60 protein-coding genes (1 of these 60 cut by a window edge) are annotated in these 55,136 nt (G+C 70.9%); 15 read left to right on the forward strand and 45 right to left on the reverse strand.

All coding sequences use genetic code 11. From position 1 onward, the window contains the following. Nucleotides 1-110 precede the first annotated feature (110 nt). From AB0G11_RS36545 to AB0G11_RS36585, 9 genes are all read right to left on the reverse strand, one after another. The gene (locus AB0G11_RS36545) at nt 111-854 is read right to left on the reverse strand and encodes a hypothetical protein (RefSeq protein WP_357591273.1); all 744 of its coding nucleotides are present in this window, start codon (nt 852-854) and stop codon (nt 111-113) included. Beyond that, nucleotides 847-1,422, reverse strand: a complete 576-nt coding sequence (locus AB0G11_RS36550) for an RNA polymerase sigma factor (RefSeq protein ID WP_308125783.1) — start codon at nt 1,420-1,422, stop codon at nt 847-849. Before AB0G11_RS36550 ends, AB0G11_RS36545 begins: the two co-directional genes overlap by 8 nt. 81 nt (nt 1,423-1,503) lie before the next feature. Next, nucleotides 1,504-1,875: an anti-sigma factor antagonist gene (locus AB0G11_RS36555; protein WP_219505759.1), complete on the reverse strand. Its 372-nt coding sequence runs from the start codon at nt 1,873-1,875 to the stop codon at nt 1,504-1,506. Between the two features lie 160 nt (nt 1,876-2,035). Beyond that, nucleotides 2,036-3,784 (reverse strand): DEAD/DEAH box helicase, encoded by a 1,749-nt coding sequence (locus AB0G11_RS36560; RefSeq protein ID WP_308125784.1) that lies wholly within the window; start codon nt 3,782-3,784, stop codon nt 2,036-2,038. 34 nt (nt 3,785-3,818) lie between these two features. Then, complete coding sequence (locus AB0G11_RS36565; protein WP_357591274.1) at nt 3,819-4,715, reverse strand: hypothetical protein; 897 nt, start codon at nt 4,713-4,715, stop codon at nt 3,819-3,821. 83 nt (nt 4,716-4,798) lie between these two features. Next, nucleotides 4,799-6,193 (reverse strand): MFS transporter, encoded by a 1,395-nt coding sequence (locus tag AB0G11_RS36570; protein WP_219505764.1) that lies wholly within the window; start codon nt 6,191-6,193, stop codon nt 4,799-4,801. Next, nucleotides 6,190-7,068 (reverse strand): zinc metalloprotease, encoded by an 879-nt coding sequence (locus AB0G11_RS36575; protein ID WP_357591275.1) that lies wholly within the window; start codon nt 7,066-7,068, stop codon nt 6,190-6,192. Before AB0G11_RS36575 ends, AB0G11_RS36570 begins: the two co-directional genes overlap by 4 nt. 77 nt (nt 7,069-7,145) lie before the next feature. After that, on the reverse strand, nt 7,146-7,403 hold the full coding sequence (locus AB0G11_RS36580) for a DUF3039 domain-containing protein (protein WP_219505768.1): 258 nt from the start codon (nt 7,401-7,403) through the stop codon (nt 7,146-7,148). 95 nt (nt 7,404-7,498) lie between these two features. Beyond that, entirely contained in the window at nt 7,499-9,091 is a 1,593-nt protein-coding gene (locus AB0G11_RS36585) for a DHA2 family efflux MFS transporter permease subunit (protein WP_219505770.1), read from the reverse strand. 156 nt (nt 9,092-9,247) lie between these two features. Between AB0G11_RS36585 and AB0G11_RS36590 the strand changes: the two genes are divergently transcribed. Further along, nucleotides 9,248-9,856, forward strand: a complete 609-nt coding sequence (locus tag AB0G11_RS36590; protein WP_357591276.1) for a TetR family transcriptional regulator — start codon at nt 9,248-9,250, stop codon at nt 9,854-9,856. Here AB0G11_RS36590 and AB0G11_RS36595 read toward each other — a convergent pair. Further along, nucleotides 9,853-10,431, reverse strand: a complete 579-nt coding sequence (locus AB0G11_RS36595) for a YqgE/AlgH family protein (RefSeq protein ID WP_219505781.1) — start codon at nt 10,429-10,431, stop codon at nt 9,853-9,855. The genes AB0G11_RS36590 and AB0G11_RS36595 overlap by 4 nt on opposite strands. Nucleotides 10,432-10,544: 113 nt before the next feature. Between AB0G11_RS36595 and AB0G11_RS36600 the strand changes: the two genes are divergently transcribed. Beyond that, the gene (locus AB0G11_RS36600) at nt 10,545-11,051 is read left to right on the forward strand and encodes a hypothetical protein (RefSeq protein ID WP_219505783.1); all 507 of its coding nucleotides are present in this window, start codon (nt 10,545-10,547) and stop codon (nt 11,049-11,051) included. Here AB0G11_RS36600 and AB0G11_RS36605 read toward each other — a convergent pair. After that, nucleotides 10,999-11,664, reverse strand: a complete 666-nt coding sequence (locus AB0G11_RS36605; RefSeq protein WP_357591277.1) for a TetR/AcrR family transcriptional regulator — start codon at nt 11,662-11,664, stop codon at nt 10,999-11,001. The genes AB0G11_RS36600 and AB0G11_RS36605 overlap by 53 nt on opposite strands. A gap of 135 nt (nt 11,665-11,799) precedes the next feature. On the opposite strand from AB0G11_RS36605, the gene AB0G11_RS36610 reads away from it, so the two are divergent. After that, nucleotides 11,800-13,170 (forward strand): MFS transporter, encoded by a 1,371-nt coding sequence (locus AB0G11_RS36610; RefSeq protein ID WP_357591278.1) that lies wholly within the window; start codon nt 11,800-11,802, stop codon nt 13,168-13,170. Nucleotides 13,171-13,302: 132 nt separating this feature from the next. On the opposite strand, the gene AB0G11_RS36615 is transcribed toward AB0G11_RS36610, so the two are convergent. Genes AB0G11_RS36615 through AB0G11_RS36630 form a run of 4 tightly spaced genes read right to left on the reverse strand, consistent with a single transcriptional unit; the run spans nt 13,303 to nt 16,881 of the window. Then, complete coding sequence (locus AB0G11_RS36615; protein WP_219505787.1) at nt 13,303-14,712, reverse strand: NAD-dependent malic enzyme; 1,410 nt, start codon at nt 14,710-14,712, stop codon at nt 13,303-13,305. A gap of 56 nt (nt 14,713-14,768) precedes the next feature. Beyond that, on the reverse strand, nt 14,769-15,398 hold the full coding sequence (locus AB0G11_RS36620; protein WP_219505789.1) for a cytidylate kinase-like family protein: 630 nt from the start codon (nt 15,396-15,398) through the stop codon (nt 14,769-14,771). A 9-nt stretch (nt 15,399-15,407) separates the two neighbouring features. Beyond that, the gene (locus tag AB0G11_RS36625) at nt 15,408-16,346 is read right to left on the reverse strand and encodes a tetratricopeptide repeat protein (protein WP_357591279.1); all 939 of its coding nucleotides are present in this window, start codon (nt 16,344-16,346) and stop codon (nt 15,408-15,410) included. Next, on the reverse strand, nt 16,330-16,881 hold the full coding sequence (locus tag AB0G11_RS36630) for a MarR family transcriptional regulator (RefSeq protein WP_219505794.1): 552 nt from the start codon (nt 16,879-16,881) through the stop codon (nt 16,330-16,332). Before AB0G11_RS36630 ends, AB0G11_RS36625 begins: the two co-directional genes overlap by 17 nt. A 229-nt stretch (nt 16,882-17,110) precedes the next feature. On the opposite strand from AB0G11_RS36630, the gene AB0G11_RS36635 reads away from it, so the two are divergent. From AB0G11_RS36635 to AB0G11_RS36645, 3 genes are all read left to right on the forward strand, one after another. Further along, complete coding sequence (locus AB0G11_RS36635) at nt 17,111-18,481, forward strand: hypothetical protein (RefSeq protein ID WP_219505795.1); 1,371 nt, start codon at nt 17,111-17,113, stop codon at nt 18,479-18,481. 27 nt (nt 18,482-18,508) lie between these two features. After that, nucleotides 18,509-19,180 (forward strand): DUF4230 domain-containing protein, encoded by a 672-nt coding sequence (locus tag AB0G11_RS36640; RefSeq protein ID WP_357591280.1) that lies wholly within the window; start codon nt 18,509-18,511, stop codon nt 19,178-19,180. 144 nt (nt 19,181-19,324) lie between these two features. Further along, nucleotides 19,325-19,477 carry a hypothetical protein gene (locus AB0G11_RS36645; protein ID WP_357591281.1) on the forward strand — a complete coding sequence of 51 codons (153 nt, stop codon included), beginning with the start codon at nt 19,325-19,327 and terminating at the stop codon, nt 19,475-19,477. Nucleotides 19,478-19,642: 165 nt separating this feature from the next. Here AB0G11_RS36645 and AB0G11_RS36650 read toward each other — a convergent pair whose 3' ends face one another. After that, on the reverse strand, nt 19,643-20,842 hold the full coding sequence (locus AB0G11_RS36650) for an acetyl-CoA C-acetyltransferase (RefSeq protein WP_357591282.1): 1,200 nt from the start codon (nt 20,840-20,842) through the stop codon (nt 19,643-19,645). An 82-nt stretch (nt 20,843-20,924) separates the two neighbouring features. Between AB0G11_RS36650 and mce the strand changes: the two genes are divergently transcribed. From mce to AB0G11_RS36665, 3 genes are all read left to right on the forward strand, one after another. After that, entirely contained in the window at nt 20,925-21,347 is a 423-nt protein-coding gene (gene mce, locus AB0G11_RS36655) for a methylmalonyl-CoA epimerase (protein WP_219505802.1), read from the forward strand. A gap of 192 nt (nt 21,348-21,539) precedes the next feature. After that, nucleotides 21,540-22,838 carry a DivIVA domain-containing protein gene (locus AB0G11_RS36660; RefSeq protein WP_357591283.1) on the forward strand — a complete coding sequence of 433 codons (1,299 nt, stop codon included), beginning with the start codon at nt 21,540-21,542 and terminating at the stop codon, nt 22,836-22,838. A gap of 125 nt (nt 22,839-22,963) precedes the next feature. Next, on the forward strand, nt 22,964-24,073 hold the full coding sequence (locus AB0G11_RS36665; protein ID WP_219505814.1) for an AI-2E family transporter: 1,110 nt from the start codon (nt 22,964-22,966) through the stop codon (nt 24,071-24,073). Here AB0G11_RS36665 and AB0G11_RS36670 read toward each other — a convergent pair. From AB0G11_RS36670 to AB0G11_RS36690, 5 genes are all read right to left on the reverse strand, one after another. Further along, nucleotides 24,033-24,827, reverse strand: a complete 795-nt coding sequence (locus AB0G11_RS36670) for an alpha/beta fold hydrolase (protein WP_357591284.1) — start codon at nt 24,825-24,827, stop codon at nt 24,033-24,035. The two genes, AB0G11_RS36665 and AB0G11_RS36670, sit on opposite strands and share 41 nt — an antisense overlap. 75 nt (nt 24,828-24,902) lie before the next feature. Beyond that, on the reverse strand, nt 24,903-25,661 hold the full coding sequence (locus AB0G11_RS36675; RefSeq protein WP_357591285.1) for an SDR family NAD(P)-dependent oxidoreductase: 759 nt from the start codon (nt 25,659-25,661) through the stop codon (nt 24,903-24,905). A 40-nt stretch (nt 25,662-25,701) separates the two neighbouring features. Continuing rightward, nucleotides 25,702-26,406, reverse strand: coding sequence for an alpha/beta fold hydrolase (locus AB0G11_RS36680; RefSeq protein ID WP_219505820.1), 705 nt, complete (start codon nt 26,404-26,406; stop codon nt 25,702-25,704). 10 nt (nt 26,407-26,416) lie between these two features. Continuing rightward, the gene (locus AB0G11_RS36685) at nt 26,417-26,707 is read right to left on the reverse strand and encodes an ATP/GTP-binding protein (protein WP_219505822.1); all 291 of its coding nucleotides are present in this window, start codon (nt 26,705-26,707) and stop codon (nt 26,417-26,419) included. Beyond that, nucleotides 26,704-28,152, reverse strand: a complete 1,449-nt coding sequence (locus AB0G11_RS36690; RefSeq protein WP_357591286.1) for a 3-hydroxyacyl-CoA dehydrogenase NAD-binding domain-containing protein — start codon at nt 28,150-28,152, stop codon at nt 26,704-26,706. The genes AB0G11_RS36685 and AB0G11_RS36690 overlap by 4 nt, the downstream gene beginning before the upstream one ends. 36 nt (nt 28,153-28,188) lie before the next feature. Here AB0G11_RS36690 and nucS point away from each other — a divergent pair, with 36 nt between their 5' ends. The 4 genes from nucS (at nt 28,189) to AB0G11_RS36710 (ending at nt 32,175) form a co-directional block, all read left to right on the forward strand. Beyond that, on the forward strand, nt 28,189-28,851 hold the full coding sequence (nucS, locus tag AB0G11_RS36695) for an endonuclease NucS (protein WP_219505826.1): 663 nt from the start codon (nt 28,189-28,191) through the stop codon (nt 28,849-28,851). A 32-nt stretch (nt 28,852-28,883) separates the two neighbouring features. Beyond that, complete coding sequence (locus AB0G11_RS36700) at nt 28,884-30,356, forward strand: aldehyde dehydrogenase family protein (RefSeq protein ID WP_357591287.1); 1,473 nt, start codon at nt 28,884-28,886, stop codon at nt 30,354-30,356. A gap of 19 nt (nt 30,357-30,375) precedes the next feature. Further along, complete coding sequence (locus tag AB0G11_RS36705) at nt 30,376-31,041, forward strand: TetR/AcrR family transcriptional regulator (protein ID WP_357591288.1); 666 nt, start codon at nt 30,376-30,378, stop codon at nt 31,039-31,041. Nucleotides 31,042-31,218: 177 nt separating this feature from the next. Continuing rightward, nucleotides 31,219-32,175, forward strand: coding sequence for a hypothetical protein (locus AB0G11_RS36710; protein WP_357591289.1), 957 nt, complete (start codon nt 31,219-31,221; stop codon nt 32,173-32,175). Between the two features lie 46 nt (nt 32,176-32,221). Here AB0G11_RS36710 and AB0G11_RS36715 read toward each other — a convergent pair whose 3' ends face one another. The 4 genes from AB0G11_RS36715 to AB0G11_RS36730 are packed head-to-tail and all read right to left on the reverse strand — an operon-like array spanning nt 32,222 to nt 35,758. Then, nucleotides 32,222-32,539 carry an STAS domain-containing protein gene (locus AB0G11_RS36715; protein WP_219505833.1) on the reverse strand — a complete coding sequence of 106 codons (318 nt, stop codon included), beginning with the start codon at nt 32,537-32,539 and terminating at the stop codon, nt 32,222-32,224. Between the two features lie 50 nt (nt 32,540-32,589). After that, nucleotides 32,590-33,753, reverse strand: coding sequence for a histidine kinase (locus tag AB0G11_RS36720; protein WP_357591290.1), 1,164 nt, complete (start codon nt 33,751-33,753; stop codon nt 32,590-32,592). Next, the gene (locus AB0G11_RS36725; protein ID WP_357591307.1) at nt 33,753-34,853 is read right to left on the reverse strand and encodes an ABC transporter permease; all 1,101 of its coding nucleotides are present in this window, start codon (nt 34,851-34,853) and stop codon (nt 33,753-33,755) included. The genes AB0G11_RS36720 and AB0G11_RS36725 overlap by 1 nt, the downstream gene beginning before the upstream one ends. A gap of 5 nt (nt 34,854-34,858) precedes the next feature. Then, on the reverse strand, nt 34,859-35,758 hold the full coding sequence (locus AB0G11_RS36730) for an ATP-binding cassette domain-containing protein (protein WP_357591291.1): 900 nt from the start codon (nt 35,756-35,758) through the stop codon (nt 34,859-34,861). 127 nt (nt 35,759-35,885) lie between these two features. Between AB0G11_RS36730 and AB0G11_RS36735 the strand changes: the two genes are divergently transcribed. Next, nucleotides 35,886-36,476: a cob(I)yrinic acid a,c-diamide adenosyltransferase gene (locus tag AB0G11_RS36735; RefSeq protein ID WP_219505849.1), complete on the forward strand. Its 591-nt coding sequence runs from the start codon at nt 35,886-35,888 to the stop codon at nt 36,474-36,476. Nucleotides 36,477-36,489: 13 nt separating this feature from the next. On the opposite strand, the gene AB0G11_RS36740 is transcribed toward AB0G11_RS36735, so the two are convergent. From AB0G11_RS36740 to rpmE, 19 genes are all read right to left on the reverse strand, one after another. Continuing rightward, nucleotides 36,490-36,867 (reverse strand): DUF2550 domain-containing protein, encoded by a 378-nt coding sequence (locus AB0G11_RS36740; RefSeq protein ID WP_219505851.1) that lies wholly within the window; start codon nt 36,865-36,867, stop codon nt 36,490-36,492. Between the two features lie 27 nt (nt 36,868-36,894). After that, nucleotides 36,895-37,296 carry a F0F1 ATP synthase subunit epsilon gene (locus AB0G11_RS36745; protein WP_049561059.1) on the reverse strand — a complete coding sequence of 134 codons (402 nt, stop codon included), beginning with the start codon at nt 37,294-37,296 and terminating at the stop codon, nt 36,895-36,897. 66 nt (nt 37,297-37,362) lie between these two features. Beyond that, on the reverse strand, nt 37,363-38,811 hold the full coding sequence (gene atpD / locus AB0G11_RS36750; protein ID WP_219505866.1) for a F0F1 ATP synthase subunit beta: 1,449 nt from the start codon (nt 38,809-38,811) through the stop codon (nt 37,363-37,365). Nucleotide 38,812: 1 nt separating this feature from the next. Beyond that, entirely contained in the window at nt 38,813-39,715 is a 903-nt protein-coding gene (locus AB0G11_RS36755) for a F0F1 ATP synthase subunit gamma (RefSeq protein ID WP_219505868.1), read from the reverse strand. A 3-nt stretch (nt 39,716-39,718) separates the two neighbouring features. Next, entirely contained in the window at nt 39,719-41,368 is a 1,650-nt protein-coding gene (atpA, locus tag AB0G11_RS36760; protein ID WP_219505869.1) for a F0F1 ATP synthase subunit alpha, read from the reverse strand. A 23-nt stretch (nt 41,369-41,391) separates the two neighbouring features. Continuing rightward, the gene (locus tag AB0G11_RS36765; protein WP_219505870.1) at nt 41,392-42,201 is read right to left on the reverse strand and encodes a F0F1 ATP synthase subunit delta; all 810 of its coding nucleotides are present in this window, start codon (nt 42,199-42,201) and stop codon (nt 41,392-41,394) included. Further along, nucleotides 42,201-42,752 carry a F0F1 ATP synthase subunit B gene (locus AB0G11_RS36770; protein WP_219505872.1) on the reverse strand — a complete coding sequence of 184 codons (552 nt, stop codon included), beginning with the start codon at nt 42,750-42,752 and terminating at the stop codon, nt 42,201-42,203. The genes AB0G11_RS36765 and AB0G11_RS36770 overlap by 1 nt, the downstream gene beginning before the upstream one ends. 28 nt (nt 42,753-42,780) lie before the next feature. Continuing rightward, entirely contained in the window at nt 42,781-43,014 is a 234-nt protein-coding gene (gene atpE, locus AB0G11_RS36775) for an ATP synthase F0 subunit C (RefSeq protein WP_049561045.1), read from the reverse strand. Between the two features lie 71 nt (nt 43,015-43,085). Beyond that, the gene (atpB, locus tag AB0G11_RS36780) at nt 43,086-43,880 is read right to left on the reverse strand and encodes a F0F1 ATP synthase subunit A (protein ID WP_219505873.1); all 795 of its coding nucleotides are present in this window, start codon (nt 43,878-43,880) and stop codon (nt 43,086-43,088) included. A 67-nt stretch (nt 43,881-43,947) separates the two neighbouring features. Continuing rightward, nucleotides 43,948-44,163: an AtpZ/AtpI family protein gene (locus AB0G11_RS36785; RefSeq protein ID WP_246645040.1), complete on the reverse strand. Its 216-nt coding sequence runs from the start codon at nt 44,161-44,163 to the stop codon at nt 43,948-43,950. A gap of 67 nt (nt 44,164-44,230) precedes the next feature. Further along, a complete protein-coding gene (locus AB0G11_RS36790; RefSeq protein ID WP_219505875.1) occupies nt 44,231-44,650 on the reverse strand; it encodes a hypothetical protein in 420 nt (139 codons plus the stop codon). A gap of 131 nt (nt 44,651-44,781) precedes the next feature. Further along, nucleotides 44,782-46,068, reverse strand: coding sequence for an MraY family glycosyltransferase (locus AB0G11_RS36795; protein WP_357591292.1), 1,287 nt, complete (start codon nt 46,066-46,068; stop codon nt 44,782-44,784). Between the two features lie 57 nt (nt 46,069-46,125). Continuing rightward, the gene (gene glyA / locus AB0G11_RS36800) at nt 46,126-47,391 is read right to left on the reverse strand and encodes a serine hydroxymethyltransferase (RefSeq protein WP_219505877.1); all 1,266 of its coding nucleotides are present in this window, start codon (nt 47,389-47,391) and stop codon (nt 46,126-46,128) included. Between the two features lie 45 nt (nt 47,392-47,436). Next, the gene (locus AB0G11_RS36805; RefSeq protein ID WP_219505879.1) at nt 47,437-47,814 is read right to left on the reverse strand and encodes a hypothetical protein; all 378 of its coding nucleotides are present in this window, start codon (nt 47,812-47,814) and stop codon (nt 47,437-47,439) included. Continuing rightward, nucleotides 47,814-50,099, reverse strand: coding sequence for a hypothetical protein (locus AB0G11_RS36810; protein WP_357591293.1), 2,286 nt, complete (start codon nt 50,097-50,099; stop codon nt 47,814-47,816). The genes AB0G11_RS36805 and AB0G11_RS36810 overlap by 1 nt, the downstream gene beginning before the upstream one ends. 86 nt (nt 50,100-50,185) lie before the next feature. Further along, nucleotides 50,186-50,833 (reverse strand): L-threonylcarbamoyladenylate synthase, encoded by a 648-nt coding sequence (locus AB0G11_RS36815; RefSeq protein ID WP_219505882.1) that lies wholly within the window; start codon nt 50,831-50,833, stop codon nt 50,186-50,188. Nucleotides 50,834-50,843: 10 nt separating this feature from the next. Next, entirely contained in the window at nt 50,844-51,698 is an 855-nt protein-coding gene (prmC, locus tag AB0G11_RS36820; protein WP_049559024.1) for a peptide chain release factor N(5)-glutamine methyltransferase, read from the reverse strand. Next, on the reverse strand, nt 51,695-52,747 hold the full coding sequence (gene prfA, locus AB0G11_RS36825; RefSeq protein WP_219505883.1) for a peptide chain release factor 1: 1,053 nt from the start codon (nt 52,745-52,747) through the stop codon (nt 51,695-51,697). The genes prmC and prfA overlap by 4 nt, the downstream gene beginning before the upstream one ends. Nucleotides 52,748-52,838: 91 nt before the next feature. Next, nucleotides 52,839-53,057: a 50S ribosomal protein L31 gene (rpmE, locus tag AB0G11_RS36830; protein WP_219505884.1), complete on the reverse strand. Its 219-nt coding sequence runs from the start codon at nt 53,055-53,057 to the stop codon at nt 52,839-52,841. 211 nt (nt 53,058-53,268) lie between these two features. On the opposite strand from rpmE, the gene AB0G11_RS36835 reads away from it, so the two are divergent. After that, complete coding sequence (locus AB0G11_RS36835) at nt 53,269-54,276, forward strand: hypothetical protein (RefSeq protein WP_357591294.1); 1,008 nt, start codon at nt 53,269-53,271, stop codon at nt 54,274-54,276. Nucleotides 54,277-54,341: 65 nt separating this feature from the next. Here AB0G11_RS36835 and rho read toward each other — a convergent pair whose 3' ends face one another. Then, nucleotides 54,342-55,136 carry the end of a transcription termination factor Rho gene (rho, locus tag AB0G11_RS36840; protein WP_357591295.1) on the reverse strand. 1,209 nt of this gene lie beyond the right edge of the window, so 795 of the gene's 2,004 nt are visible here — the last part of the coding sequence; its start codon lies beyond the right edge, outside the window; its stop codon occupies nt 54,342-54,344.

Here is a 55,136-nt window from a genome sequence, read left to right on the forward strand (position 1 = left end):
CCCAACCCCCCCCCCGGGGGGTGCCCCCGGGGCCCCGGCGCACCCCCCCCCCGTGGGGCCCCCCCACCCGGCGCCCGGGCGCCCCCGGGGGGCCCCCCCGGTCCGGGGGGTCACTCGGTCACGCTGTTCAGGCTCGGACCGTCGTCCTCGCCTCCGGTGCCGGAGCGGACCCCCTGCTCGCCCGGCAGGGCCGGGGCGGTGGGCTCCGGCATGGCCACCGGCTCGCACGGCGCGACCTCACCGTCCACGACGGTCAGCGACATCGAGGTGGGCGGCTTGCCCGGGTCGTCCCGGTCGACGCCGGCCGCGAGCACGAGCGTCTGCCCGTCCTTGATCTGGCCGGCGGTGACCGAGAAGGAGATGCCGCCCCGCTCGCTGCCGATCGTCGTCTCCAGCCGGCCGCCCGGCGCGGGGTGCGCGCCCCTGGGCTCCTTGCACGTCTGGCCGGCGGGCAGGTAATCCACGACGGCCTTGACCCCTGCCGCGGCGAGCTCGGCCTCCAGGTCGCCGGGGTCGCGGAACTCGTTGATCCACACCTCGACGGTCCCGTCGGCCTGCTTGTCCACCGCGAACGCCGGTGTCGCCGTCGTCCCGTACAGGGTGACGGCCGCGACGGCGGCCGCCGCGGCCCCCGCCAGCGCGGCGCCCACCCTGCGCAGGCGGCGGCGCGGCGTGCGCCGGGCCAGCGTGGCGCGTGCCGAGCCGTCGGCGCCCGCCGCCAGCGGTTCGTACGGCTGCGCGGGAGCGCCATTCATTGCCGTGTCCATCACCGTGGCCCGCATGCGGGTCAGGCGGTCGGCGGCGGGCTCGGGGGCGTCGGCGCGCATCTCCTGGAGCAACCGCAGGTCATCCATGGTCTGCCTCCTCGGCGATCTGGGTCGGGTCCGTGCCGCCCAGCGCGGCACGGGTCTTCTTCCTGGCCCGGTGCAGCCGGGACCGCACGGTCCCCACCGGGATGCCGAGCGCCACGGCCACCTCCTCGTAGCCGAGGTCCGCCCAGGCGATCATGAGCAGCACGTCCCGCTCGTCCGGGGTGAGGGCGGCGAGCGCGCGGGCGAGGTCGCGGTGCGCGGCGGAGGCCGACACCCGTGACTCGACGCGCTCGGCGTAGCTCTCGGCCACCTCGTCGACGCCGGTCCTGGCGAGCGCCTGGTAGGCGCGGACCTCGGCGCGGCGGTGCTTGCCGACGAGGTTGGCGGCGATGCCGTACAGCCAGGGCCGCGCGTCGGCGTGGCTCAGGTCGTAGCGGTCGCGCCGCCGGAAGGCGGCCAGGAACGTGTCGGCGACGACGTCGTCGGCGAGCGAGTCGCCCAGACGCCGGGTGACGTAGCGGTGCAGGGCCGGAGCGTGCCGGTCGAACAGGGTGGAGAAGGCCGCCGGTTCCTGCCTGGAGCGTTGGATCACCTCGGCGTCGGTGGACACGCGTGCAGTGTCCGTGATCAAACTCGCCCCCTTTCGTCGGGTGTCGTCACCTGCTATCACCCGGACGAGGAAGACGGGTTCTCACGAGTTCGCGTGGCGCAGCGCCTCTTCGTAGGTGTCGAAGACCTCGAAGGCGTTGCGCAGCCCGGTGATGTAGAGGACGCGGGCCATGACGCCCTGCACGCCGCCGAGCAGCAGGCGGGTGCCGCGGGCCTCGCACCGGTGCATGATGTCGACGAGCTCGTTGAGGCCGATCGAGTCGCAGAAGCCGACCCCGGCCAGGTCGATGATGAGGTAGGGGGTGGGCGCGATCTCCCACACGCGCTCCAGGTGGTCGCGCAGGATGAGCACGGCGTCGCCGTCGACCTCGCCGTCGAGCCGGACGATGACGGCGTTGCGCGAGAGGCCGGAAGAGACGCTCAGCAGTGACTTTCCCGTGGCCTCAGACGACATCGGCAACGTCCTTCTCATCTCCCAAGGCGGCCAAGGTCAGTGTTGCCTCATCCGTACGTGCTCTAACGGAAGGTCACGACTCTGTCGCCAAACGAACAGAGTCGCGCAGCGTGACGGTCACCGGCCGGGGCCGGTGACCGTCAACTGACCTGGCGGGCGCTCAGCGGCGCTGGGTGGCCCACTGGCGGATCTTGTCGATGCGCTCCTGGATCTGCTCGGCCGTCGCCTGGGCGATGGCCGGGCCGCCGCAGGCGCGGCGCAGCTCGGAGTGGATGACGCCATGGGGCTGGCCGGTGCGATGGTTCCAGGCGCCGACGAGGCCGTTGAGCTCGCGCCTGAGCTCGGCGATCTGCTCGTGCGGGGCCAGCGCGGGAGCCCGCTCGGCGGGCTGGGCGCGCTTGGCGGCCTGCTGCTCGGACTGGCGCTTGCGCAGCAGCGTGGCGACCTGGTCGGGCTCCAGCAGGCCGGGCAGGCCGATGAAGTCCTCCTCCTCGGCGGAGCCGATCTCCGCGCCGGTGCCGAACTCGCCGCCGTCGAACAGGACCCGGTCGAACGTCGCCGACGTCTCCATGGTCTCGAACGGCAGCTCGTCGCCCAGGACGTCGGGGTTGTCCTTCTTGCGGTTGGCGTCCTCCAGGAGGCTGTCGTCCAGGCCGTCCTCGGGCGGCCTGCGGTTGAGCACGTGGTCGCGCTCGACCTCCATCTCGTTGGCCAGGCCCATGAGCGTCGGCACCGACGGCAGGAACACCGAGGCCGTCTCGCCGCGCTTGCGGGCCCGCACGAACCGGCCGACGGCCTGGGCGAAGAACAGCGGGGTCGAGGTCGAGGTGGCGTAGACGCCCACGCACAGGCGGGGGATGTCGACGCCCTCGGACACCATGCGGACCGCGACCAGCCAGCGGTCGCCGGACGCGGCGAACTGCTTGATCTTCTTGGACGCGCCGGGGTCGTCGGAGAGCACGACCGTGGCGCCCTCGCCGCTGATCGAGCGCAGGTGGCGGGCGTAGGCGCGGGCCGTCTCGTGGTCGGTGGCGATGACCAGCCCGCCGGCGTCGGGCACGCCGCGCCGCACCTCGGTCAGGCGCCGGTCGGCGGCCTGCATGACCTGGCGGATCCAGTCGCCCTTGGGGTCGAGCGCGGCCCGCCACGCCTGGGAGAGCTGGTCCTTGGTGAGCGGGGTGCCGAGCGTGGCGGCCAGCTCGTCGCCGGCCCTGGTGCGCCACTTCATCTCGCCGGAGTAGGCCAGGAAGATGACCGGCCGCACGACGCCGTCGTCGAGCGCCGGGCCGTAGCCGTAGGAGTAGTCCGAGACGCTGCGCTTGGCGCCGTCGGCGTCCTCCTCGTAGGTGACGAACGGGATCGGGCTGTCGTCGGAGCGGAACGGTGTGCCGGTGAGCTGGAGCCTGCGGGTGGCGGGCTCGAACGCCTCGCGCACGCCGTCGCCCCACGACTTGGCGTCGCCCGCGTGGTGGATCTCGTCGAAGATGACGAGGGTCTTGCGAGCCTCGGTGCGCGCCCGGTGCAGCGCCGGGTGCATGGCGACCTGGGCGTAGGTGACGGCGACGCCCAGGTAGTCGCGGCTGGTGGCGCCCTGGCTGTTCTTGAACTCGGGGTCGATGCTGATGCCGACCTTGCCGGCGGCGTCGGCCCACTGGCGCTTGAGGTGCTCGGTGGGCGTGACGATGGTGATCGCCCGGATCACGCCGTTGGCGATCAGCTCGCTGGCGATGCGCAGGGCGTAGGTGGTCTTGCCCGCTCCGGGGGTGGCCACGGTGAGGAAGTCACGCGGCTCGCGCCTGAAATACAGGTCGAACGCCTGCTGCTGCCAGGCCCGGAGCTTGGGGGCGGTGCCCCACGCGGCCCGGTCCGGATAGGAAGGCGACAGGTGGGATGCGGCGAACGTGCTCACCGCATCACCTCTGGGGTTCGTGTGCTTCGCTCTCTCACAGTGACCCAAGAGTAATCGGGCTCACCGACAAGACGTGCCGTGCATCGTCGATCCTGGCCAAGCCGCCCCAGGAGTGGTATGGGCGGGTCGCGGCATATCGCACGCTGGCGAGCACGGTGTCCACGACCTGCCTGCCCGTCTCGTCCTCGGGCTGGAGCAGGCCGACGAGCAGCGCCGATCTGCCGTTCTCGGTGACGAGTGTCACGCGCAGGTAGGCGGGCCGGTTCACCACGTCGTCGTACTCGGCCCGCAGCGCCCTGGTGTGCCCGAGGGCGAGCGGCTCGTCGGCGACGACGGTCACCCGGTCGCCCTTCAGGAGCAGCTCGGAGTAGCGCTCGGCCGCCTCCTTGACCGCCCCGGCGGGGTCGGCCGGCGCGCCGGTGACCGGTCTGGCCATGACGAGCGCGCCCCCGCCGGGCGCCCTGGCGACCGAGGTGAACCCGGTGACGGGCGGCACCTTGCCCTCCTGCCATCCGGCGGGCAGCGCCAGCCGCACCCCGGCGATGGTGTCGGTGAGCGGCGCCCCCGCGCCGCCCGGCGCGGTGATCCGCAGCACGACGGCGGTCAGCCCGGCCACCGCCGCCACGGCCACGGCCGCGCCCAGCACGGCGCGGCCCCACCGGCCTCCCGCCAGGCCCCGCAGGAGGGCCCACACGCGGCGCAGGGCGCTGCGCCGGACCCGGGGGCCGCCTGGGGCGGCCGGAGCGCCGTAGAGGCGGGCGGAGGGCGGCAGGGAGTCCCACGCCTGGCCGACCGGCTCCTCGGGTTCGAGGCCGCGCGTGGCGGCGCGGGCGGCCGGGTCCCACAGCTCCTCCGGCTCGCCTCCGCGCCTGCCGCCGTGCCCGCCCCCGTGCCCGCCGCCGTAGGGCCGCCTGCGGTGATCACGCTCCATGGCACCTCCTCGTGCCGCAGTCGTATCACCGCAGGGCGCGGGGCTTCAGGCGTTCCGTGATCGCTGTGGCGGAAGGGGCAGAATCACCTTGCCGCGACCCGTGAGGACAGCAGCAGGGCGGCGACCGCGATGGCCGCCATGAGCCCGCAGATCACCGCGAACCCCCACACGAGCTCGGCCGGGCCGTGCCCGATGAGGTTCACCAGCGCGCCGCCGATGCCCAGCGTGAGCGCGGAGCCCAGCATGTCGGTGACCGACAGGGCCGCGCTGTTGGCGCCCTGCTCGCTGACCGGCGACTGTTTGAGCGCGGTGACGTTGACCGTGGTCAGCCCGAGCCCCATGCCGAACCCGGCCACCACCCAGGCCGGCACCGCGATCCAGCCGGTGACGCCGGGCAGCACCGCCAGGACCGACAGCGCGATGCCCACGGTCACGCAGGCCGCGCCGAACCTGATCCGCCGGTGCGGCTCGGCGGTGCGCCTGCTCTGCAGGTACGAGCCCGCCGACCAGCCGAGTGCGCCGGTGGTGAGCGCGAGGCCGGCGGCGCCGGTCTCGAACCCCTTCACGTCGTGCAGGGCCAGCGGGATGAAGCCGTTCACCCCGAAGAACGCGGCGGAGAACAGGCCGCGCATCATCACCGTGGTCGGCAGCCCGCGACCGAACCGCAGCGCGCCCTGCGGCAGCAGCCTGACGAGCCCGTACAGCAGCAGGGCCAGCCCGCCGGCGCACGCGAGGCCGCCGATCAGGGCGGCCTTGTGCACCGTGTCGACGCCGTACAGGAGCACGCCGGCGCCCAGGGCGGAGGCGGAGGCGGCGACGGTCATGGCCACGGGCCGCGAGCGCGGCCCCTCGCCGGGCGAGGTCTCCTCGTCGGAGGGACGCCTCTTGAGCGCCGGGACGAGCATGACCAGGGCGGGCAGCACGAGCGGGATGATGCCGTAGAACACCCAGCGCCAGCCCCAGGTGTCGCCCACGAAGCCGGCGACGGCGGGGCCGACCATGGCGGGCACGACCCAGGCGGCCGACAGCGCGGCGAACACGCGGGGCCGCATCACGGCGGGATAGACCCGGGCGATCATCACGTAGAGGGCCACGATCGACGCCCCGGCGCCCAGGCCCTGCACGGCCCGGGACACGAGGAACAGCATCTCGTTCACGGCGGCCCCGGCCATGCCCATGCCGACCACGAACAGCACTACGCCCGCGACGAACGGCAGCGCGTAGCCCCGCCGGTCCGACCACAGGCCGGCGACCACGTTGGCGAACAGGCTGGCGATGAGGAAGGCCGAGAAGCTGACCCCGTAGATCTCCTGCGCGTCGAGGTCGGCGGCGACCTGCGGCATGACCACACCGACCGACATGCCCTCGAAGGCGATCAGGGTGACGACGAGGAGGATGCCCACGGTCGCCACCCGGTACGGATGGCTGAAGATGCGGGGGATCTCGTGAGGGGCATCTAGTGCGTTTGGTGCTGTCACCCGGACATCGTAGGGCGCACCCGGTATGCCGCCCACATCTGGCGCATACGCAGGCCCTGGCCCGCGGTGAACTCGCGCATGCACCGGTCCTGCGCGTAGTCCATGAAGTTGTGCACGCCGTCGAGGCCCGGCGCCGCGCAGGTGTCCTGCTCCACCGGGCAGCCCTCGGTCGGCCCGGCCTGCGCGGGGGTGTCGGCCACGCCGTCGCCGGGCTCCTCGCAGCCGTTCTCGAAGGTGTGGAACAGGCCCAGCCAGTGGCCGATCTCGTGCACGCCGGTGTAGCCCTGGTCGTAGCCGTCGAGCGTGCCGCCGGGCAGGCCGCGCCAGTCGATCACCACGCCGTCGAGCCGGGGCTGGGACTCGTACCAGTAGGGGTAGGAGGAGAAGCCGAGCACCAGGTCGCCGGGCTGGGCGAGGTAGAGGTTGAGCGTCTCGGGCCCGCCCTTGCGCAGCGACGTCTTCATGGCGCGCTCGTGCGCGATCGGCGCGGTGAACCAGGCGGCGTCGCGGGTGACGGCGATGCCGTCGAGGCGGAAGCTGACGCCGGTGTCGGCCCCGCCGAGCCGGCCCGCGTAGGCGGCGTTGAGCGTCGCGATCTGCGCCTTGACCGCCTTGGTGGTGGCCTTGGCGGCGCCGTCGGTGATGACGTGCACCCAGGTCGGCACCGTGATCCGGGCGGGCGTCCTGACGCCGCGCAGCCGCTGGGCGAGCTCGGCGGTGACCGCCGCCACGTCACCCGGCTTGGGCGCGCGCGGCTCGGGCGAGCGCGGATGACCGGCCGCGCGCAGGCAGCTCGACGCCGCCGCCGGCGAGGCCGGCGGCGTGAACCCGGCCGCGAGCACGCAGACGATCAGGACGGCGGCGCGCCGGGTCATGTGATCTCCCGTTACGGTAGGGGGCGGTCCGGATACGAACCGTAGCCCTCCCGTGGGCGATCACCGGTCAGCAACACTCACTGCTTGTCGTCACCCTCGCCGCCACCGGACGGCAGGCCCTCGTAGATCTCCTTGCACTCCGGGCAGACCGGATATTTCTTGGGATCGCGGCTGGGCACCCAGATCTTGCCGCACAGCGCGCGGATCGGCGTGCCCGTCACCATGGATTCGGTGATCTTGTGCTTGTCGGCGTAGTGGGCGAACCGCTCGTGGTCGCCGTCGCCGTGCGAGGTCTGCGGACGGGTGTCCTGCTCTGGAAGGATCTTCGTGCTCACCCCATCGAGTCTATTCCCGCCGCCGACCGCTCCCGCTCGTGAACAGCGATACGGCTCCCGTCCCCGGAGGGAAGGGAGCCGTACGGGAGAGTGCGTCAGCCGACGTGGACCGGCGCGCCCTCGGTCTTGCGGCCGGCCTTGACGAACAGGGCCAGGACCGCGGTGAGCAGCGCGATGCCGGTGCTGACCAGGAAGGCCAGGTGCATCCCGTCCATGAACGCGCTGTTCACGGCCGGGCCCACGACCTGCACGAGCTGCTCGGGCGTGCCCGCCGGCAGGCCGCCGAACGCGGCCGCCTTCTCCAGCAACCCGAGTTGGTCCGGCGGGATGCTCGCGGCGGCCGGGCCGAGATAGCCGGGCAGCTTGTCGGAGATCTCACCGGCCATGACGGCGCCCAGGATCGCGGTGCCGAGCGCGCCGCCGACCTGCATGGCCGACTGCTGCAGGCCGCCCGCGACGCCGCTGAGCTCGACGGGCGCGTTGCCCACGATGACCTCGGTGGCGCCGACGAAGACCGGCGAGAGGCCGAAGGCCAGCACCACGAACGGGATCGCGCTCTCCAGGAACGAGGCGTCCATGCTGAGGCGGGACATCAGGAACATCGCGCCGGCGGTGACCACCAGGCCGGACGCCATCGTGATCTTCGGTCCGAGCTTGCCGATCATCATGCCGGCCAGTGGCGAGGCGACGATCATGCCGGCGCTCATCGGCAGCATGCGCAGGCCGGCGTCCAGCGGGCTCAGGCCGTGCACACCCTGGAAGAAGAAGCCCAGGAAGAACATCGCGCCGAACATCGCGAACGCGACCATCATCATCAGCACGGTGCCGATGGAGATCGAGGCGTTGGTGAACAGCGACAGCGGCACCAGCGGCTGCCGGGCCCGGCTCTGCCAGAAGATGAACGCGGCGATCAGCACCGCGAACGCGCCCATGAAGCCCAGCGTCGTGGAGTCGCCCCAGCCCCACTCGGGCGCCTTGATGATGGTCCACACGAGCGCGAACATCGCGCCCGACAGCAGCACCACGCCGCCCCAGTCGATGCGGTTGAGCACCTTGACCGGGCTCTCCTTGATCAGGAAGATGCCCATGACGAGGGCGATGACGCCCACCGGGGCGTTGATGAAGAAGACCGACTCCCAGCCCTGGTCCTGGACCAGCAGGCCGCCCACGATCGGGCCGGCGGCGCTGGACAGGCCGATGATCGCGCCCCACGCGCCCATCGCCTGGTTGAGCTTCTCGCCGGGGAAGGCGTTGCGCAGCAGCGCCAGCGCGGCGGGCTGCAGCAGCGCGCCGAACAGGCCCTGCAGCACGCGCAGCCCGATGAGCGCGCCGACCGGGGTGACGCCGGGCACGATGTCGGCGAGCTGCTGGCTGAGGCCGATGCCCACGGAGGTGATCGCGAAGCCGGCGACGCCGATGAGGAACACGCGCTTGTGGCCGAACAGGTCACCCAGCTTGCCCGCGGTGATCAGGAAGACCGCCAGCGCGAGCAGGTAGCCGCTCGTCACCCACTGCAGGTCGGCGAGCGAGGCGCCCAGATCGGACTGGATCACCGGGTTGGCGATGCCGACCACGGTGCCGTCGAGCATCACCATGATGACGCCGAGGCTGACCGCGAGCAGCACCAGCCACGGATTGGCGGCCTTCTCCCCCGGTGGTGGCGCCTCTACCACCTTCGTCTGTGCCATGAAGTCCCCCTAAACACATCCCGCCCCACACCGGGGCGTACGTCTCATAAGCCCGGGTAATCTACGTCAGAGTCTGCCAGATGACAAATGAGTTTTATTCGTCGCATCCTGACTTGTGTCATACTGTGACAGGAAGGTTTCGAGGGAGTGACGCCGGTGGGTCTGCGGGAACGCAAGAAGGAGAAGACGCGGCTCGCGCTGCTCGACGCCGCACTGGATCTGTTCCTCGAACAAGGGTACGACTCGACCACCGTGGAGCAGATCGCGGGGGCGGTCGACGTCTCCTCCCGCACCTTCTTCCGCTACTTCACCAGCAAGGACCACCTGCTGCTCTGGTATCACGACCAGGGCGAGGAGACGATGCTGGAGACGCTGGCCGCCAGGCCGCCCGACGAGCCGCCGTTCACCGCGATGACCCACGCCGTGCGCGCGGTGCTGCGCGAGATGGAGCAGTCGACGACCGCCGACACCGAGAGGTTCCTCAAACTGCGGCGCGTCCTCGACGACAACCCCAACCTCGTCGCCTTCACGATCGCCCGGGGCATGGAGAGCGAGCTCCGCCTGGCCGAGGCGGTCGCCGCCCGGATGGGCGTCACCCTCGACGCCGGCCCCGTCCCGGCGCTGGTCGTGGCGTTCGCGATGTCGCCCATGCGCGTCGACTACGGCTGCGCGTCGGACGTCCTCGACCTCAAGCTCATGGTGCGCCGCGTCGAGCAGACCCTCCAGGTCGTGGAACGCTCGCTGCGGCCCGGCTGGGACGCCTAGTTCATCGTCGGGTCGTCCGGGCACGTGGCGACGAAGGCCAGCTCGCCCGGCTGCCGCCGCAGCACGTGACGCCAGAGCGAGCCCGGGTCGGTGTGGAAGGTGTCGCCCGCCTCGGAGTCGACGACGTACCAGGCGCCCTCGGCGATCTCGCTCTCGAGCTGACCCGACGTCCAGCCCGCGTAACCGGCGAAGATCCGCATCTGGGCGATCTCGCCCTGGAGGATCTCCGGCGGCGCGTCCAGGTCGACCGTGCCCAGCCGTGACACCGCCGGCGTGCCCGCGTGGAGGCGGCGCCAGCCCAGCGGCTCCTCCCCGCTCGGCACCGCCGCGAGCGCCAGCGCGCTGTCGGTCTGCACCGGGCCGCCCTCGAACAGCACCGGCGGGCCGGTCACCAGCGGGTCCCACACGGGCAGGACCTGCGTCACCGAGATCTCGCTCGGCCTGTTGAGAACCACCCCGAGGGTGCCGCCGTCGAGGTCGTGTTCGAGGATCAGCACGACGCTACGCCGGAAGTTGGGGTCGTCGAGGAGCGGCGTCGCCACCAACAAACCGCCGACGTAGATCGCCTCCGCCATACCTCCATCATGAGGGGTGAACCGGCCTTCCCGCTCCCCCGGTCCGGCGATGTTACTTTTCGTAGTCATATGGGCACGGTAGGTACCAAAGTTCGCGAACTCGGGAGGGTCACATGCGCCGTCTCGCCCTGGCAGGTCTGGGACTGCTCCTGGGTCTCATGCTCTTCCCTCCTGCGGCGGCGCCCGCCTGGCCGAAGCCCGACACCGGCGACCCCTTCACGATGAGCGTCGACCGCATCGGCTGCCGGGCCGGCACCGTACGCGTGACGCTGCGCAACCAGACCCGCCAGCTCGCCCGGTTCGACCTGCGCGCCGACTCCGCGACCGTGGCGACGGGCTCCATCCCCGCGCGCAAGGCGATCACCCGGCACGTGCGGATCCGGCACGGCGGCAGCGTCGAGATCGAGGCGTACTCGGTCAGCGAGAGCCACCCCGACACCCTGATCGACTCCACGCGGGTGCGTAACGACTGCCCCGGCGGCCGGCGTCACCTGCCCTTCACGGGGCCTCCGGTGGACCTGATGGGCAAGCTCGCCACCGCCGGCGGCATGGTGCTCACCGGCGGGATCATCTGGTGGTACGGGTCGCTGTGGCCCCGGTCGCGGCGGGACCCGTACTGACGCCGGGAACGGCGGGCTCCACACCGAGGCCGGGCACGCCCGGATCCGCGCCGACGCCCGCTGCGGCGGGGCCGGTGACGAAGGCGCCGGCCCGGGCCGCGATCAGGGCGACGGTCACGGCGCGCACCGCGGCCTCGCGGTCGACCGGCTCGCGCGTCACCACCAGGCGGTAATAGAGCGGCGCGGAGACGGCCTTGATGAGCTCCTGGCCGTCGGTGCCGGGCGGCAGGTCGCCGCGCGCGATCGCCTGGTCGGCCACCGTCGCCCACTCCGCGATGCGGCGGCCGTAGAAGGCGCGCAGCGCCGCGGCGGCGCCCTCGTCACAGGTGGCGGCCGCAATCACGGCCTGGAAGGTCGCGCCGAGGCGCGGGTCGTTGACGGCCTCCATCACGCTGATCGCGTTGGCCTCCAGATCGCCCTGGATGCTGCCCGTGTCGGGCGGCGGCGAGGACTGGGCGGCCAGCTCGGTCATGAGCTCCGTGACCAGCCCGGCCGTGGTGCCCCAGCGGCGGTAGATAGTGGTCTTTCCGATGCCTGCCCTGGTGGCCACCTGCTCCATGTTGAGGCCGTGGAAGCCGCGTTCGACCAGCTCGTCCTGGGTTGCCTGCAACACTGCCGCGCGCACCTTCGCCGTACGGCCGCCAGGACGGACCGTTCCCGCCAAACGGGACCCTTGTTCCATTAATTCTCCTCATGTGTTAAGGTCACGCCATCCTAATGGAACAGATTACCCGTTAAGGGGGATGACGTGACTGTGCTCGATGAGCGGGTGACCGATCGGATGAGCTCCCGGCAGCGCTTGGTCCTCGTGCTGCTGCTGGGCTCCCAGTTCATGCTCGCTGTTGACTTCTCCATTCTGAACGTGGCGCTCCCGGTGATCGGCGCCGGACTCGGGTTCGGCCTCGCCGACCTGCAGTGGGTGGCCACCACGTTCGCGCTGGCCGCCGCCGGGTTCACGCTGCTGTTCGGGCGGATCGCCGACCTGTTCGGACGCCGCCGGCTCTTCCTGGCCGGGATGGCGCTGCTCGGCCTGTCGTCGCTGGCCGGCGGGCTCGCCACCTCGCCCGGCATGCTGCTCGCCGCCCGCGTCGCCCAGGGGCTCGCCACCGCCGTGGTCACGCCCGCCGGGCTGTCGCTGCTCACCACGTCCTTCCCCGAAGGGCCGCTGCGCGCCAGGGCGCTCGGGCTGAACGGCGCGCTGATGTCGGCCGGGTTCACCTCCGGCGCGATCCTCGGCGGCCTGCTGACCGAGCTGCTGAGCTGGCGCTGGGCGTTCTACGTCAACGTGCCCGTCGCGCTGGCCGTCCTGGTGGCCGCGCCCGTCGTGCTGGCCGAGAGCCGGCCCGACCGCCGCCCCCGCATGGACGTGCTCGGCGCCGTCACGGTGACCGGCGGCCTGCTCGCCCTCGTCTACGGCCTCACCCGCGCCGGCGAGCACGGCTTCGCCGACCCGGTCGCGCTCGCCGGGCTGGCCGCCGGAGCGGTGCTGCTCGTCGCCTTCTGGTTCGCCGAGAAGCGCGCCGTCGCGCCCCTCGTGCCGGTCGCCGTCCTGGCCCGCCCCAGCATCAAATGGGGCAACCTGGCCGGCCTGCTCGCCTTCGCCACCGAGACCTCGCTCGTCTTCCTCATGACGCTCTACCTGCAGAAGGTGCTCGGCTACTCGGCGCTGGCCACCGGCCTGGCGTTCGGCGTGCTCGGGCTCGGCACCGTCGTCGGCGGCGTGCTCGCCCCGCGCGTGCTGGCCCGCGTCGGGCTCCGCAAGGCGCTGGCCACCGGCTTCGCCCTCCAGGCCGCGGCCACCGCGTCGCTCGCCCTGCTCGGCACCGCGCCCGGCTGGATCTGGCTGCTGCTGGCCGCCACCTTCGCCGGCGGGATCGGCAACATGGTGGCGATCGTGGCCTTCATGGTCACCGCCACCTCCGGACTGCCCGACTCCGAGCAGGGCCTGGCCACCGGCCTCGCCACCATGACCCAGCAGGTCGGCATCACCATGGGCATCCCGGTCATGAGCGCCGTGGTCACCGCCGCCATGGGCAGCGTGCTCCAGGGCGTGATCGTCGCCGTGCTGGTCAACGCCGCCCTCGCCCTGGCGGGCGCGTTCATCCGCGTGGCCCGCTGACATCCCCATCACGGGCTCTCCCCCGCTTCCGACGCGGCCCGCGAACCCCGCGACCGGCCCTCGTCACGACATCTCCCCGGTACGGGCCCCGTACCGGGGAGAACGCGTCGGCGGCGAGGGCCGCCGCTGCGGTCACGCCTCGGTGAAGCCCCGGGCACGGCCGCCGGCGGACTCGCGGACGGCGGCGGCCACGGCGCTCGCCACGTCCGGGTGGAAGACGCTCGGGATGATGTAGTTGGGGCCCAGCTCCTCGGGCGTGACCACGGCGGCCAGTGCTCCGGCGGCGGCCAGCAGCATCTCCGAGGTCACCTCGGTCGCCTGCGCGTCGAGCAGCCCCCGGAAGACACCCGGGAAGGCCAGCACGTTGTTGATCTGGTTGGGGTAGTCGGAGCGCCCCGTGGCCACCACCGCGGCGTGCTCGCGGGCGTCGTCGGGAGAGACCTCCGGCTCCGGGTTGGCCAGCGCGAACACCACGGCGCCCGGCGCCATCGTGGCGATGTCGTCACCGGTCAGGATGCCCGGCGCCGACACCCCCACGAACACGTCGGCGCCCTTGACCGCCCCGCGCAGGTCGCCCGAGTAGCCCTCGGCGTTGGTGTGGTCGGCGATCCAGCGCAGCGAGTCGTCGAGGTCGTCGCGGCCCTGGTGGACGGCGCCGAGATAGTCGCAGACGATCACGTTGCGGGCGCCCGAGGCCAGCAGCAGCCGCAGCACGGCGTTGCCCGCCGCGCCCGCGCCCGCCATCGTGATGCGCACGTCCTCGATCCGCTTGTCGACCACGCGCAGCGCGTTGGTCAGCGCGGCGAGCACGCAGATCGCGGTGCCGTGCTGGTCGTCGTGGAAGACCGGGATGTCGAGCAGCTCGCGCAGCCGCCGCTCCACCTCGAAGCAGCGCGGCGCGCCGATGTCCTCGAGGTTGATGCCGCCGAAGCCCGGCGCGATGAGCTGCACCGCGCGGACGATCTCGTCGACGTCCTGGGTGTCGAGGCAGATCGGCCAGGCGTCGATGCCCGCGAACCGCTTGAACAGCGCCGCCTTGCCCTCCATCACGGGCAGCGCGGCCTCCGGCCCGATGTTGCCCAGCCCCAGCACGGCCGAGCCGTCGGTGACGACGGCGACCGTGTTGCGCTTGATGGTCAGGCGGCGAGCGTCCTCCTTGTTGCGGGCGATCGCCATCGACACCCGGGCCACGCCCGGCGTGTAGGCCATGGAGAGCTCGTCGCGGTTGCGCAGCGGCACCTTCGACTTCATCTCGATCTTGCCGCCGAGGTGCATGAGGAACGTGCGGTCGGAGACCTTGTGGATGACGACGCCCTCGACCGCTTCGAGCTGGTCGACGATCGCCTGGGCGTGGTCGGTGTCGCGCGCCGCGCACGTGACGTCGATGCGGAGCTTCTCGTGGCCCGCGTTGGTGACGTCGAGGGCGGTGACCACCCCGCCGGCCGACTCTACGGCATGGGTGAGCTGGCTGACGGCCTTGCCGCCGGCCGGCACCTCGAGCCGCACGGTGATGGAGTACGACACACTCGGGACGGTCGCCACGTCAATCGCTCCTTCGCGCCTGACCAAGAAGTCCTCCCATGGTAGGGGGCAACTGGTCAAGCGAGCGCCGTCGCGGCTGTCACGATCAGGTCGACACAGGCCGCCACCGGGATCGCCGTGCTGTCGACGACCAGGTGGTAGAGCCGGGGGTCGGCGGGGTCGGCACGATAGAAGTGGCGCACGTAGGCGGTGCGGGCCCGGTCGTTGTCCTCGATGATCCTGCGCGCCTCGCGCTCGGTCAGCTCGCCGAGCGTGGCGGTCTGCCGGACGCGGCGCTCGATCGGGCCGTCGAGCCGCACGTGCAGCGCTCCCGGGTGCTCGGCCAGCACCACCGCCCCGGCCCGGCCCAGGAAGACGCCGCCCTGGTCGCGGGCGGTCTCGGTGAGCACCCGCTCGGTGTGGCGGACGAACTCCTCCGGCGCGTGCGGCAGCACCCCGGGCACGTACATGTCGACGCCGCCGAACGTGACCGTCGGCAGCCGCATCGCGCCCGACAGCAGCCTGCCCAGGCCGCGCTCGGCCCGGTCGTCATGGGCGAGCGCCTCCTCCAGCGTGCAGCCCAGCTCCTGGGCCACGGCGCCGGGGATCGCACGGTCGACGAAGGGCACGCCCAGCCGCTCGGCCACGGCCGGGCCGATGTGGCTGCCGGCCGTGCCGTAGGTCGCGGAGAGCGTGACTACACGCATACCCCCAGGTTAGAACAGAGCGCTCGACAAAGCTCTACGCGCCTTCGCCAAAGACGGATCCTCGGCCGGCAGCGCGTCGAACAGGCCCAGCAGATGCCGCCTGGCCTTGTCACGGTCGTCGCCGGACGTGCGCTTGACCACCGCGATGATCCGGTTGAACGCCTCGTCGACCGAGCCCGACAGCATCTCCAGGTCGGCCGCCAGGAGCTGGGCGTCGATGTCGGCCGGGTCGTCCAGCCTGCGCTGCACCTCGGCCGGGTCGGCGTCGGCCGTCCGCTTGATCAGGCTGACGCCCGCCAGGCCCATCCTGGCGTCCTCGTTACCGGGGGCGCGGGCCAGCAGCCGCTCGTAGGCCGCCGCGGCCGCGTCGAGGTCGCCCTGGTCGATGGCCTGCTCGGCGGCCACCAGGTCGGGGTCGGCCGGGGGCGCCTGCGGCGCCTCCTCACCCGGCTCCGCCGCCGGCGGCCGGGCGCCCGGGTTGGCCTGGTAGAACTGCTCGACCGCGCCCATCAGCTCGTCGAGCCAGCGCTGCACCTCCTGCTCGGGCAGCACCTGCTGGAAGCCGGTCACGGCCTGCCCCTGGAAGATCGCCAGCACCGTCGGCACCGCCTGCACGCGCAGCGCCTGCGCGATCTGCGGGCTGGCGTCGACGTTGACCCGGGCCAGGACCACCTTGCCGCCGGCGTCGCCGACCACCTTCTCCAGCACGGGGCTGAGCTGGGCGCTGCCGGGCGCCCGCGGCGACCACAGGTCGAGGACGACCGGCGTGGTCATCGAGCGGTCGATGACGTCGCTCGTGAACGTCTCCTCGGTCACGTCCACGACCGAGGCCGGCGAGGCCCCCTGGGGACCCGCCGCCTCCCGCCGGGCCTGCGATTCCAGGGCTTGCTTGCGCGCGCCCAGATCCACGGCTCCGTAGAGCGATCCGGGCCTAGAGAAGTCCGCCATGCTCCTCATCTTGCCGCATGTCCGGCCCGGAGAAGTCACCCGCCGCCACCCGCAGCGTGCGCAACTGCTCGAACATCTGCCGCAGTTCGGTCTCGCCGTACATGCCCAGGCCGAAGTCGGCGCCCATGAGCTCGGCGGTGGCGCGCCGCACGACGTCACGGCCCGCCTCGGTGATCTCGGCGAGCACACCACGGCCGTCCCGCGGATTGGGCATGCGGCGGACCAGGCCGGACCTTTCGAGCCTGTCAACCGTGTTCGTGACGCTGGTCGGGTGGACCATGAGCCGCTCCCCGATTTTCCAAAGCGGCAGCGCCCCGGTCCGGCTGAAGGTCAAGAGAACCAGAGCCTCGTACCTGGCGAAGGTCAAGTCGTACGGCTTCAGGAGCGAGTCAAGTTGCGACAGCAGGATCTGATGCGCTCTCATGATCGACGTGACGGCGGCCATGGCGGAAGAGGGACCGAAGTGAGCGCGCCAGGACTCCGCGGCACGGTCGATGGGATCGAACGGCAGGTTGAGGGGCTTGGGCTGCGACACAGCGCTACGGTAGCGCGCTGCTCGTCCAGGTTCGTGCGCTTACGGAGCGCGATCGGATTCTTCGCTTGGCCAAGAATCCGGGCGGCAATCATCACGCTCAGTTATGGTTCTCGCATCGAATGGTGACGGGGAAGCCAAGTCCATCAGCCGTGGGGACGGCCGGGCCTGACCGCTTCGCCGCGCCTACGGGGCACGGGGGGTGCTTTGATGAACTTCAACGGGGACAAGGGTGCGTGAGCACGGGGGCGTTTCACGGGAGGAGCTGAGACAGAGCGCGGCCGTCACGGTGGCCGTGCTCCTCGCTCTCGGCCTGGTCGCGGCGTGGAGCGTCCTGATCCCTGGCGTCGACGCCTGGGAGAACATCGTGGCCGCGGTCATCGGATCGCTCCGGCTGACCGGGCCCGTCGCCGCCGCGTTCGCCGCCTGGGTGGCGCTGCGCAAGCGCCGGGCGTCACGCGGCCTGCAGCTGACGACCTGGCGAGCCCTGCGGGCGCCGCTGGCCATCCTGGTGGTGGTGCTGGGCTCGTTCGCCGCGACCGTGCTGGTGCTGGCCGTCAAGACGGTGCTGACCGAGCAGTCGGGGCGGCTGAGCCTGTCGGGCCTCGGCATGGGCATGGCGGGGCTGGCGCTCTACTCGGTGATCGGGTGGGTGGCCGGCTGGGTGCTGCCGTACGCGGTCACGCCGCCGATCGCCGGCCTGGCCTGCTACGGGCTGTTCACCTGGCTGGCCGACGGCGAGGGCTGGGCCGACCGGCTGGCGCCGGGCACGGGCGAGCCGTACGACCTGTTCCAGGGGCTCAGCGGGACGATCTTCCTCAACCAGATCATCTGGCTGCTGGGCGTCACCTGCGCGCTGCTGCTGGGCTGGGCGGCGCTGGTGACCCGGCAGGCGCTGGTGCTGGCGTTCGCGCTGCTCGCGGTGCTGCTCGCGGGCACCGGGGTCGCGCGGGTGCTGGCCGAGCCGAAGCCCGCCGCCGCCCAGGAGATCGCCTACAGCTGCCAGGAGTGGCCGATCACGGTCTGCGTCCATCCCGGCATGCGCGCCGGGCTCACCGAGCTGGGGGCGGCGTTCACCGAGATCGCCTCCCGCCTGGCCGAGACGCCGGCCGCGTTCACCCGCGTCGAGCAGCGTCCGCTGGACGACCCGCTCACGCCGTCGTCCGGGCTGGCGCCGATCCACCTGCCCGACCTGTCGGCCGGTTTCGCCGACGAGGCCGCGCGCGAATACCTCGACGCGCTGGCCGCCCGCTGCCACGGCCGACCCGCCGACGGCTACCGGGAGATCGTGATGGCGTGGCTGCGCGGCGAGCCGCTGCCCGGCGGCCCGCTGCTGGAGCACGAGTACGCCGCCGCCTGGTTCTCCGGGCTCAACGAGCACCAGCGCCGCGAGTGGCTGCGGATGTTCTTCAGCGACTTCCAGACCTGCAAGCTGTCGACCACCCACTTCGGCGGCGGCCCGGCCGGCACGTCCGTCCAGGTGGCCACCCCGGTCGCCACCGAGCCCGACACCGCGAGCAGCCCCCAGGTCTACCCGGTCTACCCCGACCCGAGCGCCTCTCCGGGCTGGGGACCGAAGATGTCACCCCACGGGTGGCACTGATGATCTCTCCTCGGGTAGTCAAGCAGCATGACGACATCCCGTACGGCGCCGCCCGCGCCAACCCCCCGGCGGCGCCGCAGGTGGCGATATCTGGCCGGGCTGCTGGTCCTGGCGGTTCTGCTCGTGGTGGCCGGCCGCGTGGCCTGGACCTGGCTCAACCCGCTCGGCGAGCGCGCGATCGACCGCTCCGGTCCGGCCCTGCTCCAGTCCATCAAGGACATGAGCCGGTACGAGGCCGCGACCGGCTCCTTCCAGGTCGTGGTGGACCTGGAGAAGGACGCCAACTTCCTCCCGGACGCGGTCAAGGGCAGCCGCACGCTGTTCGTGGGGGCGGGCAGCGTCGACGCCTACGTGGACTTCTCCACCCTGGCCAAGGACGCCATCACCGTGTCGGAGGACCGCACCCGGGCTGACGTGCGCCTGCCGCGCGCCCAGTTGGAGAAGCCCAACCTGGACAACACCCGCTCCTACGTCTTCGCCCAGCAGCGCGGGCTGATCGACCGGGTCCAGGACTTCCTGTCGTCCTCCCCCGGCGACCAGCGGGAGCTGTACGTGCTCGCGGAGAAGAAGATCGCCGACGCGGCCGTGGCCAGCGACCTGCGCAGCCGCGCCGACGCCAACACCCGCGCCATGCTGGAGGGCCTGCTCAGGTCACTGGGCTTCACCAAGGTCACCGTCAGCTACGCCGGGGAGCCTTAGGCCGTGCCCGCCGTGCCCGGCGCCGTCCTAAGTACCCTCTAGGCCCCCGGACCGGGGCAGATAAGGCATCCGCCCGATGTGTCGCCCGGGGCCTTAGGACCATTCTTGAGAGTGCAGGGAAACAACAACCAAGGAGCACTCTCCATGAACGCCGAGTTCGAATACGTAGTCATGCAGAACCACGCGCGTGAGCTGCGCGAGGCCGCCGCCGAGCACCGCAGGGTCCGTCAGGCCGTCAAGGAGCAGCGCGGCGGGGGCCGCCACCGCTCCGTCTTCGCCCGCCTGCTCTCGTCATGACCGCCCCAAGAACGCCCGGCCGCAACCTCCCTCGCGGCCGGGCGCATCAACCGCCCTGAACCCGCGCCCCGCTCTCCTGGGTTGGAGAGCGGGGCGCCCCTTTTCTCACGACATATACGGATGCGCCCTTATATGGGTGCGTCCTGCTGCTGGGACCCGGCCCCGCTACTCGGACACGTCCTGCGCGGGCACGTTGATGATCAGCGCGTCGCCCTGACCGCCGCCGCCGCACAGCCCGGCCGCGCCGAGACCGCCGCCCCGGCGCCTCAGCTCGTGGGCCAGCGTCAGCACCAGGCGGGCCCCCGACGCCCCGATGGGGTGACCGAGCGCGATCGCGCCGCCGTTGACGTTGACGATCTCCCTCGGCACGCCGAGCTCCTTCGCCGACTGGATGACCACGCTGGCGAACGCCTCGTTGATCTCCACCAGCGACAGGTCGCCGGGCATGAGACCCTGCTTGCCCAGGGCGTGCTTGATGGCGTTGGCCGGCTGCGACTGCAGGGAGGCGTCCGGCCCGGCGACGTTGCCGTGCCTGCCGATCTCCGCCAGCCAGGGCAGCCCCAGCTCCTCGGCCTTGGCCTTGGACATCACGACCACCGCGCACGCCCCGTCGGAGATCTGCGACGCCGACCCGGCGGTGATCGTCCCGTCGGCCGCGAACGCCGGCCGCAGCCGCGCGAGCGCCTCGACCGAGGTGTCGCCGCGCACGCCCTCGTCGTCCTTCACCACGATCGGCTCGCCCCGCCGCTGCGGGATCTCCACCGGCACGATCTCCGACTCGAACGCGCCGTTCTTGGCGGCCGCGGCGGCGAGCTGGTGCGAACGGGCCGACACCTCGTCCTGCTCCTCGCGGCCGATGCCGAGCCTGGCATTGTGCCGCTCGGTCGACTCGCCCATGGCGCACTGGTCGAAGGCGCAGAACAGCCCGTCGTGCGCCATCGAGTCGACGACCTGCGAACCCCCGTACTTGACGCCCTTGCGCAGGCCCGGCAGCAGGTGCGGCGCGTTGGTCATCGACTCCATGCCACCGGCCACGACCACGTCGAACTCACCGGCGCGGATCAGCTGGTCGGCCAGCGCGATGGCGTCCAGCCCCGACAGGCACACCTTGTTGATCGTGACGGACGGCACGGTCATCGGGATGCCCGCCTTGACCGCCGCCTGGCGTGACGGGATCTGCCCCGCCCCCGCCTGGAGCACCTGCCCCATGATCACGTACTCCACGTCCTCCGGCGACACCCCGGCCCGCTCCAGGGCCGCCTTGATGGCGATCCCCCCGAGCTCCACGGCCGACAGCCCGGACAGGGCGCCTAGCAGCTTGCCGATTGGGGTGCGAGCTCCGGCGACGATGACGGAACCAGACATGGCGGGCCTCCTGTGCGCACGGTGGATTCTTTGACACGATACCCACGCATCGCCGGGTGTCCGCTATGGAGGTTGGCCACACATGTTCATGCGTATCGACCACATCGGGATCGCCTGTCACGACCTCGAGGAGAAGATCCGGCTGTTCGCCGAGACGTTCGAGCTGACCGTCGTGGCGCGGGAGGTCAACGAGGAGCAGGGCGTCAAGGAGGCCATGCTGCACGTCGCCGACGGCGAGGGCGGGGGCTCCTACATCCAGCTGCTGGAGCCGCTCTCGCCCGATTCGCCGGTCGGGAAATTCCTGGCCAAGCGGGGTGAGGGAGTGCACCACGTGGCGTTCGGGGTTCCGGACGTCGCCGAGGCGATGGGTAAGATCGGTAACAGGGGCGTCCGGTTGCTCGACGAGCGTCCCAGGCATGGCTCGATGGGGTCGCAGATCGCGTTCCTGCACCCCAAGGATGTTGGAGGAATGCTCACGGAGTTGGTTCAGGCGACTAGGCCCTAGCTAACGCAAAAATCGTTCATTTGTAACTAGTCACGCAGAAACCTGGACGGGGCTTCGCACGCGGCAAGTGCGGAGTACGCTGGCTTTCCACCGGACGAGGAGCCTGCCGCGAGGCACAGGCTCCTGGCTCGGGTGCCCCGAACCCCCCGTCCGGCCCGTGTAGCCGTCTCGACAACCCAGGATCGAGCCTCCATGCAGTCCGACATCGACGCCCAGCTCAACAACTTCTTCGAGGATGCCCCAGCCCGCGAGTTCGACGTCGTGCTCCGCGGTTATGACCGGCACCAGGTGCACGATCATCTGAAGCAGCTCGACGCCGAGTTGCGGCAGGCCCGCGAGCAGGTCTCCGGCCTGCAGCGCGATCTGTCCGACTCCCAGCGCCAGCTCCAGGAGCAGGAGCGTCCCACCTACTCCGGTCTGGGCGCGCGCATCGAGCAGCTCTTGCGGCTGGCCGAGGAGCAGGCCACCGAGCTCGTGCAGGCGGCCAGGGCGGAGGCCAACGAGATCAAGGCCGCCGCCAAGGTGGAGGCCGCCGATCTGCGGGCCGCCGCCGAGGCCGAGGCGGCCGACAAGCGGGCGCAGGCCACTCGCGAGAGCGAGGAGATGCGCACCAGCGCCGAGCGGGATGCCGAGGAGATCCGTTCGACGGCCCGCCGGGAGGCCGACGAGCTGACCGCCACGACCGAGCGGGAGGTCGCCAAGCTGCGCGCGACCGCCGACCACGAGGTGGCGGAGAAGCGGGCCGACGCCGAGCGCGAGATCGCCAAGCTGCGCACGACCACGGAGCGGGAGGTCGCGCAGCTGCGCGCCTCGACCAAGCGTGAGCGTGACGAGGTGCTGACCACCGCCAAGCGTCAGGCCGACGAGATGCGCGCGCAGGCACAGCGCGTGCTGGAGGAGTCGGAGGCCAAGCGGGCGCAGGACGAGGCGGAGTTCGAGATCCAGCTGGCGTCGCGCCGCGAGGAGGCGGAGCGCCAGGAGGCCGAGCGCCACGCCACCACGCAGGCGGCGACGCAGAAGCTGGTCGCGGAGGCCGAGCAGCGCGCCGCGACGGCGGAGTCCCGGGCCACGAAGGCGACACAGCAGGCCGACCAGACCCGCCGCGAGGCCGATCTGCACGCCAAGCAGCTGGTCGCCAATGCCCGTAAGAGCTCGGAGCAGATCGTCGCCGACGCCAAGAGCAGCGCCGAGACGATCGTCACCGAGGCCAAGAACGAGGCCGAGCGCACCCGCACGTCGATGCAGCGTCAGGTCGACGAGCTGACCCGGCAGCGTGACAGCATCACCAGCCACCTGGCCCAGCTGCGTCAGCTCCTGGGCGGCGCGGCCCTGCCGGGCCTGGAGCCGGAGCCCGCGGTCACCGCGGCCCCGCCGAAGCCGGCGATCGCCGCTCCGGCGCCCGACCCGGTCGAGGAGCGTCCGGCCCCGGCTCCGGCCACGGCCAAGGCGGAGACCAAGTCCGAGGACGACGCCGAGTGGTGGCAGGAGTAGCCACGACGAGCTGACATGGGCGACATGCACGGGGGCTGATCTGGCAGCCGGAGAGAGCCTGGCGACCGCGAAGGTCGCTAGGCTCTCTTTCTGTTCACGCCCCCGCCTCCGCAGGAGCCCGCCCGGTGACGACTGACGTCGAGTCCCCGAAGCCCGCCGCCGACGACAGCCCGCCGGCGCCGCCACCGCCGCCGTACGGGCTGCCGGGCAAGCCGCTGGCCCGGGGGCCGTTCCTGTTCGGGCTGGTGGGCGGGCTGGGGGTGCTGACGGCGATCGGGCTGGCGCAGATGGTCGTCAGCTCGCTGAGCACGATCATCCTGGTGATCGTGGCGATGTTCCTGGCGGTGGGGCTCAACCCGGCGGTGGAGGCGTTGCAGCGGCGCGGGATGGCCAGGCGGTGGGCGATCTCGATCGTGTTCGCGGCGGTGATCGTGGCGTTCACGCTGTTCGGCCTGGCGGTGGTGCCGCCGGTCAGCCAGCAGTTGTCCGATTTCGTCCAGGCGGTGCCGGGGTATGTCGCCGAGTTGCGGGCGCATCCGACGGTGCGGGCGCTGGAGGCCGACTATCAGATCCTGCAGCAGCTCGCCTCGTTCGTGACGGGCACGCTGGCGGCGTCGCTGGCGAGCGGGGTCGTGGGCGCGGGGCTGGTGGTGCTCGACGGGCTGTTCACGACGGTGACGCTGCTGGTGCTCATGCTCTACTTCCTGGGCTCGCTGCACACGATCAAGGCGTATCTGCTCAAGCTGGTGCCGGCGTCGCGGCGGGAGCGCACGAGCGCGATCAGCGAGCAGATTCTCGCGGGGATCGGCGGTTACGTGGCGGGCAACGTGCTCATCTCGGTGATCGCGGGCGTGATCACGTGGATCTTCCTGTCGATCGCCGGGGTCGAGTACGCGCTGGCGCTGTCGTTGATCGTGGCGCTGACCGACCTGATCCCGCTGGTGGGCGCCACGATCGGGGCCGTGGTGGTGACGAGCGTGGCGTTGCTCGGCTCGGTGCCCGCCGGCATCGCGTGCGCGATCTTCTTCCTGATCTACCAGCAGGTGGAGAACTACCTGATCTACCCGCGGATCATGAAGCAGTCGGTGAACGTGACGCCGGCGGTGACGGTGATCGCCGCGCTGTTCGGCGGGGCGCTGCTGGGGATCGTGGGCGCGTTGCTGGCGATCCCGGTGGCGGCGGCGATCGCGCTGATCATTCGCGAGGTCGTGATCCCGAGGCAAGCTCGGAGCTGAGGAAGCGCTCGACCGCCGCGTTGAACGCCTCGGGCTGCTCGACGGCGGTCAGGTGGCCGGCCTTGGGGATGACCTCGACGCGGCTGTCGGGCACGGCCCTGGCCATGGCCTCGCCTTCGGGCAGCGGCGCGAGCTCGTCCTCCTCGCCGACGAGCACGAGCGTCGGCACCTTGAGCGCGCCGAGCGTGTCGAAGGAGTCGGGCCGGGCGGCCATCGCCCGCTGGGCCCAGGCGACGGCCTGGGGCGGGGCCGACTGCACGAGGCCCTTGACGCGCCCGAACACCATCGCCCTGCGCTGGCGGGTGGTGGGCCCGATGAGGGTGGGCAGCACGTCGGTGACGAGCACGTCGTTGCCGTCGGCGAGGACTGCCTGGGCGATGCGCTCGCGGTTGTCGCGGACGGGCTCGGTGTCGGGCCCGGCCTTGGTGCTGGCCAGGATGACGCCGAGCAACCGGTCGGGGTGGCGGCGGCAGAAGGCCATCGTGACGTAGCCGCCCATCGACAGTCCGCCGACCACGGCCCGGTCGATGCCTTCGGCGTCGAGCACGCGGGCGACGTCGTCGGCCATCACCTCGACCGACGGCTCGTCGTCGCCGAGGCGTGATCCGCCGAAGCCGCGCAGGTCGGGGGTGATGACGCGGCAGGAGCCGGCCAGCCCTTCCCGTTGCGCCAGCCACATGGCCGACGAGAGCGGGAACGCGTGGAGCAGGACGACCGGGAGCCCGGTCCCGGCTGATCTCGTGTAGAGCTGCACTCACACAAGGTAGCCTCGTTCCCCGCGACAATCACTCCGCCCGATAGACCGATATACCGGATTTACCTGACCGGTTTACGCGGCTGTCGCGCCACCGTCGACGAACAGCACCTGTCCGGTCACGTACGCGCTGGCCGGGGCGGCGAGGAAGACGGCGGGCTGGGCCATCTCCTCGGGGGTCCCCCAGCGCCGCATCGGCACGCCCGCCACCGTGGCCTGGTTGCTGGCCTCGTCCTCCCACAGGTTGCGGTTGAGGTCGGTGGCGGTCCAGCCGGGGCACAGCGCGTTGACCCGCACCCCGGCCTGCGCCCATTCGAGCGCGAGCGTCTTGGTGAGCGCGACCAGCCCGGCCTTCGCGGCGGCGTACGGGGCCAGGAAGGGGGCGCCGAGCGCGGCGACGGAGGCGACGTTGATGACGGACCCGCTGCCGCGCCCGAGCAGGTGGGGCGCGGCAGCGTGGCAGACGGCCATGGCGGAGTCGAGGTTGAGCCGCATGATCTTGTCCCAGCCCGACAGCCGCAGGTCCTTGAACTCGACGAGGAAGTTGGAGCCGCCCGCGTTGTTGACCACGACGTCGAGGTGGCCGAGCCCGTCGACGGCCCGGGTGACGGCCTCGCCGGCCGCCTCCCTGCTGGTCAGGTCGGCGGGGATGACGACGGCCCGCCGGCCGTGCGCCTCGACCTCCTTGGCGACCCCGGCCAGCGACTCGGCGTTGCGTGAGACCAGCGCCACGTCCGCGCCCGCCTCGGCGTAGGCGAGCGCGATGGCCTTGCCGATCCCCTTGGACGCCCCGGTGACCAGGGCCTTCTTACCGTCGAGGGCAAACGCGCCCATCGTGCCTCCTCGCTCGGGACCGAACAAGATTCTAGCGCGGTCAGACCTCCGTCGGCAGGGGGTACGCCTCCGGCACGACGCGCCGGACGATCTCGTTCAGGACGACGCGCACGTACGGCTCGCCCACCCACAGGTGCTTGGCCCCGTCGACGCCGACGACCTCCGCCTGCGGTACCCGGGCGAAGCGCCGCCTGGCCTCCTCCGGACGCAGGTAGTCGTCGAACTCCGGCACCAGCGCCACCAGCGGCCGGCCGAACGCCGCCCAGGCGTCGAGGTCGTCGTCGGTGGCCCTGTGGAGCGGCGGGGAGAGCAGGATCGCGCCCTCCACCAGCGGGTCGTGCGCCCACTTGAGCGCCAGCTCGCTGCCGAACGACCAGCCGACCACCCACACGCGCGGCAGGTCGTGATACTCGGCGTACTCCAGCGCCGCGGCCACGTCGAACCGCTCGCCCTCGCCGCCGTCGAACGCGCCCTGGGAGGTGCCGCGCTCGGACGAGGTGCCGCGCGTGTTGAAGCGCAGCACCGCCATCCCGGCCAGGGCGGGCAGCCGGTTGGCGGCCTTCTTGTACACGTGGCTGTCCATGAACCCGCCGTGCGTGGGCAGCGGGTGCAACGTCACCAGCGTCGCCACGGGGGGCCGGTCCTCGGGCTGGGCCAGCTCGCCGACCAGGGTCAGGCCGTCACCGGTGTGCAGCTCGATCGGCTCCCGCCGGGCGGGCAGCACGCTCGCCGCGCGAATCTCCACGTCGTTCCTCTCAGTAGCGGCTGCGGCCGGGGCCGCGGTCACGTCTCTTGCGCCAGCACACCGTGTGCCAGTGGCGGCGCTCCTCGTCGCCGCCCGTCCAGTTGGGCCAGGTCACCAGGTGCGGCTGGCCGGTGCGGATCTCCTGGTCGCAGCCGGGACAGCGGTAGTTCTTGGCCGAGGAGGCGCCGCTGAGCGCGCGCACCTTCCACTCCCCGTCGGGCCACTCCTCCACCCGGTCGGTGGCGCTGGGGAAGGCGATCGGCCGGGTGGACTCCTTGCGGCGGGCGCGGCGCGGGCTCATGGCCGGGGGAAGGCGCGCACGCCGGCGGTGACGAGCTGGTCGAGCAGCGGCGCGGGGGCGTAGGCGGGCTCGCGGTACTCGGCGTAGAGGGCGCGCAGCCCGTCGCGCACCACGGCCAGGCCGATCGTCTCCAGCGTCTCGAACGGCCCCGCCGGGTAGCCGCAGCCCAGCTTCATGGCGGTGTCGATGTCGCCGATGGAGGCGTAGCCCGACTCGTACATGCGCACGGCGTCGTTGAGGTAGGGGTAGAGCAGCGCGTCGGTGACGAAGCCGGCCCGGTCGCGGCAGGCGACGGGCGTCAGCCCGATCACCTTCATCAGGTCGCGGGCGCAGCGCGCGGCCTCCGGCGAGGTGAGGATGGTGGCGGCGAGCTCGGCGACGCGGTCGCCGACGACGCGCACGCCGACAAGCTTGGCCGGGTCGCGCAGCTGGACGGCGTGCTCGATCACCGGCCGGTCGGCGGCCCGCAGGATCACCTCGGGCTCGTCGGAGGACTTGAAGCCCGCCGCGCGCAACCGCTCGCCGATCCCGGCGGGGTCGGGCCCGTCGACGCCGAAGGTGATCACCGACGACTTCTCGGGCTCGCGGCGCATCGGCTCGTCGCCGTGGAAGCCGCGCCCGGTCTTGCGGCCGAGCAGCCGGGCGGCGACGAGCTCGCGCAGCAGCGGCGCGGGGGCGTGCCGCCGGTCGCGGGTCTCGTCGAACAGCACCCCCATCACCTCGTACGCGGTGTCGAGGCCGATGAGGTCGAGCAGCTGGAAGGGGCCCATCGGCAGCCCGGCGCCGCGGGTCATGGCGGCGTCGATGTCGTCGCGCCCCGCCACGCACTGCTCCAGCAGCACGGCGGCGTGGTTGAGGTAGGGCAGCAGGAGCCGGTTGACCACGAACCCGGCGCGGTCGCCGACGGTCACCGGGGTCTTGCCCAGCCGGGCGGCCAGCTCGGCGATCTCGGCGGGCAGCCCGTCGTCGGTCACGACGGTGCCGACGACCTCGACGAGCTTCATGACCGGTGCCGGGTTGAAGAAGTGCAGGCCCACGACCCGGCCCGGCCTGCCGGTGGCGGCGGCCAGCGCGGTGACCGGGAGCGAGGAGGTGTTGGTGGCCAGCACCGTTTGCGGCTTGCAGATCCGGTCGAGGTCGCGGAACAGGCCGATCTTGTGGTCGAGGATCTCCGGGATCGCCTCGACGACCAGGTCGGCGTCACGCAGGTCCTCGCGTGAGGTGGTCAGCGTGATCAGGCCGAGGATCCGGTCCCGGCCGGGGCCGTCGAGCCTGCCTCTGTCGACCGCCCGTTGCGTCGATCTCTCCAGGTGGCCGCGCCCCCTGGCCAGGGCGTCGGCGTCGGCCTCGACGCCGATCACCCGCAGCCCGGCCCGTGCGAACACCTCCGCGATCCCGGCCCCCATCGTGCCGAGCCCGACCACTCCCACCATTTCGAACGCCATACCTGTAGTTTTCCAGAGCCGATAGGGTTGCCAGTCATGCGGCTGGTCATCGCGCGATGCAGCGTGGATTACATCGGACGGCTCACGGCACACCTGCCGATGGCGCCGAGGCTCGTTCTCATCAAGGCTGACGGCAGCGTGTCCATTCACGCCGACGACCGCGCCTTCAAGCCGCTCAACTGGATGAATCCGCCGTGCAAGCTCAAGGAGGACGACGGCACCTGGACCGTCACCCACGGCAAGACCGGCGAGAAGCTGGTCCTGACGATGGCGGAGATCCTGCACGACTCCAGCCACGAGCTGGGCGTCGACCCTGGCCTGATCAAGGACGGCGTCGAGGCGCACCTCCAGGAGCTGCTGGCCGAGCACATCACCACGCTGGGCGAGGGCTATTCGCTGATCCGGCGCGAGTACATGACGGCCATCGGCCCGGTCGACATCCTGTGCCGTGACGGCGGCGGCGCCACGGTGGCGGTGGAGATCAAGCGCCGCGGTGAGATCGACGGCGTCGAGCAGCTCACCCGCTATCTGGAGCTGCTCAACCGCGATCCGCTGCTGTCGCCGGTGCGGGGCGTGTTCGCCGCGCAGGAGATCAAGCCGCAGGCGCGGGTGCTGGCGGCCGACCGCGGCATCGACTGCGTGACGCTCGACTACGACGCCCTGCGCGGCATCGAGCCGGAGAACCCCACGCTCTTCTAGTAAGTACTGATTTACCGGTCTATCGTGACGCCATGACGACGCTCACGTTCGACTCGCTCAACCCGGCCACCGGCGCGGTCGTCGGCAGCCATCCCAACCAGGACGCCGAGGCGGTCGGCGCGGCCGTGGCGCGGGCGGAGACGGCCGCCGCCTGGTGGGGCGGGCTGGGTCACGCCGGGCGCCGGCGGCGGCTGCTCGACGCCAAGGCGGTCGTCACCCGCCACCTGCGGGAGCTGGCCGCCCTGGTGCACGAGGAGACGGGCAAGCCGGTCGGCGACGCCACGCTGGAGATCGTGCTGGCCATCACGCACCTCGACTGGGCGGCCAGGCACGCCGAGAAGGTGCTGCGCAGGCGGCGCGTCGCGACCGGCATGATCGGCGTCAACCTGGCGGCCAGCCTCGAGTACCTGCCGCTGGGCGTCGTCGGCGTGATCGGGCCGTGGAACTATCCGGTCTTCACGCCGATGGGCTCGATCGCCTACGCGCTGGCGGCGGGCAACGCGGTCGTGTTCAAGCCGAGCGAGCTCACGCCGGGCGTCGGCGTGCGGATGGCGGAGCTGGTCGCCGAGGCGGTGCCGGAGCACCCGATCTTCCAGACGGTGACCGGCCTGGGCGAGACCGGCGCGGCGCTGGCCCGCGACCCGCGGGTCAAGAAGGTCGCGTTCACCGGCTCGACGGCGACGGCCAAGCGCGTCATGGCGGCCTGCGCCGAGAACCTGACGCCGGTGGTGATCGAGTGCGGGGGCAAGGACGCGTTCATCGTCGACGCCGACGCCGACCTGGAGGCCGCCGCCGACGCGTGCCTGTGGGGCGCGCTGTCCAACGCCGGGCAGACGTGCGTGGGCGTCGAGCGGGTGTACGTGGTCGACGCGGTCTACGAGCCGTTCATGCGCGAGCTGTCGCAGCGGGCCGCCTCGGTCCGGGCGGGCGAGCACTACGGGCCGATCACCATGCCGGGCCAGCTCGACGTCATCAGGCGGCACATCGACGAGGCCGCCAAGTCGGGCACGGTGGTCACCGGCGGGCCGGACTCGGTGCGGGCGCCGTTCGTCGACCCGGTGATCGTGGCGGACGTGCCGGAGGACTCCCCCGCCGTCCGCGAGGAGACGTTCGGGCCGACGATCACCGTACGGCGCACCCGTGACGTGCACGAGGCGCTGGAGCTGGCCAACGCCTCGGCGTACGGGCTGGCGGGCACGGTGTTCTCGCGCAACAGGCGCCGGGCGATGGAGCTGGCCCGCGCGATGCGGACCGGGATGACGGCCGTCAACTCGGTCATCTCGTTCGCCGGAGTGCCCGCGCTGCCGTTCGGCGGGGTGGGAGACTCGGGGTTCGGGCGCATCCACGGCGCCGACGGGCTGCGCGAGTTCGCCCGGCCCAAGGCGGTCTCCCGTCAGCGGTTCGCGCTGCCGGGGATGAACCTGACCTCGTTCACCAGAGGCGAGCAAGAGCTTGAGCGGCTGATCAGACTTGTCACGTTCTTGCACGGCCGACGTAAGAGATAATCTTCATACTCTTTCCCTAATGCGATCATCCATCCATAATTGTGTGCTCGGGGGCCACGATCATGCGGACGGGTGGAATGTGAACCGGTCTTACCGGGGAATGTCGGCTGAGCAAAGGCTGGCGGACAGACGCGAGCGGCTGATGACAGCCGCCTACACGCTATACGCGAAACCAGGTTTCACGGTCACGACGATCGAAAGGCTGTGCTCGGAGGCGCGGATCTCCAACCGCGCCTTCTATGAATGTTTCAGCAGCCAGGAGGAACTCCTTCAGGTCCTCCACGAGCGGTGCGTGGAGGAAAGCCTGGCCGTCGTGGCCAAAGCGTTACAAGATGCGCCTAACACACTCGACGGGCGGATCAAAGCGGGGATACGGGCATATATCGAGTTCGCTACTGCTGACTGGCGCCGGGCCCGCATCATGCACGTCGAGGTGCGCCGGAGCGGCGACATCCTCTCGGCGTCCCGGCAGCGCGCCATCGACTCCTTCGCCCGCCTCGTGGAGGACGCCTCGGCCGAATTCCCGGCGGCCATCGTGGCGAATCGGCGCCTGGTGGCGCTCGGCGTAATTGGGGCGCTTCAGGAGCTACTCATCGAATGGCTCCTGGCAGATGATCCGCCCGAGATCGACGAACTGGTGGCCGTGGCCGTGCACATCTTCGGCCGGTCGCTCGGAGCGTCGTGATGATTTGATTACGCACCGTGGTTTCATGGCCGAGTGATACGCGGGATTATCGGCATTTTCCTTATAGCGACGACCACCTCCTGCGCCGGACAAGTCCGGCAAATCAGCACACCTAGCGAGCCGCCCGGGGAAAAGGCCGTCCAGGAGACGGCCACCCGGCGCGATTGGTGCGAAAGCGTGCGCTGCAGTCTCGCCGACGGCGAACGGCCACCCCAGTTCGTGGTCATCTCCTTCGACGGTGCCGGGGTGGGCAACGGCTGGTTCCGCGCCTTCCGCGAGTCCGCGGCCCGCAACCGGGCCACCCTGACGTTCTTCCTGTCCGGCGTCTACCTCCTGCCCTCCGACCACCGCCGCCTCTACCGTCCCCCCGGCCACCGGCGCGGCAGCTCCGACATCGGCTTCCAGCGGCCCGCCCGGATGCGGCTGCAGGCCCGCGAGCTGACCGCCGCCTGGAACGCCGGCCACGAGATCGGCACCCACTTCAACGGCCACTTCTGCGGCAGCCGCGGCGTCAACTCCTGGTCGGCCGCCGACTGGCGCAGCGAGATCCGCCAGTTCCACCGCTTCGTCACCGACTGGCGGCGCAACTCCGGCCTGACGCACCTGCCCGACCTGCCGTTCCGGGTCCGCGAGGCCATCCGCGGCGGCCGTACCCCCTGCCTGCAAGGTGACCGGCAGGCGATGTTCCGGGCCTTCCGCTCGTACGGGTGGCGCTACGACGCGTCGGGCACCGGCGTGGCGGCCTGGCCGCGCAAGCGGGCGGGCCTGTGGCAGTTCCCGCTGCCGGGCATCGACGTGGGCGGCCGACAGGTGCTCGCCATGGACTACAACCTCTACGCGGTGCAGAGCGGCGCCAGGCCCGGCCCGCGGCGGCTACGGGACCGCTGGGAGCGGCAGGCGGGCCGCGCCTACGAGCGCGCCGTGGAGCGCTCGCTGCGCACCGACCGGGCCCCGGTGTTCATCGGCCACCACTTCGCGAGCTGGAACGGCGGCATCTACCAGCGGGCGCTGCTCGGGCTGATGGACCGGGTCTGCACCCGGCAGGAGGTGCGCTGCGTGTCGTTCGAGCAGCTCGCCGACTGGCTGGACGCCCAGACGCCGGCCACGCTGGCCAGGCTGCGGGGCAGGACCTGAAGGGAGCGGGCGGCGGCTGATCGCCACCCGGTCCGATATGTGTCGCTCAGGCCACCGCGGCGTGCGTCACCTCGACGTGGAGCACCCGATTCAGCCGGGTCACCGCAAGTATCCGCATGATCCGCGGGGGCACCCCCCGAAGGACGAGGCGGCGTTGCGCGCTCAGCGCGAGCCGATGCGTGCCCACGAGCACTCCGAGACCGGTGGCGTCGATCATCTCCAGCTTGGAGAGGTCGAGGATCAGGTCGCCCTCGCCGGAGTCGACGGCCTCGTGCAGCATCGTCCGCACGCCCGCCGACGTCCCCGCGTCGAGCCGCTGACCGGTCCGCACCACCTGTGCCTTCGGATTGCCCCGGACGCGCATGCCACCTCCTCAGAACAACGTGCGCCGGGGCGAACCCCGACACCTTCCCACTACCCAGCAATCGGCAACGACACGACCGCTCGCAGCAGAAAGTGCCCGTCGTCGACCGGACCGGCCGTCAGCGTGCCCCGCACGGCGCCCACCCGCTCGGCCAGCCCCGAAAGGCCGCTGCCCAGCTCGTCGCCGCTGCGGCCGGTCGCCCCGTCGTTGCGGACCCGCACCTCCGCCTCCTCGTCGGTGAACCGGATGAGGATGTCGCAGAAGGTGGCCGTGCTGTGCTTGAGCACGTTGGTCACCGCCTCGCGGACGACGTAGGCGAACACCGGCGCCACGCCTTCGGGCAGCTCGCGGTGGGGCAGGCGCGTCTCGCAGCGCACCCCCGCCGCTTCCAGGACCCCTTTCACGCTATTCAGCTCCGCGCCCAAGTCAAGCTCGCGGTAGCCGCGCACGGCCTGCCGCAGCTCCTTCAGCGCCTTCCTGGTGAGCGCGTGGACCTCGGTCATCTCCGCCTTGGCCGCCCCGGTGTCGGCGTCGGCCAGGCGCACCGCCAGCTCGGTCTTGACCGCGATGGCCGAGAGCTGGTGGCCGACCAGGTCGTGCAGGTCGCGGGAGAAGCGCAGCCGCTCCTCGGCGAGCGCGAGCCGTGTGTGCGCCTCCTTGCCCTCGCTGGCCTGGACGGCGAGCTGCCAGATCCACATCCACACCCGGTTCGTCCACGGGAACGCCACGCAGAACAGCCCGTAGATGAAGACCAGGTACGCCACGACGGGGCCGGCGGTCACGTCACGCAGGAGCAGGACGTCCGGGTCCAGCAGGTAGTTGCCCAGGCCCAGCAGCACCCCGGCGGCCATCGTGCCCACCGCCATGACCGTGGCGGTGCGGACCCGTACGCCGATCGCCGCCACCGACAGCCAGGCCGCCAGCGTGAACCCCCAGCTCATCGGGTCGGCACCGCCGGCGCTCGCGGTCACCAGCGCGAGCACCCCGGCGATCGTGACCTCCCGCCGGGCGTAGCGGTCGCGCAGCACGGCCGAGACGGCCCGGTGGTAGTACCAGGTGAACGCCGTCACCGCGATCAGCCCGGGCACGACGCGCTGCCAGTGGACGTCCTCGGCGTGCAGGAACAGCCGCCCGATGATGAACAGCCACAGCATCACCACGATGGAGGCCATCATGTGCAGCGTGTGGCGCCGGGCCCGATCGATCGGATTCATCACTTGGCGCGCAGCACTTCACCCAGCTTGACCCGGGCGCCGGTCCGCAGCACGGCCCGCTCATACACCTTGGCCCCGAAGGACAGCGTGGCGAGCACGGCGACGATCATCAGCGCGGCCGAGGCCCCGACCTCCCACAGCGGCACCTCGGTGGCGGCCATCCGCACCGGCATCACCATGGAGGAGAACGGCGGGACGAACGACACGATCGTGGCCAGCGTGCCGGTCGGGTCGCTGGTGGCGTAGAAGGCCACGAAGTAGGCGGCCATGATGAGCATGGTCAGCGGCGACATCACGTTGCCGACCTCCTCCTGGCGGGAGACCAGCGAGGCCAGGGCGGCGGCGAGCGTGGCGAAGAAGGCGTAGCCGAGCACGAACCAGACCAGCACGCCCGCCACGATGCCCGCCATGCCCGGCGGGAAGTCGGCGGCGAAGCCGGAGGCGAACGAGGCCGCGAGGCCGACCACGAGGATCGTGCCCAGGTTGATCAGGCCGAGCACGCCCAGCCCGATGATCTTGCCGCCGAGGAGCTGCCACGGCCGGATCGAGCTGAGCAGGATCTCCACGATCCGGCTGCCCTTCTCCTCGACCACGCCCATGGCGACCATCATGGTCTGTCCGATGATCAACATGAAGAGCACCAGCACGAGCACCACGGCGATTCCGGTGCGGGCGGCCTCGTAGCGGGTGTCGGCGCCGACCGACTGCATCTGCAGCGGCGGGATCGACACCCCGGCCGCGCCCAGCTTGACCTCCCGGTTCGTGCTCTGCATGAGCACGCCGAGCTCGGTCTCGATCTCGCCGTCGGTGATGACCTTGACGCCGTCGATGAGCGCGGCGTCCACGTCTCCGGCGAGCACCGCCTCCTTGGCGGCCTCCTCGTCCGGGAACGCACGCCACTCGAACGTGGCGTCCGGCGCCGCCTGCGCCAGCGGGAGCTGCTGGGAGTTGACCGTGCCCACGGTGTAGGAGTCGGGGCGGTCGAGCAGCTTGGGGGCGAAGGCCAGCGCGCCGACCAGCACCGCGGTGATCAGCAGGCTGATCTTGAAAGCCCGCGTCCTGACCTGGGTGCCGATCTCGCGCCTGGCCACCAGCATCATGCCGTTCACGCCACGGCCTCCTTGAAGATCTCGGTGAGGGTCGGCTGCTCGACGCCGAAGTGCTCCACGTGCCCGGCCTTGAGTGCGCGGCGCAGAATCTCCTGGTCGTCACCGCCGGCGACGACGAGCAGGGTGTGGCGGTCGCCGGTCACGCTGAGCTCGCCCGGCAGGCCGTCGGCCCAGCCCGGCGTCGCGCCGCGCACCACGACGCGCAGCGTGCCGCCCTCGGCGGCGCGCAGGTCGCCCACCGTGCCGCTGGCCACCATCCGGCCGGCCGACACGATGCCGACCGAGTCGCACAGCCGCTCGACCAGTTCGAGCTGGTGACTGGAGAAGATGACGGGGACACCGCCGCGGCAGCGCTCCTGAAGGGCCGTGGCCAGCGTCTCGACCGCGATCGGGTCGAGCCCGGAGAACGGCTCGTCGAGGATCAGCACCTCGGGGTCGTGCACCAGCGCGACGGCGAGCTGCACGCGCTGCTGGTTGCCCAGCGACAGCGACTCCACCGAGTCGTTCCTGCGCTCGGTCAGGCCCAGCCGCTCCAGCAGGTCGTCGGTGGCCTTCTTGGCCGCCGGCGCGCTCAGGCCGTGGAGCTGGCCGAAGTACTCGATCTGCTCGCCGGCGCGCATCTTCTGGTAGAGGCCGCGCTCCTCCGGCATGTAGCCGAACCGCTGCCGCTCGCCGTAGCCCAGCGGCTTGCCCTGCCAGCTCACCGAACCGGAGTCGGCCTTCAGGACCCCCATGACGATCCGCATCGTCGTCGTCTTGCCGGCGCCGTTCGCGCCGACGAACCCGAACATTTCCCCCGGCCGGACCGTGAAGCCGATCCCGTCCAGGGCGAGCTTGCCCTCGGTCGCCCCGGGGGCCGCGGCGAAGCGCTTGCGCAGTTCGCTGATCTCGAGCATCAGGTTCTCTCCTTCGTCATGCACCAATCGTCCCGTAACAGGCGTTCGCCCTGGTAGGTGCTGAAATCAGGAGCCTGGCATGCGCTACGCGTCCGTTCCGGATGACATTTGTCATTACGCTGGGCTCATGACGCGCGCAGACAAGGACAAGCCGGTCGTCCTCTCCCGCATCTACACCCGCACCGGAGACGACGGCACGACATCGCTCAGCGACATGAGCCGCACGTCCAAGACCGATCCGCGACTGGCCGCCTACGCGGACGTGGAAGAGGCCAACGCCCACCTCGGGCTGGCCCTCGCGCACGGCACCCTGCCCGCCGACCTCGTGGAAGTGCTGGTACGGGTCCAGAACGAGCTGTTCGACCTCGGCGCCGACCTCGCCACCCCGGTCACGGCCGACCCCGAGTTCCCGCCGCTGCGCGTCGAGCAGTCCTACATCGACCGGCTCGAAGAGCAGTGCGACCACTTCAACGCCCGGCTCAAGCCGCTGCGCAGCTTCATCCTGCCCGGCGGCGACCCCGCCACCGCGAGCCTGCACGTCGCCCGCGTCACCGTACGCCGGGCCGAACGCACCACGTGGGCGGCCCTGCACACCCACGACGACATGAACCCGCTGACCGCGACTTACCTCAACCGGCTGTCGGACCTGCTGTTCATCCTGTGCCGGATCGCCCACGCGGGCGACGAGATCCTCTGGAAGCCCGGCGGCACCCGCTGATCAAGCCCGCTGATCAGGCGACGTCCAGGTAAGCGCTCGGCGGCGCCGACTCCAGCCAGGCCAGGAAACCGGTCAGCGCGTCGGCGCTCATCGCCAGCGACAGGTCACGGGTGGAGCCGGAGCAGTCGACCGCGTACAGGCCGCCGTCGATCTCCCTGCGCTGGGAAACGACGAGGCCGCGCCTCGCGATCGCGTGGCGCGGCCTCAGTCGCACACCCATGAGCGGAATCCAGTGGAGCTCTCCGTCGGCGTAGCGCGCTACGCCGCTCTGCCAGGCTCCCTGCCCGACACGCAGCCGGCAGGGTACGCTCCCCCGGCGCGCGAGCATGAAGTAACGCACGACCGCCAGAGCGGCGGCAAGCAGCGCACAGATCACCAAAGTCTCGACCATGCCTGCCGCCCCCTAGCGCTCGTAATATCAGACCTCTTCGCCCGCCGCGCGCAGCCGGGCCCTGGCCCGCTTCGCCTCGATGGCCGCGTCAGCGTCCTCCTGGTTGGCCTCGATCGAGGCCTGGGCCCGGTCGAGAGCGTCACGGGCAGCCGCGACGTCGACCTCGGAACCGAGCTCGGCCACCTCGGCGAGCACGGAGACCTCGTCGTCGGCCACGGAGATGAAACCGCCGTGGACCGCGGCGACCAGGTCGTCCTGGCCCTCCCGCTTCACCTTCAGCACGCCGCCCTCGACGAGGACGCCGAGCACGGGTGCGTGTTGCGGCATAATACCGATCTCGCCGTCCACGGTCTTGGCAATCACCATGTCGGCCTCGCCCGACCAGATCTCACGCTCGGGTGAGACAACCCCTACGCGTAGCTTCGCCACTTGTGTAGGTTCCTTTCCGATCAGGTGGTGGCCCGGCCGCAACCGCGCCACCACCGGTAGGGCGACTTAGCGACGCTCGAGTTCCTTGGCCTTGGCCACGGCCTGCTCGATGCCGCCGACCATGAAGAACGCCTGCTCGGGCAGGTGGTCGTACTCACCCGCGCAGAGGCCCTTGAAGGAGGCGATGGTCTCGTCCAGCGGCACGGTCTCGCCCGGCTGGCCGGTGAAGGCCTCGGCCGCGTACATCGGGTGCGACAGGAAGCGCTCGATGCGGCGGGCCCGCTGGACGGTGACCTTGTCCTCCTCGGAGAGCTCGTCGATACCGAGGATGGCGATGATGTCCTGGAGCTCGCGGTACTTCTGCAGGATCCGCTTGGTCTCCTGGGCCACCCGGTAGTGCTCCTCGCCGACGATCTGCGGGTCGAGGATCCGGGAGGAGGAGTCGAGCGGGTCCACCGCGGGGTAGATGCCCTTCTCCGAGATCGGCCGCGAAAGCACGGTCTGCGCGTCGAGGTGCGCGAACGCGTTGTGCGGGGCCGGGTCGGTGATGTCGTCGGCGGGCACGTAGATCGCCTGCATGGAGGTGATCGAGTGACCGCGCGTCGAGGTGATGCGCTCCTGGAGCACACCCATCTCGTCGGCCAGCGTCGGCTGGTAGCCCACCGCGGACGGCATACGGCCGAGCAGCGTGGACACCTCGGAACCGGCCTGCGTGAAGCGGAAGATGTTGTCGATGAACAGGAGCACGTCCTGTCCCTGAACATCGCGGAAGTACTCCGCCATGGTCAGCGCCGACAGCGCCACCCGCAGACGGGTGCCCGGCGGCTCGTCCATCTGACCGAAGACGAGCGCGGTGTCCTTGAGGACGTCCGCCTCCTCCATCTCCAGCCAGAGGTCGTTGCCCTCACGGGTGCGCTCACCCACGCCGGCGAAGCACGAGGTGCCACCGAAGTTACGGGCGACGCGGCGGATCATCTCCTGGATCAGAACGGTCTTGCCGACGCCCGCGCCGCCGAACAGACCGATCTTGCCACCCTGCACGTACGGGGTGAGCAGGTCGATGACCTTGATGCCGGTGACCAGCAGCTCCGTGCGGGACTCGAGCTGGTCGAAGGCCGGCGACGGACGGTGGATGCCCCACCGCTCCTCGATCTTGAGCGAGGAGGTCGGCACGTCCAGCGTCTCGCCCAGCGCGTTCCACACGTGGCCCTTGACGACGTCGCCGACGGGCACCGAGATCGGCGCGCCGGTGTCGAGCACCGCCTGGCCGCGGACCATGCCGTCGGTCGGCTGCATCGAGATGGCCCGGACGAGGTTGTCACCCAGGTGCTGGGCGACCTCGAGGGTCAGGGTCTTGGTCTCGCCGCCGAGGGTCACCTCGACCTTGAGCGCGTTGTAGATCTCGGGCATCCCCTCGACGGGGAACTCCACGTCAACGACGGCGCCGGTGACGCGGGCCACGCGGCCAGTGCCGGCCGCGGGGGTTTCTACAGTTTCAACAGCCTCTGCAGTCATTTCACTCTTTCCCCGCTGCGGCGTCAGCGAGCGCGTTGGCGCCACCGACGATCTCGCTGATTTCCTGGGTGATCTCGGCCTGACGAGCCTGGTTCATCTGCTGGGTCAGCATCCGCATCAGCTCGTTGGCGTTGTCGGTGGCCGACTTCATCGCGCGCCGCCGCGCGGCCTCCTCGGAGGCCGCCGACTGCAGCAGCGCGGTGAAGATGCGCGACTCCACGTAACGCGGCAGCAGCGTCTCCAGCACGTCGCCCGCCGTGGGCTCGAACTCGAAGTACGGCGGGATCGTGGTGGACTCCGTCGCCTCGGTCTCCTCGACCTCCAGCGGCAGGATCCGCCTGACCACGACGTTCTGCGTCAGCATCGAGACGAACTCGGTCGAGACGATGTGGATCTCGTCGATCCCGTTGTCGTCCTTGAAGGAGTCGATCAGCGTGTTGGCGATCTCCTTGGCGTCGGCGTAAGCCGGGTTCCTGGAGAAACCGACCCACTGCCCGCCCATCTCCCGCTGGCGGAAGGAGTGCCAGGTGACACCCTTGCGCCCGGTGACGAACGGGACGACGCTGAGGCCGCGGCCCTCCAGCAGCCCGCGCAGGGCCTCGGCCTCGCGCAGGACGTTGGCGTTGAAGCCGCCACAGAACCCGCTGTCGCTGGTGACGATGAGGACGCCCGCCTTGGCGGGGTTCTCCTTCGCCACGGTCAGCGGATGGTCGACACTGGCCGCGTTGCTGACGACGCCGGTGACGGCGCGAGTGATCTCACGCTCGTACGGCAGCGCCGCCTGCATCCGCATCTGTGCCTTCACGATCCGCGAAGAGGCGATGAGCTCCTGGGCGCGCGTGATCTTCGCGGTCGACTTGACCGAGCTGATCCGCCGCCGCAGCAGCCTTAGCTGGGCACCCATGTCCTACTTCTCCGCCGCCGGACGGACGACCTTCTTGATCTTCTCCTGGCCGACCTCGTCGGCACCGAGCGGCGCCACCGGCTCGTCCTTGACCAGCAGCTCACCCGAGGAGGTGGTGAAGCCCTTCTTGAACTCCACGATCGCGTCCTTGAGCACGGTCACCGCGTCGTCGGACAGCTCGTTGGTCTCCCGGATGCCGTCGAAGACACCCTTGTGGGAGGAGCCGAGGTAGTCGAGGAACTCACCCTCGAAGCGGCGCACGTCCTCGACCGGCACCTCGTCGAGCTCACCGGTGGTGCCGGCCCACACCGACACGACCTGCTTCTCGACCGGGAACGGCGAGTACTGCGGCTGCTTGAGCAGCTCGACCAGGCGCTGACCGCGGTCGAGCTGGGCTCGGGACGCGGCGTCCAGGTCGGAGGCGAAGGCCGCGAACGCCTCCAGGTCGCGGTACTGCGACAGGGAGAGCTTGAGCGTGCCGGCCACCTTGCGCATGGCCTTGACCTGCGCCGAACCACCGACTCGGGAGACGGAGATACCGACGTTGATCGCGGGACGGACACCCGCGTTGAACAGGTCGGTCTCCAGGAAGCACTGGCCGTCGGTGATGGAGATGACGTTGGTCGGGATGAACGCCGAGACGTCGTTGCCCTTCGTCTCGATGATCGGCAGACCGGTCATCGAGCCGCCGCCCATGTCGTTGGAGAGCTTCGCGCAGCGCTCCAGCAGGCGGGAGTGGAGGTAGAACACGTCGCCGGGGAAGGCCTCACGGCCCGGCGGGCGACGCAGCAGCAGGGACACGGCGCGGTAGGCGTCGGCCTGCTTGGTCAGGTCGTCGAAGACGATGAGAACGTGCTTGCCCTGGTACATCCAGTGCTGGCCGATGGCCGAGCCGGTGTAGGGGGCGAGGTACTTGTAGCCGGCCGGGTCGGAGGCGGGGGCGGCGACGATGGTCGTGTACTCGAGCGCGCCGGCCTCCTCCAGCCGCGCCTTGACCTGCGCGATGGTCGAGCCCTTCTGGCCGACGGCGACGTAGACGCAGCGGACCTGCTTCTCCGGGTCGCCCGACAGCCAGCCCTCGCGCTGGTTGAGGATGGTGTCGACCGCGATCGCGGTCTTGCCGGTGCCACGGTCGCCGATGATCAGCTGACGCTGGCCGCGGCCGATCGGCGTCATGGCGTCGATGGCCTTGATGCCGGTCTGCAGCGGCTGCTTCACCGGCTGCCGCTGGACGACCGACGGGGCCTGGAGCTCAAGGGCGCGCAGGCCCTCGGACTCGATGGCGCCCTTGCCGTCCAGGGGGTTGCCCAGGGGGTCGACCACGCGGCCGAGGAAGGCGTCACCGACGGGCACGGACAGGACCTCGCCCGTCCGGCGGACCGTCTGGCCCTCCTCGATGCCGCTGAACTCGCCCAGGACCACGGCACCGATCTCACGGGTGTCGAGGTTCAGTGCCAGGCCGCGCGTGCCGTTCTCGAACTCGAGCAGCTCGTTCGCCATCGCCGAGGGAAGGCCGGAGACATGGGCGATGCCGTCGCCGGCGTCGACGACGGTCCCGATCTCCTCGCGCGCGGCGCCTTCCGGTTCGTACGCCTGGACGAAGCGCTCAAGCGCGTCCCGGATCTCGTCCGGCCGGATCGTAAGCTCCGCCATCTCTACTCTGTCTCCCTCTTCGCCTAGCCGGCCAACCGGCGGCGGACTTCTTCGATTCGTCCCACGATTGTGGTGTCGATGATCTCGTCGCCGATGCGGACCGAGAACCCACCGAGCACTCGCTTGTCCACCTCGACATTCAGGTGCACGTCTCGGCCGTAGGAGGAGCGCAGCCAGGCGGCGAGCCGCTGCTTCTGCGTCTCCGTCAGCTCGACGGCACTGCGCACGACCGCCACGAGACGCTGGCGCTGCTCGGCCACAAGGCGGCCGAACTCCTCCAGCCCCGTCTCCAGGCTACGTCCTCGCGGATGCACTGCCACCTGCGCGATGAGCCGCTGGGTGGTCGGTGCTGCCTTGCCGCCGAGCAGACCCGCGAGCAGCTCGCGCTTGCCCGCCTCAGGGGCGGCGGCGTCGGCGAGCGCCCGGCGCAGGTCCGGGTTGGCGGCGACGATGCGGCCGAAGCGGAAGAGCTCGTCCTCCACCTCGTCCAGCTTGCGCTGACCCTCCGCCTCGGCGGCGGCGGCGACCACGCCCAGGCGCTCCAGCACGTCGGCCAGGTCGCCGGCACGCGACCACCTGGCCGAGACGGCGGCCTCGGTCGTGGCGACCGTGGCCTCGCTGACCTTGCCCTGGAGCAGCGCGCGGGCCGTGGCGGCCTTCTGCTCGCCGGCCCGGGACTGGTCGGACAGGGCGCGACGCAGGCCGTGCTCGCGGTCGAGCAGATCCGCGACAGCGAACAGCTCGTCGGAGAGCGCGCCGAGGTCGGCACTACCGGCGACCGCGTTGAAGCGCTCCTCGACCTCTGCCAGCGAAGTCCTGCTCAAGCCCCTCATTAACGCACCGCCTGCGCGTTGGAGCTCTCCAGCTCGTCGAGGAACCGGTCGACGATGCGGCTCTGCCGCGACTCGTCCTCCAGGGACTCGCCGACGATGCGGCCGGCGAGCTCGGTCGACAGGCGACCGACCTCGTTGCGGAGCTGGGCGAACGCCGCCTGCCGGTCGGCCTCGATCTGGGCGTGCGCCGCCTCGACGAGACGGCGGGCCTCGGCCTGCGCCTCCTCGCGGAGCTCAGCCTTGATCTGCGCCGCCTGCTCGCGAGCCTCCTCGCGCAGCCGGGCCGCGTCACGCCTGGCCTCTTCGAGCTGCTCGGCGTACTGCTGCTGCAGGACCTGGGCCTGGGCCTGGGCCTCTTCCGCCCTCTTGATGCCGCCTTCGATGGCGTCGGTACGCTCGGCCAGCGTCTTCTGTACACGCGGGACGAGAATCTTTCCGACGACCAGGACGACGACGAAGAACGCGAAGACGCCGACGACGAGCTCGTAAGTGTGCGGCATGAGAGGGTTGGCGCCCTCCTCCGCAACGATGAGCTTAGCTGCCGTGATCATGGTTGCAGCCTTTCGTCAGAGGGGATGATCAGGCGATGCCCTGGAAAATGAACGGGGCGACCAGACCGATCAGGGCGAGGGCCTCGGTGAGGACGAAGCCGAGGAGCATGTTCTGGCGGATCAGGCCGTAGGCCTCGGGCTGACGCGCGATGGCCTGCACGCCCTGACCGAAGATGATGCCGACGCCGATGCCGGGGCCGATGGCGGCGAGACCGTAACCGATGGCGGTGACGTTGCCGGAGACCTCAGCGAGAACGCTCATTGCTGTTTTCCTTTACTGGACGGCCGGTGATTCGGAATTTCACCGGTCTGGACTAATCCGGTCTGTGGTTCTCAGTGATCCGCGTGCAGCGAGCTGCCGATGTACATCGCGGCCAGCATCGCGAACAGGAACGCCTGCAGGTACATGATGAACATCTCCAGGCCCGTGAGCAGGATGGTCATCACCACCCCGATGACGCCGATGGGGGCGCCGAGCGGGGTCAGCTTCTCGAAGAGGAACCAGAAGCCCACCATGCTGAAGAAGGCCAGCAGCATGTGGCCCGCGAACATGTTGGCGAACAGTCGCACCGCGTGCGTGAAGGGCGCGATGATCATGTTCGACAGGAACTCGATCGGGGCCAGCAGGAAGTAGATCGGCTTCGGCAGTCCCGGCGGGAACATCATGTTCTTGAAGTAGCCGATGCCGCCCTGGTGCTTGATGCCCAGGTAGATCTTGAGGATGTAGATGGTTGCCGCGAGCACGATCGGGAAGGCGATGTGCGAGGCGACCGGGAACTGGAGGACCGGGACGACGCCCAGGAGGTTCCAGACCAGCACCAGGAAGAAGATCGAGACCAGCAGGCCCATCCACCGGTCGGCGTCCTTGCCCAGGAAGGGCCGGGCGACCTGGTCGCGGACGAACATGTAGCCGAGCTCGACGACGTTCTGCATGCCCCGGGGCACCAGCTTCGGGCTGGCGAAGGCCGCCCAGCAGATGCCGATCACCAGGACCGAGCTGAAAAGGGCGAGGAGCACCGGCTTGGTGAACCATTCGACCCCGGGAATGATCGGGGGCAGAGTGAACAGCTCGTCAGGCGTAGGCGCCCCGAACTCTCCCGGAGGTGCTAGGACCGTCAGCGCACTCACGCGGCGTTCCCTTCAACGTCGTAGTGGATCACAGAAGTTTCCTCGGAGATGCGGTCGCGCCGTACGGCTAGCGACCGTGTCTCCGGTAGACCGCGTAGCCGGCGAGCGAGACCCCCAGGACGATGCCTATGGGGAAGAACGCGGACATGTCGAGCCAGCGGTCCAACAGCCACCCGAGTCCGCCGTAGACTGCCATCCCGGCGAGGAGGTAGCTGGGGACCGACCACATGGCGTCGGAGAAGTCCCGACCGTCGGTTTCCGGTCGGCGTTCCTGTTGGCTCATCGCGGCCCTGACGATAGCAGGCGAGCAGAGGACTAGTCATATCGGACCCCGCGTTTTACCAGGCTCATCAGTCGCCCTGCCCGGGGACCTTGGCGTCGGGGTCGACATAGAGCATCTTCGTCTTCATGAAGGCGCGGACTTCGAAGGCGGTCCAGACGACGGTGCCGGCCACGACGGTCCAGGCGAACGCCTGCGTGTTCCACAGCGTGGTGTCACGGAAAGTGACCAGCATCACCATGATGACGATGACTTTGACGAGGTAGCTGACCATCGCGGCGATGGCCATCATCTGCGGAGAGACGCGCGCCGCGTAGGCGACGGCCACCACGCTGATGCTGAAGAAGACGCCGACGAGCAGGACGCCGAGCAGTGCGCCGAGGGCGCCGCCGCCGCCCGCCACCAGAAGGCTCACGACCACGGCCACCGCCCCTACCCCGAGGGTGGGAATCGCGGCGCTTTTGAGTACGCGCACGTCGTTGGCCTGCATCGGAGCTCCATCAACGAGTTATCAAGCGAGCGTTTGCTACCCCCAGAACATTCGCGTTTGGGGGCCCCTGCTCGTGAAAGATATCACAAGCTCACGGAAGACCGCTTTTACCTGTGGTTTCTAGTTCACGATCATGAACGGCCCGGGTAGACCGGAATGACCGGGTTACGCTCCGCGCTCGCCCGGTCCTGCTGCGACGGGCCCGCCTCCGGCGGCATCCGCCGCCTGACCTCGGACTCCGGCACGATCGGCGGCATCGGGCCGGTGGGCGGGCCGTCGTCGTCATGGTCTCCGCCGGCCCTTCGCGCGCCGCCCCGGCCCCGCCACCGGGGCGCGGCCATCAGCAGCACCAGCACCGCCAGCGCCACCACGATCACGATCGGGAACAGCAGCACCGGCACACCCCACGTGGCCATCGCCACGATGCCGAACGCGAACACGAACGCCCACGCGTACATGATCAGCACCGAACGGCGGTGCGAGTGGCCGATGTCCATCAGCCGGTGGTGCAGGTGACCGCGGTCGGGCGCGAACGGCGACATGCCGTGAGAGGTGCGCCGCACGACGGCGGTGATCAGGTCGATCAGCGGCAGGACCAGCACGCCCGCCGGGACCAGCAGCGGCAGCAGCACGCCGAAGCGGTTGATGCCCTCGATGACCGACGGGTCGACCGGCGTCACGGTGACGATCGACGACGCCAGCACCAGGCCGATCAGCATCGCCCCGGTGTCACCCATGAAGATCTTGGCCGGATGGAAGTTGTGCGGCAGGAAGCCCAGGCAGGTGCCGATGAGGACGGCGGCGATCGCCGCGGTCGTCGTGATGCGGTCACCCGAGATGCTCTGCGCGAGAAAGATCGAATAGGCCCAGGTGGCCATGCCCGCGATGCACACGATCCCGGCCGCCAGCCCGTCGAGCCCGTCGACGAAGTTGACCGCGTTGATCGCCACCACCACGACGAGGATCGTGATGATCGTGCTCAGCGTGTAGTCGAGGCTGGTGGAGCCGCCCCAGTCCTTCGGCAGCGGGATGTAGGTCAGCCGCAGGCCGAAGGCGACCAGCACCCCGGCCGCCGCGATCTGGCCAGCCAGCTTGATGAAGGGGTCCATGCCCCACCAGTCGTCCAGGAAGCCCGTCACCGTGATCAAACCGCCGGCCACGATGAGCGCCAGCACCGGCTGGCCCTCCGCGACGCCCAGCGCCCGGCCCGTGTTGGCCAGCTCGCTCGCGATCAGCAGGCCCGCGACCAGCCCGCCGTACATCGCCAGCCCGCCCAGCCTGGGCGTCGGCGTGGTGTGCACGTCACGTTCGCGAATCTCCGGCGCCGCCCCGATGCGGATGGCGAAGCGGCGCACCAGCGGGACGAGCAGATACGTCACCGCGGCCGCGACGAGTGCCATGAACAGATATTCGCGCACGGACCTAGTTTCCCGGATGCTCCGGCCGGCTGTGACCGGAAAACGACACAGACCAGCTTAATATTCGCTGAGATATGGCCGATGTATGGCGACGAGAGCGGCCACCCTTTCCCGGACCTCCGCCGCCGCACCAGGCTCTCGCACCACCCGCGCGACCAGCGAACCGATCTCCTTCAATTCCTGGAGCCCCATCCCCTGCGTCGTCACGCACGGCGTGCCCACCCTGATCCCCGACGTCACGGCGGGCGGCTCCGGGTCGTACGGGATCGCGTTGCGGTTGAGCGTGATGCCGGCCGCCGCACACCTGCGCTCCGCCTCCGCCCCGGAAACCCCCAGCTCACGCAGGTCGATCAGGGCCAGATGCGTGTCGGTGCCGCCCGACACCGGGCGCATCCCCTCCGCCGCCAGCGTGTCGCACAGCGCCCGCGCGTTGGCCACCACCTGCCGCGCGTAGCCGGCGAACTCCGGCCGCAACGCCTCCCCGAACGCCACCGCCTTCGCCGCCACCGCGTGCATCAGCGGCCCGCCCTGGATGAACGGGAACACCGCCCGGTCGATCCGCGCCGCCAGCTCCTCCGTGCACAGGATCCCGCCGCCGCGCGGCCCGCGCAGCGCCTTGTGCGTGGTGAACGTGACCACGTCCGCGTACGGCACCGCCGACGGGATCGCCCCGCCCGCCATCAGCCCGATCGGGTGCGCCATGTCCGCCAGCAGCCACGCGCCCACCTCGTCCGCGATGCCGCGGAACACGCCGTAGTCGATCAGCCTCGGGTACGCCGTCGCCCCGCACACGATCAGCTTCGGCCGATGCCGCAACGCCAGGTCACGCACCTCGTCGTAGTCGATGAGCTCGGTGTCACGGCGCACCCCGTAGGAGGCCACGTCGAACCAGCGGCCCGAGAAGTTCACCCGCGAGCCGTGCGTCAGATGGCCGCCGTGCGGCAGCGCCATCGCCAGCATCGTGTCGCCCGGCTGCAACAGCGCCGCGTACGCGGCCAGGTTCGCCGACGCGCCCGAATGCGGCTGCACGTTCGCGTGCTCCGCGCCGAACAGCTCACGCGCCCGGTCGATCGCCAGCCGCTCCGCCCGGTCCACCACCTCGCAGCCGCCGTAGTAGCGCCGCCCCGGGTAGCCCTCCGCGTACTTGTTGCTCAACGTCGAGCCCAGCGCCGCCAGCACCGCGGGCGAGGTGAAGTTCTCGCTCGCGATCAGCTGCAGGCCGCCGCGCACCCGCGCCATCTCGTCGAGCAGCACCTGCGCGACCTCGGGATCCTGCTCCCGCAGCCGCCCGAAGTCGGGCCCGTAGTCGGGTGTCGCACCCATGATCCCACTGTACGACCGAGTGTCCGGATTTCCCACTTCCCCGGCTCAGGAGAACGCGTGCGGCGCGCCGATCGGGCTCGGGATCCAGCGCGGCGTGTCGGCCGCCTCGTCGCTGATCGACGTCAGCACCGCCTGCCGGTAGAGCGCCAGCCTCGACCGCCACTCGCCGATGTCCTCCACATACCGGCCGCCCACCGGCGCGTCCCACGTCTGCGGGCTTCTGGCCAGCTGGTAAGCCTTGTCCAGCGCCGCCGACATGCTCTCCAGCAGCGGCATCACGTTCTGCCACGCCGTCACCAGGCGCTGGTAGTCGGGGTTGAACTCCCACGCCCTCGGCTGGCCGTCCAGCGGGCCGCCGCCCCCGGCCTTGGGCGGCATCTCCCCCGGCTGCCTCGGCCTCGGCGCGGGCGGATCGACGTACATCACACGCTCCTCTCCTGCGTCCGCGGATCGACCGGCCCGTCAGGCCCGTTGTCCTCAGGCGCCTCGACCGACGGCATGTCCATCGGGCGCACCTCTGTCGCGCTCTCGACCAGGGCCCGGATCGCCTCCTGGCTCGGCGGCCTCACCTCGACCGACACCACCCCGCCGTCACCCTGCCTCTCCCGGTACGCCCCCTCGCCCCGCCGGGGCTCCTGCTCCGTGGAGCCGCCGGGCTGCGGGTCCGGGTTGCCGGAACCGCCGGGGTACGGGTTACGGGGCTGCTGGTCCTGACCGGAGGGGCTGCCGGGCTGCGGGTCCGGGTTTGCGGAGCCACCGGGGTACGGGTTACGGGGTTGCTGGTCCTGGCCGGAGGAGCCGCCGGGCTGTCGGTCTTGGCTTGTGGAGCCGGTGGGCTGTTGATCCTGGCCGGTGGAGCCGCCGGGCTGTTGGTCCTGGCCCGTGGAGCCGCCGGGTTGTGGCTTCTGGTCGATGGGGGCGTCGGGTTGACGGTCTCGGTCGGGGGCGGGTTGGGAGGGTTCCGGGCAGTCCCGGGGGGCTTGTGCACTGTCGGGTTGGCGGGGGTCGGCGGCGTCCTGCGTGCCGTTCCGGCCGCCGTCGACGGGGGTGTCGGGTGCGCCGTCGACTGCCGGCGGTGTGCTGGTCCCGCCCTGCGCTTCAGGGCCGCCGTATCCGCCCACTGCGCTGCCCGCTTCGCCGCCCGTGACGCCGCCTTGGGCACCGCCCGCTATGCCGCCCGTGACGCCGCCTTGGGCACCGCCCGCTATGCCGCCCGTGACGCCGCCTTGGGCGCCGCCTGCCGCTCCGCCGTGCACGCCGTCGCCCAGGCCGCCGTACGCGCCTGTGGCTCCGCCTGAGACGCCCCCAGGTGCGCCTCCTACGGCGCCATCCGGGACGCCCGCCGTGCCCAGGGGGGCGGCGCCTCCCTGGGCTGGTGGGCCGCCGTAGCCGCCTTCTGCGGCGGGCAGGGGGTGGGGCTGGTACTCGCGGGCGTTCTCCGTCACCGTGCCGAGGGCTTCGGGGTCGAGAGGGCGGCCTCCGATCGAGATCACGTTGGCGCCGTCGCCACCCGCACCCGTGCCTGCGACGCTCTGGGCGGTGGATCCGGCGCCTCCGGTGGCTGTGTCCGGTGGCGGGGTCGGTGGTACGACGAAGCCTTGCCCGTCGTTACGTGGCGCCTCAGGGGTGCCGTTCTGCGCGCCGTTCTGGGCGCCGTTGTGGCCGCCGTTCTGGGCGGCGTCGCGTACGGGCGCGTCGTCGGGCCGGCCGTTGCCGGGCTGTTTGTCGCAGTCGTCCGTGGTGGCCGGGGGCTGCGTGGCGGTGGAGTCGTCGGGCGTCGTCGGCATGTCGGCGGGCTGGGCGCGGTCGAGGTTGTCGAGGATGCCTTCGAGCTCTCTGGCCGTGGGCGGGTCCAGGGGGATCTGGAGCACCTTGGTGCCGTCGACCTCGACGACCTGCGGCCTGCTGGGGTCGGGGTCGTCGGGGTGGTCCTTGCCTGGGGTGTCGGTTATGTCCTGGTCGCGGTTGCAGTCCTGGTCCTGTTCGCCGCTGCGGTCCGGCTCGGCGCCGTGGTCTCGCCTGCTGCCCCGGTCCTCGTCCTTCGGCTCGTTCTTCGCCTCAGGCTTTCCGTCGGCGTCGGGCTTGCCGTCAGGCTTGGCGTCTGCCTCAGGCTTTCCGTCCGGCTTGGTGTCCGCCTCGGGCTTGCCGTCCGGCTTGGTGTCCGCATCTGGTTTGTCCGGCTTGCCTTCGGGCTTGGCGTCCGCCTCGGGCTTCCCGTCGGGCTTGGCGTCCGGCTTGTCGCCCGCGTCCGGCTTTCCGTCCGCTTCGGGCTTGCCCTCCGGTTTGGCGTCGGGTTTTCCGTCCGGCTTGGGGTCGGGTTTGGTGTCCGCTTCGGGCTTGCCTTCGGGCTTGCCTTCGGGCTTGGTCTCGCCCTCCGGCTTTCCGTCCGGCTTGCCGTTCGCGTCCGGTTTGGGGTCCGGCTTCGGGTCCGGCTTGGCCGTGGGGGTGTCGTCCGTGGCGGGCAGGGAGGGCTTGGGCGGGTCGGCCCGCTTCTCCAGCACCGCGAGCCGGGCCTTGACGTCCTTGACCATACGGTCGGCGGCGTCCGCGATCTGGACCGGACGGTGGGTGGTCTGGGTCGAGAGCCCGGCGGTGGACATGATCTGCGTGACCCGGGCCTCGACGCGGCGCAGCTCGGCCGTGGCCCGCTCCGTCTCGGCCAGCAGCTCACGGACCAGCTTGGGATCCATGCCGTCGAACTTGCCCATGGGTCACTCCCGGACGTCGCAGCTCCGGGCTCAACCGTAGGCACGTGGCACCGCCCGGCGCAGCCGGGATAGCCAGACGGTATATCTCAGTCCTCGGTGGCGACGTACCCGATGATGCCCCGCAGCTTCTCGACGGGGATGCTGCCGCGGCGCAGCAGGCGGGGCACGGCGGTGGTGAGGTCGAGGATGGTCGAGGGCGTGTTGTCGCTGGTCCTGCCGCCGTCGAGGTAGACCGAGACGGACTCGCCGAGCTGCTCCTCGGCCTCGGCGGCCGTGACGGCGGCCGGGGCGCCGGAGCGGTTGGCGGAGGAGACGGCCATCGGGCCGGTCTCCTTGAGCAGGTCGAGCGCGACGGGGTGGAGCGGCATGCGCACGGCCACGGTGCCCTTGGTGTCGCCGAGGTCCCACGACAGGGCGCGGTTGGCCTTGCAGACAAGGGTCAGCGGCCCGGGCCAGAACGCGTCGATGAGGTCCTGGCCGTAGGGGCCGAGGTCTTCGACGAGGGCGTTGGCGGCGCGTACGGTGCCGACGAGGACGGGCGGCGGCATGTCGCGGCCACGGCCCTTGGCCTCGAGCAGCAAGGCGACGGCCGCGGCCGTGAAGGCGTCGCAGCCGATGCCGTAGACCGTGTCGGTCGGCAGCACCACGAGCTCGCCCCGGCCGACGGCGGTGGTCGCCTCGCGCAGGCCCTCGGCCCGCTGGTCGGCGTCGGTGCAGTCAAAGCGTCTTCCCACGGCGTGCATCCTAGTCCTGGCCGAGTCGGGCGGTGACGAAGCGGTCCCTGCGGGTGAGGTCCTGGCGCAGCCGTACGTCGCGCCAGCCGTTGTCCTCGGGGAAGGTGAGGTAGACCGACCGGCCCTGCTCGTCGGCGTGCTCGACGGCGACCCAGCCGCCGGGGCGCAGCAGCCGCCGGGCGGTGCGCTCGACGGCCCGGACCTCGCCGAGGCCGTCGTCGCCGGTGCCGTAGAGGGCGCGCGCCGGGTCGTAGTCGCGCACCTCGGGGTCGCGCGGGATCGCGCCGGGCGGGATGTAGGGCGGGTTGGAGATGACCAGGTCGACCTTGCCGTTGAGCTCGGGCAGCGCTTCGGCGAGGTCGTCGGGGTGCAGGTGGGTGCGGCCCTGACCGTGCTCGGTGATGTTGCGCTTGGCCCAGCTGTAGGCCCGGGGGTCGACCTCGACGGCGTGCACCTCGGCCAGGGCCACTTCCTGGGCGATGGACAGCGCGATCGCGCCGGAGCCGGTGCCGAGGTCGACGACGAGCGGCGCGGTGACGTCCATGGCGCGCAGCGTCTCGATGGCCCATCCGGCCATGACCTCGGTCTCGGGCCGTGGCACGAACACGCCGGGGCCGACGTCGAGCTCCAGGTAGCGGAAGTAGGCGTGGCCGGTGATGTGCTGGAGTGGCTCGCGGGCTTCACGCCGGGCGACGCCCTCCCAGAACAGCGCGTCGAAGTCGGCGTCCTTGACGGTGTGCAGCTCGCTCCGGCGCACGCCGTGGACGAACGCCGCGATCTCCTCGGCGTCGGTGCGCGGGGACGGCACACCCGCCTCTGCCAGCCGCGCGGTGGCGAGGGCGATCTCGTCCAGCAGGAATGTCATGAGTGTTGTGCGAGCTTCTCCGCCATTTCGGCGTCGATGAGGGCCTGGGTGACGGCGTTCAGCTCGCCGTCGAGAACCTGGTCGAGGTTATACGCCTTGAAGCCGACGCGGTGGTCGGAGATGCGGTTTTCCGGGAAGTTGTAGGTGCGGACGCGCTCGGAGCGGTCGACGGTGCGCACCTGCGACTTGCGTTCGGCCTGCGCGGCGGCGTCGGCCTCCTCCTGGGCGATGGCCAGCAGCCGGGCGCGCAGGATGCGCATCGCCGACTCCTTGTTCTGCAGCTGACTCTTCTCGTTCTGGCAGGAGACGACGACGCCGGTGGGCAGGTGGGTGATGCGCACGGCGGAGTCGGTGGTGTTGACGCTCTGGCCGCCGGGGCCGCTGGAGCGGTAGACGTCGATGCGCAGGTCGTTGGGGTCGACCTGGACCTCGACGTCCTCGGCCTCCGGGTAGACCAGCACGCCGGCGGCGCTGGTGTGGATGCGGCCCTGCGACTCGGTGACGGGCACCCGCTGCACGCGGTGCACGCCGCCCTCGTACTTGAGCCTGGACCACACGCCGTCGTCGCCCTTGGCCTTGATCGCGACCGTGACGTCCTTGTAGCCGCCGAGGTCGGACGGCTGGCTGTCGATGATCTCGGTCTTCCAGCCGATGCGCTCGGCGTAGCGCAGGTACATGCGCAGCAGGTCGCCGGCGAACAGCGCGGACTCCTCACCGCCCTCGCCCGCCTTGATCTCCATGATGATGTCCTTGTCATCGTTGGGATCACGCGGGATGAGCAGGTGTTTGAGCCGTTCCTCCAGCTGGGGGATGCGCGTCTCGATCTCGGCGGCCTCTTCGGCGAACGCCTCGTCCTCGCGGGCCAGCTCCTTGGCGGCCGTCAGGTCCTCGCGGGCCGTCTCCAGCTCGCGGTAGGTGCCGACGATCGGGGTGAGCTGCGCGTAACGCTTGCCGAGCGTGCGGGCCCTGCCCTGGTCGGCGTGCACGGCGGGGTCGGCGAGCTGCATCTCCAGCTCGGAATACTCCTTGAGCAACTCGTCGAGGTTCACCGTGGGTCCTTCGTCGTGCGGGTGGGCGGGCCGTGCACCAAGAAACGCCGGCCCGGCGCACGCGGGTGCGTCGGAGCCGGCGTCGCTGAAGCTACTTGCCCGAGGCCTTCTTGCCGAAGCGCTTCTCGAAGCGCGCCACCCGGCCGCCGGTGTCGAGGATCTTCTGCTTGCCCGTGTAGAACGGGTGGCAGGCGGAGCACACGTCGGCGTGGATGACGCCGTTCTTGGCGGTGCTGCGGGTGGTGAACGTGTTGCCGCAGGTGCAGGTGACCTGGGTCACGTGGTAGTCGGGGTGGATGTCGGGCTTCATGGTTTTCCTTTCGGGGTGCGGTCGCCGGGTCGCCTCTGAGCTCATGGCGGGAACCGGTACCGCAGCAAGCGGTCGGCTACCAGTGTGCCAGATGGTTCAACCAGCCCGGGCCACCGGCCATTCCCCGATCTTCCCCCGGTCTTCACGGCGGCGTCACGCTAGGCTCCCCCGCACATACCATCACTTTCACCACCGAAGGGTCACTCATCGGATGAGAAGAACGGTGCGGTCGCTCATAGCGGCCGCCACGGGGGTCGCTGTTCTGTTCGGGGGTCCTGCCGCAGCCGCCCAGGAGGCCAAGCAGCCGGACTTCACCAGTGCCGCCTGGTCCGGCGCGTACGTCCCGCTCCAGGGGGAGACGGGAGCCACGGCCACGCTGAAGCTCAGGGACCCGGAGACGGTCAAGGGCGTGAAGGGCGCCATCGAAGCCCCGGGCAAGGCCGAACGGCCCGTCACGTTCGACGTGAAGCCCGGCGAGGCCGTGGTGACCGGCCGCTGGGCCATCGGCGCGAACGACCCGCCCGGCGACTGGAAGCTCACCGTCACCGTCACGCGCGACGCCCCGCGTGACAACACCTTCAGCGTCAAGGTCGCCGGCAAGCAGAGCATCACCGACGCCTCCGTCACCCCCGACCCCGTCAGGCTCGTCAAGGGCAAGGACGTGGAGGTCAAGGTCGAGGCCGCGGTCAAGGGCGCCCGGACGGTGACGGCCAAGCTGCGCAGCGACACGACGAGGAAGTTCTACGACCTCGGCGTCATGGCGCTGGAGCCCGACGGCCACCACCGCGGCTCCACGTACTTCAGCGACGACACCGCGCCCGGCGCGTGGACGCTGGAGGTGTACGCGACCCGCGGCGGCGAGGCGCTCAAGGGCGTCGTCCCGTTCACCGTCGAGGCCCCGGCCGCCGGCGTCAGCCGCAAGGCCACCGCCAGGGTCACCATCAGCGCCGCCAAGAAGGTCAAGCAGGGCAGGAGCTTCAAGGTGTACGGCAAGGCGTACCGGGGGGCCAAGCCGTACAAGGGCACGAAGCTGCGCATCTACTTCAAGGCCAAGGGCACCAAGACGTACAAGCTCGTCGCGTACGCGAAGACGAACGCCTCCGGCAAGTACACCCGCACGTTCAAGGCCGTGAAGGACGGCTACTACCGCGTCAGGTCGCTCGCCACGAGCAAGACGCGCGGCGCGCTGTCGCCGCAGCGGCTCGTGGACGTCCGCTAGAACGCAGCCCTGACACACGCGGAAGCGGCGGGAGGGGATCCTCCCGCCGCTCCGTTTCGTACGCGCTAGTCGCGGTCGTTGCTCACCGTGGTCTTCTGGACCTGGAGCAGGAACTCCGCGTTGGACTTGGTCTCCTTCATCTTCTCCAGGAGCAGCTCCAGCGCCTGCTGCATGTCGAGCGCGTGCAGCACCCGGCGCAGCTTCCAGACGATCTGGAGCTCTTCCTTGGCCATGAGGATCTCTTCCTTACGGGTGCCGGACGCGTCGACGTCCACCGCGGGGAAGATGCGCTTGTCGGCCAGGGAGCGGTTGAGCTTGAGCTCCATGTTGCCGGTGCCCTTGAACTCCTCGAAGATGACCTCGTCCATCTTGGACCCGGTCTCGACCAGGGCCGTGGCGAGGATCGTCAGCGAGCCGCCGTTCTCGATGTTGCGGGCGGCGCCGAAGAAGCGCTTGGGCGGGTAGAGGGCCGTGGAGTCGACACCACCCGACAGGATGCGCCCGGACGCCGGGGCCGCCAGGTTGTAGGCGCGGCCGAGCCGGGTGATCGAGTCGAGCAGGACGACCACGTCGTGGCCCAGCTCCACCAGGCGCTTGGCGCGCTCGATGGCGAGCTCGGCGACCGTGGTGTGGTCCTCGGCCGGACGGTCGAAGGTCGAGTGAATGACCTCGCCCTTGACCGACCGCTGCATGTCGGTGACCTCTTCGGGCCGCTCGTCCACGAGCACGACCATCAGGTGGCACTCGGGGTTGTTGCGGGTGATCGCGTTGGCGATCGACTGCAGCACCATCGTCTTGCCGGCCTTGGGCGGCGAGACGATGAGACCGCGCTGGCCCTTGCCGATCGGCGACACGAGGTC

It is taken from the genome of Nonomuraea sp. NPDC023979, assembly GCF_040639085.1.
In the GTDB taxonomy this organism is placed as follows: domain Bacteria; phylum Actinomycetota; class Actinomycetes; order Streptosporangiales; family Streptosporangiaceae; genus Nonomuraea; species Nonomuraea ceibae.

Coding starts and splice junctions, on each gene's coding strand:
- AB0G11_RS36545 (WP_357591273.1), bottom strand. CDS start 854: ATGGATGACCTGCGGTTGCTCCAGGAGATGCGCGCCGACGCCCCCGAG.
- AB0G11_RS36555 (WP_219505759.1), bottom strand. CDS start 1,875: ATGTCGTCTGAGGCCACGGGAAAGTCACTGCTGAGCGTCTCTTCCGGC.
- AB0G11_RS36565 (WP_357591274.1), bottom strand. CDS start 4,715: ATGGAGCGTGATCACCGCAGGCGGCCCTACGGCGGCGGGCACGGGGGC.
- AB0G11_RS36575 (WP_357591275.1), bottom strand. CDS start 7,068: ATGACCCGGCGCGCCGCCGTCCTGATCGTCTGCGTGCTCGCGGCCGGG.
- AB0G11_RS36585 (WP_219505770.1), bottom strand. CDS start 9,091: ATGGCACAGACGAAGGTGGTAGAGGCGCCACCACCGGGGGAGAAGGCC.
- AB0G11_RS36595 (WP_219505781.1), bottom strand. CDS start 10,431: ATGGCGGAGGCGATCTACGTCGGCGGTTTGTTGGTGGCGACGCCGCTC.
- AB0G11_RS36600 (WP_219505783.1), top strand. CDS start 10,545: ATGCGCCGTCTCGCCCTGGCAGGTCTGGGACTGCTCCTGGGTCTCATG.
- AB0G11_RS36620 (WP_219505789.1), bottom strand. CDS start 15,398: ATGCGTGTAGTCACGCTCTCCGCGACCTACGGCACGGCCGGCAGCCAC.
- AB0G11_RS36625 (WP_357591279.1), bottom strand. CDS start 16,346: ATGGCGGACTTCTCTAGGCCCGGATCGCTCTACGGAGCCGTGGATCTG.
- AB0G11_RS36640 (WP_357591280.1), top strand. CDS start 18,509: ATGACGACATCCCGTACGGCGCCGCCCGCGCCAACCCCCCGGCGGCGC.
- AB0G11_RS36645 (WP_357591281.1), top strand. CDS start 19,325: ATGAACGCCGAGTTCGAATACGTAGTCATGCAGAACCACGCGCGTGAG.
- AB0G11_RS36650 (WP_357591282.1), bottom strand. CDS start 20,842: ATGTCTGGTTCCGTCATCGTCGCCGGAGCTCGCACCCCAATCGGCAAG.
- mce (WP_219505802.1), top strand. CDS start 20,925: ATGTTCATGCGTATCGACCACATCGGGATCGCCTGTCACGACCTCGAG.
- AB0G11_RS36660 (WP_357591283.1), top strand. CDS start 21,540: ATGCAGTCCGACATCGACGCCCAGCTCAACAACTTCTTCGAGGATGCC.
- AB0G11_RS36675 (WP_357591285.1), bottom strand. CDS start 25,661: ATGGGCGCGTTTGCCCTCGACGGTAAGAAGGCCCTGGTCACCGGGGCG.
- AB0G11_RS36685 (WP_219505822.1), bottom strand. CDS start 26,707: ATGAGCCCGCGCCGCGCCCGCCGCAAGGAGTCCACCCGGCCGATCGCC.
- AB0G11_RS36690 (WP_357591286.1), bottom strand. CDS start 28,152: ATGGCGTTCGAAATGGTGGGAGTGGTCGGGCTCGGCACGATGGGGGCC.
- nucS (WP_219505826.1), top strand. CDS start 28,189: ATGCGGCTGGTCATCGCGCGATGCAGCGTGGATTACATCGGACGGCTC.
- AB0G11_RS36700 (WP_357591287.1), top strand. CDS start 28,884: ATGACGACGCTCACGTTCGACTCGCTCAACCCGGCCACCGGCGCGGTC.
- AB0G11_RS36705 (WP_357591288.1), top strand. CDS start 30,376: ATGCGATCATCCATCCATAATTGTGTGCTCGGGGGCCACGATCATGCG.
- AB0G11_RS36715 (WP_219505833.1), bottom strand. CDS start 32,539: ATGCGCGTCCGGGGCAATCCGAAGGCACAGGTGGTGCGGACCGGTCAG.
- AB0G11_RS36720 (WP_357591290.1), bottom strand. CDS start 33,753: ATGAATCCGATCGATCGGGCCCGGCGCCACACGCTGCACATGATGGCC.
- AB0G11_RS36725 (WP_357591307.1), bottom strand. CDS start 34,853: ATGATGCTGGTGGCCAGGCGCGAGATCGGCACCCAGGTCAGGACGCGG.
- AB0G11_RS36730 (WP_357591291.1), bottom strand. CDS start 35,758: ATGCTCGAGATCAGCGAACTGCGCAAGCGCTTCGCCGCGGCCCCCGGG.
- AB0G11_RS36735 (WP_219505849.1), top strand. CDS start 35,886: ATGACGCGCGCAGACAAGGACAAGCCGGTCGTCCTCTCCCGCATCTAC.
- AB0G11_RS36740 (WP_219505851.1), bottom strand. CDS start 36,867: ATGGTCGAGACTTTGGTGATCTGTGCGCTGCTTGCCGCCGCTCTGGCG.
- atpD (WP_219505866.1), bottom strand. CDS start 38,811: ATGACTGCAGAGGCTGTTGAAACTGTAGAAACCCCCGCGGCCGGCACT.
- AB0G11_RS36755 (WP_219505868.1), bottom strand. CDS start 39,715: ATGGGTGCCCAGCTAAGGCTGCTGCGGCGGCGGATCAGCTCGGTCAAG.
- atpA (WP_219505869.1), bottom strand. CDS start 41,368: ATGGCGGAGCTTACGATCCGGCCGGACGAGATCCGGGACGCGCTTGAG.
- AB0G11_RS36765 (WP_219505870.1), bottom strand. CDS start 42,201: ATGAGGGGCTTGAGCAGGACTTCGCTGGCAGAGGTCGAGGAGCGCTTC.
- AB0G11_RS36770 (WP_219505872.1), bottom strand. CDS start 42,752: ATGATCACGGCAGCTAAGCTCATCGTTGCGGAGGAGGGCGCCAACCCT.
- atpE (WP_049561045.1), bottom strand. CDS start 43,014: ATGAGCGTTCTCGCTGAGGTCTCCGGCAACGTCACCGCCATCGGTTAC.
- AB0G11_RS36785 (WP_246645040.1), bottom strand. CDS start 44,163: ATGAGCCAACAGGAACGCCGACCGGAAACCGACGGTCGGGACTTCTCC.
- AB0G11_RS36790 (WP_219505875.1), bottom strand. CDS start 44,650: ATGCAGGCCAACGACGTGCGCGTACTCAAAAGCGCCGCGATTCCCACC.
- glyA (WP_219505877.1), bottom strand. CDS start 47,391: ATGGGTGCGACACCCGACTACGGGCCCGACTTCGGGCGGCTGCGGGAG.
- AB0G11_RS36805 (WP_219505879.1), bottom strand. CDS start 47,814: ATGTACGTCGATCCGCCCGCGCCGAGGCCGAGGCAGCCGGGGGAGATG.
- AB0G11_RS36810 (WP_357591293.1), bottom strand. CDS start 50,099: ATGGGCAAGTTCGACGGCATGGATCCCAAGCTGGTCCGTGAGCTGCTG.
- prmC (WP_049559024.1), bottom strand. CDS start 51,698: ATGACATTCCTGCTGGACGAGATCGCCCTCGCCACCGCGCGGCTGGCA.
- rpmE (WP_219505884.1), bottom strand. CDS start 53,057: ATGAAGCCCGACATCCACCCCGACTACCACGTGACCCAGGTCACCTGC.
- AB0G11_RS36835 (WP_357591294.1), top strand. CDS start 53,269: ATGAGAAGAACGGTGCGGTCGCTCATAGCGGCCGCCACGGGGGTCGCT.